37 protein-coding genes and 1 pseudogene are annotated in these 43,659 nt (G+C 68.5%); 18 read left to right on the top strand and 20 right to left on the bottom strand.

Features of this window, described 5'->3' with window-relative positions; all coding sequences use genetic code 11:
* The first annotated feature begins 288 nt into the window (after positions 1 to 288).
* Positions 289 to 1,002 carry an SDR family NAD(P)-dependent oxidoreductase gene (locus ACSHSS_RS07795; protein WP_445544795.1) on the top strand — a complete coding sequence of 238 codons (714 nt, stop codon included), beginning with the start codon at positions 289 to 291 and terminating at the stop codon, positions 1,000 to 1,002.
* A gap of 48 nt (positions 1,003 to 1,050) precedes the next feature.
* Here ACSHSS_RS07795 and ACSHSS_RS07790 read toward each other — a convergent pair whose 3' ends face one another.
* Positions 1,051 to 1,353, bottom strand: a complete 303-nt coding sequence (locus tag ACSHSS_RS07790) for an H-NS histone family protein (RefSeq protein ID WP_006396664.1) — start codon at positions 1,351 to 1,353, stop codon at positions 1,051 to 1,053.
* Positions 1,354 to 1,913: 560 nt separating this feature from the next.
* Between ACSHSS_RS07790 and ACSHSS_RS07785 the strand changes: the two genes are divergently transcribed.
* Positions 1,914 to 2,111, top strand: coding sequence for an oxidoreductase-like domain-containing protein (locus ACSHSS_RS07785; RefSeq protein WP_006414339.1), 198 nt, complete (start codon positions 1,914 to 1,916; stop codon positions 2,109 to 2,111).
* Between the two features lie 25 nt (positions 2,112 to 2,136).
* On the opposite strand, the gene ACSHSS_RS07780 is transcribed toward ACSHSS_RS07785, so the two are convergent.
* The gene (locus tag ACSHSS_RS07780; protein WP_445544794.1) at positions 2,137 to 3,600 is read right to left on the bottom strand and encodes an MFS transporter; all 1,464 of its coding nucleotides are present in this window, start codon (positions 3,598 to 3,600) and stop codon (positions 2,137 to 2,139) included.
* A 126-nt stretch (positions 3,601 to 3,726) separates the two neighbouring features.
* Here ACSHSS_RS07780 and ACSHSS_RS07775 point away from each other — a divergent pair, with 126 nt between their 5' ends.
* Positions 3,727 to 4,602, top strand: a complete 876-nt coding sequence (locus tag ACSHSS_RS07775; protein WP_006396669.1) for a LysR family transcriptional regulator — start codon at positions 3,727 to 3,729, stop codon at positions 4,600 to 4,602.
* Between the two features lie 466 nt (positions 4,603 to 5,068).
* Here the strand turns inward: ACSHSS_RS07775 and ACSHSS_RS07770 are convergent, their stop codons facing one another.
* The gene (locus ACSHSS_RS07770) at positions 5,069 to 5,968 is read right to left on the bottom strand and encodes a LysR family transcriptional regulator (protein WP_445544793.1); all 900 of its coding nucleotides are present in this window, start codon (positions 5,966 to 5,968) and stop codon (positions 5,069 to 5,071) included.
* A 93-nt stretch (positions 5,969 to 6,061) separates the two neighbouring features.
* On the opposite strand from ACSHSS_RS07770, the gene ACSHSS_RS07765 reads away from it, so the two are divergent.
* Positions 6,062 to 7,072 (top strand): NAD-dependent epimerase/dehydratase family protein, encoded by a 1,011-nt coding sequence (locus ACSHSS_RS07765; protein WP_445544792.1) that lies wholly within the window; start codon positions 6,062 to 6,064, stop codon positions 7,070 to 7,072.
* A 46-nt stretch (positions 7,073 to 7,118) separates the two neighbouring features.
* On the opposite strand, the gene ACSHSS_RS07760 is transcribed toward ACSHSS_RS07765, so the two are convergent.
* From ACSHSS_RS07760 to ACSHSS_RS07740, 5 genes are all read right to left on the bottom strand, one after another.
* Positions 7,119 to 7,820: a DUF2848 domain-containing protein gene (locus ACSHSS_RS07760; protein WP_445544791.1), complete on the bottom strand. Its 702-nt coding sequence runs from the start codon at positions 7,818 to 7,820 to the stop codon at positions 7,119 to 7,121.
* A 51-nt stretch (positions 7,821 to 7,871) separates the two neighbouring features.
* The gene (locus ACSHSS_RS07755; protein ID WP_039217287.1) at positions 7,872 to 9,191 is read right to left on the bottom strand and encodes an MFS transporter; all 1,320 of its coding nucleotides are present in this window, start codon (positions 9,189 to 9,191) and stop codon (positions 7,872 to 7,874) included.
* A gap of 59 nt (positions 9,192 to 9,250) precedes the next feature.
* On the bottom strand, positions 9,251 to 9,934 hold the full coding sequence (locus tag ACSHSS_RS07750) for a hypothetical protein (RefSeq protein ID WP_445544790.1): 684 nt from the start codon (positions 9,932 to 9,934) through the stop codon (positions 9,251 to 9,253).
* A 99-nt stretch (positions 9,935 to 10,033) separates the two neighbouring features.
* Entirely contained in the window at positions 10,034 to 11,116 is a 1,083-nt protein-coding gene (locus ACSHSS_RS07745) for a LysR family transcriptional regulator (protein ID WP_445544789.1), read from the bottom strand.
* Between the two features lie 131 nt (positions 11,117 to 11,247).
* Positions 11,248 to 12,039: an SDR family NAD(P)-dependent oxidoreductase gene (locus ACSHSS_RS07740; RefSeq protein ID WP_445544788.1), complete on the bottom strand. Its 792-nt coding sequence runs from the start codon at positions 12,037 to 12,039 to the stop codon at positions 11,248 to 11,250.
* A gap of 257 nt (positions 12,040 to 12,296) precedes the next feature.
* Here ACSHSS_RS07740 and ypfJ point away from each other — a divergent pair, with 257 nt between their 5' ends.
* From ypfJ to ACSHSS_RS07695, 9 genes are all read left to right on the top strand, one after another.
* Entirely contained in the window at positions 12,297 to 13,172 is an 876-nt protein-coding gene (ypfJ, locus tag ACSHSS_RS07735; protein ID WP_012216661.1) for a KPN_02809 family neutral zinc metallopeptidase, read from the top strand.
* A 552-nt stretch (positions 13,173 to 13,724) separates the two neighbouring features.
* Entirely contained in the window at positions 13,725 to 14,459 is a 735-nt protein-coding gene (locus tag ACSHSS_RS07730) for a response regulator transcription factor (RefSeq protein ID WP_445544787.1), read from the top strand.
* Between the two features lie 220 nt (positions 14,460 to 14,679).
* Positions 14,680 to 16,182: an aldehyde dehydrogenase family protein gene (locus ACSHSS_RS07725; protein WP_176157642.1), complete on the top strand. Its 1,503-nt coding sequence runs from the start codon at positions 14,680 to 14,682 to the stop codon at positions 16,180 to 16,182.
* A gap of 43 nt (positions 16,183 to 16,225) precedes the next feature.
* A complete protein-coding gene (locus ACSHSS_RS07720) occupies positions 16,226 to 17,566 on the top strand; it encodes an aspartate aminotransferase family protein (RefSeq protein WP_039217301.1) in 1,341 nt (446 codons plus the stop codon).
* Positions 17,567 to 17,753: 187 nt separating this feature from the next.
* Positions 17,754 to 19,253 carry an APC family permease gene (locus ACSHSS_RS07715; protein WP_006396683.1) on the top strand — a complete coding sequence of 500 codons (1,500 nt, stop codon included), beginning with the start codon at positions 17,754 to 17,756 and terminating at the stop codon, positions 19,251 to 19,253.
* Positions 19,250 to 19,834 carry a DUF3156 family protein gene (locus tag ACSHSS_RS07710; RefSeq protein ID WP_445544786.1) on the top strand — a complete coding sequence of 195 codons (585 nt, stop codon included), beginning with the start codon at positions 19,250 to 19,252 and terminating at the stop codon, positions 19,832 to 19,834. Before ACSHSS_RS07715 ends, ACSHSS_RS07710 begins: the two co-directional genes overlap by 4 nt.
* Positions 19,835 to 19,904: 70 nt before the next feature.
* Positions 19,905 to 20,954: a helix-turn-helix domain-containing protein gene (locus tag ACSHSS_RS07705; RefSeq protein WP_445544785.1), complete on the top strand. Its 1,050-nt coding sequence runs from the start codon at positions 19,905 to 19,907 to the stop codon at positions 20,952 to 20,954.
* A gap of 142 nt (positions 20,955 to 21,096) precedes the next feature.
* A complete protein-coding gene (locus ACSHSS_RS07700; protein ID WP_445544784.1) occupies positions 21,097 to 22,302 on the top strand; it encodes a porin in 1,206 nt (401 codons plus the stop codon).
* Between the two features lie 115 nt (positions 22,303 to 22,417).
* Positions 22,418 to 23,635: a YeeE/YedE family protein gene (locus tag ACSHSS_RS07695; protein WP_445544783.1), complete on the top strand. Its 1,218-nt coding sequence runs from the start codon at positions 22,418 to 22,420 to the stop codon at positions 23,633 to 23,635.
* 82 nt (positions 23,636 to 23,717) lie between these two features.
* Here ACSHSS_RS07695 and ACSHSS_RS07690 read toward each other — a convergent pair.
* Positions 23,718 to 24,328: pseudogene (locus ACSHSS_RS07690) on the bottom strand (LysE family translocator).
* A gap of 74 nt (positions 24,329 to 24,402) precedes the next feature.
* Here ACSHSS_RS07690 and ACSHSS_RS07685 point away from each other — a divergent pair.
* Positions 24,403 to 24,936 carry a GNAT family N-acetyltransferase gene (locus ACSHSS_RS07685; RefSeq protein WP_445544782.1) on the top strand — a complete coding sequence of 178 codons (534 nt, stop codon included), beginning with the start codon at positions 24,403 to 24,405 and terminating at the stop codon, positions 24,934 to 24,936.
* 18 nt (positions 24,937 to 24,954) lie between these two features.
* Here ACSHSS_RS07685 and ACSHSS_RS07680 read toward each other — a convergent pair whose 3' ends face one another.
* The 3 genes from ACSHSS_RS07680 to ACSHSS_RS07670 form a co-directional block, all read right to left on the bottom strand.
* Positions 24,955 to 26,016: an alkene reductase gene (locus tag ACSHSS_RS07680; RefSeq protein WP_105782549.1), complete on the bottom strand. Its 1,062-nt coding sequence runs from the start codon at positions 26,014 to 26,016 to the stop codon at positions 24,955 to 24,957.
* Between the two features lie 80 nt (positions 26,017 to 26,096).
* Positions 26,097 to 26,405 carry an ArsR/SmtB family transcription factor gene (locus ACSHSS_RS07675; RefSeq protein ID WP_445544781.1) on the bottom strand — a complete coding sequence of 103 codons (309 nt, stop codon included), beginning with the start codon at positions 26,403 to 26,405 and terminating at the stop codon, positions 26,097 to 26,099.
* A gap of 190 nt (positions 26,406 to 26,595) precedes the next feature.
* Positions 26,596 to 27,849, bottom strand: coding sequence for an MFS transporter (locus ACSHSS_RS07670; protein ID WP_445544780.1), 1,254 nt, complete (start codon positions 27,847 to 27,849; stop codon positions 26,596 to 26,598).
* 146 nt (positions 27,850 to 27,995) lie between these two features.
* On the opposite strand from ACSHSS_RS07670, the gene ACSHSS_RS07665 reads away from it, so the two are divergent.
* A complete protein-coding gene (locus ACSHSS_RS07665) occupies positions 27,996 to 28,874 on the top strand; it encodes a LysR family transcriptional regulator (RefSeq protein ID WP_006396694.1) in 879 nt (292 codons plus the stop codon).
* Positions 28,875 to 28,896: 22 nt separating this feature from the next.
* On the opposite strand, the gene ACSHSS_RS07660 is transcribed toward ACSHSS_RS07665, so the two are convergent.
* The 3 genes from ACSHSS_RS07660 to ACSHSS_RS07650 form a co-directional block, all read right to left on the bottom strand.
* Positions 28,897 to 30,036 carry a patatin-like phospholipase family protein gene (locus tag ACSHSS_RS07660; RefSeq protein WP_445544779.1) on the bottom strand — a complete coding sequence of 380 codons (1,140 nt, stop codon included), beginning with the start codon at positions 30,034 to 30,036 and terminating at the stop codon, positions 28,897 to 28,899.
* 120 nt (positions 30,037 to 30,156) lie between these two features.
* Positions 30,157 to 30,498 carry a cupredoxin domain-containing protein gene (locus ACSHSS_RS07655; RefSeq protein WP_035956118.1) on the bottom strand — a complete coding sequence of 114 codons (342 nt, stop codon included), beginning with the start codon at positions 30,496 to 30,498 and terminating at the stop codon, positions 30,157 to 30,159.
* A gap of 17 nt (positions 30,499 to 30,515) precedes the next feature.
* Positions 30,516 to 31,454 (bottom strand): metallophosphoesterase family protein, encoded by a 939-nt coding sequence (locus ACSHSS_RS07650; RefSeq protein ID WP_105770486.1) that lies wholly within the window; start codon positions 31,452 to 31,454, stop codon positions 30,516 to 30,518.
* Positions 31,455 to 31,739: 285 nt separating this feature from the next.
* Between ACSHSS_RS07650 and ACSHSS_RS07645 the strand changes: the two genes are divergently transcribed.
* Both ACSHSS_RS07645 and ACSHSS_RS07640 read left to right on the top strand, forming a co-directional pair.
* Complete coding sequence (locus ACSHSS_RS07645) at positions 31,740 to 33,491, top strand: ABC transporter permease (protein ID WP_035955212.1); 1,752 nt, start codon at positions 31,740 to 31,742, stop codon at positions 33,489 to 33,491.
* 11 nt (positions 33,492 to 33,502) lie between these two features.
* Positions 33,503 to 34,855: an ABC transporter ATP-binding protein gene (locus ACSHSS_RS07640; protein ID WP_123789528.1), complete on the top strand. Its 1,353-nt coding sequence runs from the start codon at positions 33,503 to 33,505 to the stop codon at positions 34,853 to 34,855.
* Between the two features lie 50 nt (positions 34,856 to 34,905).
* Here ACSHSS_RS07640 and ACSHSS_RS07635 read toward each other — a convergent pair whose 3' ends face one another.
* The 5 genes from ACSHSS_RS07635 to ACSHSS_RS07615 form a co-directional block, all read right to left on the bottom strand.
* The gene (locus ACSHSS_RS07635) at positions 34,906 to 36,024 is read right to left on the bottom strand and encodes a type VI secretion system protein TssA (RefSeq protein WP_445544826.1); all 1,119 of its coding nucleotides are present in this window, start codon (positions 36,022 to 36,024) and stop codon (positions 34,906 to 34,908) included.
* Complete coding sequence (gene tssG, locus ACSHSS_RS07630) at positions 36,021 to 37,094, bottom strand: type VI secretion system baseplate subunit TssG (RefSeq protein WP_445544778.1); 1,074 nt, start codon at positions 37,092 to 37,094, stop codon at positions 36,021 to 36,023. Before tssG ends, ACSHSS_RS07635 begins: the two co-directional genes overlap by 4 nt.
* Entirely contained in the window at positions 37,094 to 38,983 is a 1,890-nt protein-coding gene (gene tssF, locus ACSHSS_RS07625) for a type VI secretion system baseplate subunit TssF (protein WP_445544777.1), read from the bottom strand. The genes tssG and tssF overlap by 1 nt, the downstream gene beginning before the upstream one ends.
* A 35-nt stretch (positions 38,984 to 39,018) precedes the next feature.
* The gene (tssE, locus tag ACSHSS_RS07620) at positions 39,019 to 39,585 is read right to left on the bottom strand and encodes a type VI secretion system baseplate subunit TssE (RefSeq protein ID WP_105802560.1); all 567 of its coding nucleotides are present in this window, start codon (positions 39,583 to 39,585) and stop codon (positions 39,019 to 39,021) included.
* Between the two features lie 109 nt (positions 39,586 to 39,694).
* Positions 39,695 to 40,516, bottom strand: coding sequence for a TagK domain-containing protein (locus tag ACSHSS_RS07615; RefSeq protein ID WP_445544776.1), 822 nt, complete (start codon positions 40,514 to 40,516; stop codon positions 39,695 to 39,697).
* Positions 40,517 to 40,879: 363 nt separating this feature from the next.
* Between ACSHSS_RS07615 and tssH the strand changes: the two genes are divergently transcribed.
* Complete coding sequence (tssH, locus tag ACSHSS_RS07610) at positions 40,880 to 43,561, top strand: type VI secretion system ATPase TssH (RefSeq protein WP_445544775.1); 2,682 nt, start codon at positions 40,880 to 40,882, stop codon at positions 43,559 to 43,561.
* Positions 43,562 to 43,659 lie beyond the last annotated feature (98 nt).

Here is a 43,659-nt window from a genome sequence, read left to right as displayed (position 1 = left end):
GATCCGCAGGTCCGCAGTTCGGCACGTCGGCAGATCCGCAGGTCCGCAGGTCCGCAGCTCGGCACGTCGGCAGATAGACAGATCGACAGCTCGACGGGTTGGCGGTCGGTCCGCAGATCGGCACGTCGGCACGTCGACGGGTCGGCACGTCCGGCACACCGGCCCTGCGCCGCCACGGCGTCGGCCCCCGAGGTCACGTCCGACGTGACCCGTCCGTCGTCCTACGCCGCCCCGCGCACCGCATACAAGCGCCGCACGCGAACCCGATCAATCACGGAGAGCAATTCGATGGAGCAACACATCAACGGAAAAGTCGTCGCGATTACCGGCGGCTTCGGCCATCTCGGCGTCGCGACGGCGGCATGGCTCGGTGCGCGCGGCGCCCGCGTCGCGCTGATCGGCCGCGGCGCCGCGCCCGACGCGAACGCGCGGCCCGACGTGCCGGCCACCGCGCTGCGGCTCGGCGGCATCGATCTCGTCGATCCGCAGGCCGCCGTGCACGCGCTCGATGCCGTGCATCGCCAGTTCGGCGGGGTCGACGCGCTGCTCAACATCGCGGGCGCATTCGTGTGGCAAACGATCGCGGACGGCGATGTCGATACCTGGGACCGTATGTACGCGCTGAACGTGAAAACGGCGCTGAATGCGTCGAAGGCCGCGCTGCCGTATCTGCTGCAGAGCGCGGCCGGCCGGATCGTCAATATCGGCGCCGGCGCGGCATCGAAGGCGGGCACCGGCATGGGCGCCTATGCGGCCGCGAAGGCGGGCGTCGCCCGGCTCACCGAGGCGCTGGCCGCCGAGCTGCTCGATCGCGGCATCACGGTGAACGCGGTCTTGCCGAGCATCATCGACACGCCGTCGAATCGCGCCGACATGCCCGACGCCGATTTCACGCGCTGGGTGCAACCGCAGCAGATCGCGGCGACGATCGGATTCCTGCTGTCGCCGGAAGCGCAGGCGATCTCGGGCGCCTCGATTCCGGTCAGCGGGCGCGTCCTGTAACGATTGCGCGTGCGGCGGCACGCCGGTGCGCGCCGCCCGCGCGGCACCTCATTCCTGGATCAGGAAGCGATCGCGATTCTTCACGTCCTTGATCCAGCCGGGCGCACGGCCGCGCCCGGTCCATGTTTCTCCCGTCTTCGGGTTGCGGTACTTCGGTGCGGACGGCGTGGCGGCCTTGCTTCTGCCGGCGCGCTGCCGTCCGAAAATCTGTTCCGACGTAATGCCGTACTCGGCGACCTTTTCGCGGATCTCCGCGATCACGGCTTCCATTTCCGCAATGCGCGCGGCTTCCGCTTCTTTTTGCAATTTTGCAAGCTGCTCCTTCAGGTCCCTGTAATTTTTCGTCGGCATAGAGTCATCTCCATTGTTGTCGGCCGCGTCGATTCGCGGCGCGCAAATTATGCCATCCATTGCGGTCGCCAGAATCGATGAATTCCCGTGTCGGCCGATTGTCAGCATCAATTGCATGCGACGCGAGATGTCTGCATAAACCGTGCAAGGTTTGCGAGCGATCGAAAAACGTCCGTATCTTCTGCAAAAAGGCCGTGAACCGGCGCCGCAGCAAGGAAAACCGTTGCGCACGCATTGCAAGCGCATATCGATTTTTTGTATGGATTACAACGCGCTCAATTGCCTGCAGCGGCTATTCGCCAATGCGGATTTTTAACGTTCGTTGCGCGAAGTATCGAAATAAGCCGGCATAGGCGGCCAATTCGCCAGCGGCGCGGGGCAGCACGCTTCGGACGAGAATGGTCGCCAATAAATCGGAAGATTTTTCCAGTGCGAAGTCATTGGGGATGCGGGAACAGCGCGATGCGCGGCAATCGTGCCGACGGCAATCGACGCCGACGGCGCCGCGCGTCGCTCGCCACGCGCTTATACTTGTCTTTTCCCGCCATTCGAGTCGCACCTTGTCAAACGCTGTCTCTCCGGATTCGTCGAGCGACGATCCGCGTCCCACGCCGCCGCGCCAGCCCGAACTCGAAGAGTGCTGCAACAGCGGTTGTTCGCCGTGCATCTTCGACCTGTACTACGAGGCGATGGACGAATATCGCGCCGCGCTCGCCGCATGGGAAGCGCGGCACGCGAAACCCGAATCGCATCGTTGACGCATCGGCCGCGCCAGTCGCGCACCTACGCGGCCGCGGCATGCAGCCGTCGGTGGATCGGCCCGAGCGCGGCCGACAGCACGACGCACACGGCGAGGATCGCGCTCAGCGCAAACATCGACGTGCGGAACCCGCGCACGTAGTCGAGCGGGCCCGGCGCCGCGCCGAGCTGCGCGAAGAACATGCCGCCGAGCGTCGCGGCACCGACGGCCGCACCGATCTGCAGTGCCGCCGTGACCATCCCGGAGGCGACACCCGCGCGCGACGCATCGACTTCAGCGAGCACGATCCGCACGACGGACGGCAGCACGAGACCCTGTCCGATGCCGATCGCCGCGATGCCCGCATAGAAGCCGATTCCCGGCGCACCACTGCCGGCCAGCGCAGCCGCTGCGGCGACGCCTGCCGCGAGCATGGCGAAGCCGAGCGTGAGCACGCGATAGCCGCCGAAGCGTCCGACGAGCCGCGGCATCAGCAGCGGGCTCGACAGAAAGCCGATGCCGAGCGGCAGGATCGCCGCGCCCGACGCGAGCGGCGACCAGTGCAGGCATCCCTGCAGATAGATGCCATAGCTGAGGAAGAACGCGCTCAGCATGTAGAACAGGAACGCAAGCGAGAGACCGAGTGCGACGACGGGATGCCGGAACAGCCGCAAGTCGAGCAGCGGATCGCGGCCGGCGGCGAGTTGCCGCGCTTCGACGGCGAGCAGCGCCGCGAGCACCGGCAGCGCGCCGATCGCGCACGCGACCATCCACGTCGGCCAGCCGGCGTCGCGCCCGTGCGTGAGCGGGTACACGAGCATCAGCAGGAACAGCGACAGCAGCACGGTGCCCGGCACGTCGATGCGCTGGCCGCGCGGCGGCCGGTTTTCCGGGATGAAGCGCCAGCTGCCGAGCAGCGCAAGTATGCCGATCGGCAGATTGACGAGGAAGATCGCGCGCCAGCCGAGCCCGAACGGATGCAGGTCGATCAGCGCGCCGCCGCCGAGCTGGCCGATCACCGCCGCGAGGCCGAACACGAAGCCGTAGAAGCCCATCACGCGCACCTGCTCCTGCGGCGTGAACACGCTGCGGATCGTCGCGAGCACCTGCGGCGCGAGGATCGCCGCGAACAGGCCCTGCAGCACGCGGCCGCCGACCAGCACGGCGCCGCTGTCGGCGAGCCCGCACAGCGTCGAGGCGACGACGAAGCCGGCCATGCCGAGCATGAACATCCGCTTGCGGCCGTACAGATCGCCGAGACGGCCGCCGGTGATCTGCGCGACGGCGTTTGCGCAGGCGTACGCCGACACGACGAGCTGCAGCTCGGCCGGCCGTGCGCCGATGCCGTCGCGGATCGCTGGCAGCGCAAGGTTGACAATGAAGTAGTCGAGCGGCGGCAGGATCGCGCCGACCAGCAGCACGACGAGCGCCCAGCCGTGGCGATTGTGCGGCGTGGCCGCCGGCGCGGCGCCGGCGGGCGCGCAGCGGGCAAGAAGGTTGTCCGTCATTGAGGAAGTCCAGAGAAAAGAGGCCGCAAACGGCCGTCGAGCGGACATTGTGCGCATCGTCGATGAATCGGAAAAGCGGGAAATGGTGGTAGTATCCATCGCGTTATCCGATGGATGGAGGGTTCGATGCGCGGTTTCGATCTGGATCAGCTGCGCACGTTCGCGGCCGTCGCGGACGCCGGCAGCCTGACGGCCGCCGCGCCGCTGCTGCATCTGTCGCAGTCGACGGTCAGCGAGCAGGTGCGCAAGCTCGAGTCGCGGGCGGGCGTGCCGCTGTTCGTGCGCAGCAAGCGCGGCGTCGAGCCGACGCCGGCCGGTGCGCGGCTGCTGCATCACGCGCGGCGCATCGTGGCGCTGAACGAGGCGGCATTCGACGAGTTGCGCGGCCAGGCCATCAAGGGCGAGCTGCGCGTCGCGATCACCGATTACTACCGCACGCATGAAGTCGCGGGCATGCTCGCGCGGCTGCGCGAGTGCTACCCGCAGCTGAGCCTGCACGTGAGCGCGATGAAGAGCGCCGACATCGAGGCCGCGTATGCGAAAGGGCAGATCGATCTCGGGGTCGTGATGCACCTGTCGAGCGGACCGTTTCGGCCCGCATCGGCCGATACGCGCTGGGTGTTGCGGCGCGAGCCGCTGTCGTGGGTGACGTCGCCGGCACTCGCCGAGCAGTTGCCCGAACGGTTGCCGCTCGTGCTGCTGCCGGACGACTGCATGATGCATCAGATCGCGGTGCGCTCACTCGACGAGCAGCGCATCCCGTACGAGCTCGTGCATAGCGCGTCCGGCGTCGCGGGGCTGCAGTCGATGCTCGCGGCGGGGCTCGGCGTCGGCTGCCTGTGCGCGTCGGCGATCGGCGACGGGCTGATGCGGCTCGGCGGCGCGAAGTACCGGCTGCCGGCGCTGCCCGACGCGGTGTTCTCGCTGACGCCGCCGATGCCGGGCGAGCGCGAAACGGTCACGCAGGCGCGCGAGGTGCTGTCGCGGCAGTTGCTGGTGTGACGTCGTGGTCCGCGGTGCGTCCGCTGCGCATTCGCGGCCGGCGCGAACACGCACGAACGACGCGAACGCGAAGCCGTAGCACAGCGATTACAAGCAGGCACCGGAACGTTGCCGCCGCGCTGCACGCTCGCCGGTTCATTGACTGTGCGTTATGCGATCACGAGCTACGGTCGGATCGCGTCAAGACGCCGTCATCGCTCGAGCAAGCCACCAGGGTCAACGCTTTCATGCCGCCGATGAGTCCGAGCGACGTGCGTGGCTGTCGGCCGACGCCGCGCGGCCTCGAAGCCGCCGTCGGACCGGCGAAACAACGCGACGGCGAGTAGCGCGAGGCACTGACCGACCGGATGGAAACGGCGGAACGACGGTTGAGCTTTGACGACTCCTCCGAAGAATCCGTACCCGCGCGCCGCAGCCCCGCATTCGCCGGCGCGCAAGCTCACCGAACGCACAGCGAACACACAACCTACTCGCCCGTCCCTTCGGCATACGCACGCAATCCATTCGCGAGCGCGTCGAACACCGCCCGGCAGCGCGGGCTCGCGCGCAAATCTTCGTGCATGACGACCCACGTTTCGAGCTTCACCGCGGGGCCGTTCGGCAGCACGCGCACGAGCCGGCTGTCGCGTTGCGCGAGCCGGCTCTGGCAGAAGCCGATCCCGTAGCCGGCCCGGATCATCGCGAGCTGCGCGAGATTGCTGTCGGTGCGCAGCGCGAAGGCCTCGCGCGTCCACGACGGCAGCCCGCGCCCGGCCGAGCGGACGAACGGCGTGACCGTATCGAACCCGATCAGCGCGTGATGTGCGAGTGCGTCGAGCGTCGACGGCGTGCCGTAGCGCGTCAGGTAATCGTCGCGCGCATACAGCGCGACTTCGAGTTCGCCGATGCGCCGTGCCACCAGCGCGTCCTGCGACGGCGATGCCATCCGCACCGCGATGTCGGCTTCGCGGTTCAGCACGTCCTGAATGCGGTCGGTCGGCACCAGTTCGAGCACGAGTCCCGGATGCTCGCGTCGCAACTGCGCGAGCAGCGGCGGCAGCACCTCGACCGCGATCACGTCGCTCGCGGAGATCCGTACCGTCCCGCGGACGCCCGCGCCATGGCTCGCCGCCGCGCGCTCGAATGCGGCGGCCGCGCTGCGCAGCGCCTCCGCATGACCGCGCAGCGCAAGCGCCGCGTCGGTCGGCAGCAGGCCGGAAGGCGAGCGCGTGAACAGCGTTTGACCGAACGCGGCTTCGAGCGCCGCGACGTGGCGGCCCGCGGTCGGTTGCGTGATGCCGAGCGCACGCGCGGCAGCGGATAGCGAGCCTTCCGTCAACACGGCATGGAAGGTGCGATAGCGTTCCCAGTTCAGATCGGCGGTCATGCATAAATGTATAGCCGATGGCCGATGTTCGGTAATTCCTTGCTATCCCGCCACGGGCCAGAATGCAAGCCGTCACGATCGAGGAGAACGGCAATGGCGGCAAATACAGGTGCGGCAGGCGGACAGGCGCTCGTGCTCGGCGCGAGCGGGGGAATCGGCGGCGAGGTCGCGCGGCAGTTGCGCGACGCCGGGTGGCAGGTGCGCGCGCTCAAGCGCGGCCTCGAGTCGGAGGCGGCGGAGCGCAACGGTATCGCCTGGATCCGCGGCGACGCGCTCGATCGCGACGCGGTGGTGCGCGCCGCGCGCGGCTGCAGCGTGATCGTCCATGCGGTGAACCCGCCCGGTTACCGGAACTGGGCGGAACAGGTGCTGCCGATGATCGACAACACGATCGCGGCGGCGACGGCGGCGCGCGCGACGGTCGTATTGCCGGGCACGATCTACAACTTCGGGCCCGACGCCTTTCCGCTGTTGCGCGAGGACGCGCCGCAGCGGCCCGTCACGCGCAAGGGCGCGATCCGCGTCGAGCTGGAGCGGCGGCTGGAGGACGCGAGCGCGCGCGGCGTGCGGACGATCGTCGTGCGGGCCGGCGATTTCTTCGGCGCGCATGCGGGCAACAACTGGTTCGGCCAGGCGCTCGTGAAGGCCGGGCAGCCGGTGACCGCGATCCGCGTGCCGAACCGGCCCGGAGTCGGCCATCAATGGTCGTACGTACCGGACGTCGCGCGCGCGATGGTCGAGCTGATCGAACGACGCGACACGCTAGAGCCGTTCGCGCGTTTTCATCTCGGCGGCCATTGGGACGCGGACGGCACGCAGCTCGCGCAGGCCGTGCGCCGCGTCGCGCAACGGCACGGGATGCGGCCGGCGGTGCGGCGTTTCCCGTGGTGGCTCGTGTGGGCGGCCGCGCCGTTCATCACGACGCTGCGCGAAATGCTCGAGATGCGCTATCTGTGGCGCGAACCGCTGCGGATGGACAACGCGCGGATCACAGCGGTGCTGGGACGCGAGCCGTTGACGCCGCTCGACACGGCGGTGGAAGCGGCGCTGACCGAGCTCGGTTGTCTGCACACACACGACGCGCGACAACCGCGGAACGCATAACGCAAGCCGGCGTCGCGCCAACCAGTTTCACGGGCGCCGCCCGCCGTCACGCGACAACCGGCAGCACATCGACCGCATAGCGGTGCCGCAGGCTGCGCCCGAGCACCGGATCGTGCAGCTCCATCTCGAACGCGTCGCCGTCGTTCATCGCGGCGATCGCGCCATGGACGGCGATCGTCCCGCCGAACATCGCGCAGCGCGCGGGCATCGTGCCGCGATCGTCGAAACGCTGCCATAGCGTGTCGGGCGCGAGCAATCCGCTGACCGCGCCGTGTTGGTACGCGACACGCTCGCCGCCACGCGGCACGAGCCACGCGCGCATCTCGATGGCATCCCAGTGCGCGGCGACGTCCGCGTAGCGCCACGCGTCGCGGCCGAGCGGCTTCGCGCAGACCTGCTTCGACACGGCCACGCCGTAGGCTTCGACTTCGCGATCGGTGTGATCGGAGCCGACGGTGACGAGCGTGCCGGCCGCGCTGTCGATCAGCACGCATTCGATTTCGCCGCCCGAGCGCGTGCCGAGCACGCCGATCGACGCGGCCTGCGTGAGCAGCGCGGGCGCGACGCGATAGAAGCACGGCGTCGTGGACGGCGGTGCGACGCCGAGCGCCGCGAGTTCGTCGATATGCGCGCGAATCGCGCGTGCGTCGCGGCCGGCCCAGCCGGCGATCACGACGCGTTCGATCTCGACGTCGACGGCGGCCGGCGGCTGGTGTACGGGAATCACGTTGAACGACAGGACTTGCATGGGCAGGTATCCGGATGAAACGCGAGAGAGCGGAACGGCACGCGGCCGCGGTCAGTCGGCGAGCGGCCGGTGCGCGGTTTCGCGCGCGACGACGAGCGCGACGGCCGTCACCGCGAGCGCGGCCGACACATACAGCGACACGGCGGTCGTCGTGCCGGTCTGCCGGAACAGCGCGGCGATCACGAGCGGCGCGAAGCCGCCGCCGACGATGCCGGCGAGTGTGTATGCCAGCGACGAGCCCGCATAGCGCACGCGCGTCGGAAACTGTTCGGTGACGAACGCGCCTTGCGGCCCGTACATCACCGCATGGATCACGAGGCCGATCGCGACGGCCGCGACGATCGCAGCCGGCCGAGCGGAATCGAGCAGCGCGAAGAACGCGAACGCCCATACGATCCCGGCGAACGCGCCGGCCAGATAGACGGGGCGGCGGCCGAAGCGGTCCGACAGCGCGCCGAAGCACGGCACCGCGATCGCGTTGCAGGCGGTGCCGATCATCACCGCCGTCAGCGCGAGCGGCCGCGACAGATGCAGCACGGTGGTCACGTAGGTCAGCGTGAACACGACGATCAGCGCGTACAGCACATCGGAGCCGATCCGCGCGCCGCCGGCGACGAGCAGCCGGCGCCAGTGACACTTCAGCACCTCGGCGACCGGCACGTCGGCCGTCGCGTGCGATTCGGCGAGCTGCTCGAACTGCGGCGTTTCGTCGACGCCGCGCCGCACCCAGAAGCCGAACGCGACGAGCAGCGCGCTGGCCGCGAACGGCAGCCGCCAGCCCCATGCGAGAAAGCCGTCCGGCGTCGTCGACAGCGTGACGAGCGCGATGCAGCCGGTGCCGAGCAGCGTGCCGAACGACGGGCCGACCTGCGTCCACGACGCGGACAGCCCGCGCCGCTTCTGATCGCCGTGCTCGACCGACAGCAGTACGGCGCCGGCCCATTCGCCGCCGAGCGCGACACCCTGCACGAAGCGCAGCGCGACGAGCAGGATCGGGCTCAGGATGCCGGCCGTCGCATAGGTCGGCAGCGCGCCCATCAGCGCGGTCGTCACGCCCATCAGCACGAGCGTGAGCATCAGCACCGCGCGGCGGCCGATCCGGTCGCCGAGATTGCCGAACACGAAGCCGCCGAGCGGACGCGACACGTAGCCGACCGCGTAGGTCGAGAACGCGAGGATCGTACCGGCGAGCGGATCGACGGAAGGAAAGAACAGCCGATTGAAGACGAGCGCGGCGAGCGTGTTGTAGATCGTGAAGTCGTACCACTCGAGCGACGTGCCGATCATGCTCGCGGTCGCGAGTCGGCTGTTGCGGGCGCGGTGCGGCGCGTGGACGGCGGGTTGGGCGAGCGTGCTCATGGTGTCGGGCATGTCGTGACGAACTCGGGGCGGGCGAACGGGAACCGGCGATGTGCGCCGGCCTTCGGTGCTCAGGCGGGCAGTGCGGCGGCCGCTTGCGGGGCAGGCTCGCCGCGCGCGGCAGGCAAGGGCGCAGCCGCGCGCCACAGCAGCTCGAACGTGCGCACCTCGTCGTGGCCCGCGAGCGCCGCCGCGACGCGGCGCGCAGCCGCTGCGTCGCTGCCTTCGATCAGCACGAGCGCATCGGCTGCCGGCCGTGCGGCGGCATCCGCGCCGATCGGCGCCGACAGCTCGGGCGTCGTGCGGAACAGCCGCGCGGCATGCACGCCCGGCTCGCGCAGGGCGGCATCGAAGCGCGCGCGCAGTTGCGCCACGTCGATGCGCTCGGGCGGCAGTACGAACAGCGCGAGATGCGCGCCTTCGCCGTCGCCGGCCTCGATCGTCAGTTCGCCGACGCGTCGTTGCGTGCCGGTCATCCGTTCGAAGTTGGCGAGCGACCACGCGGTCTGCTGCGCGAACGCGCGGCGATATGCGTCGCCGCGGAACACGTCGAGCGTGTGGGTCACATACAGCGCGAGGTATTTGCGCGGGCCGCGATCGGTCGCGCGAAAGCGCCGCGCATGCGTGAAGCCCGGAATCGCGACGCGTTCCTGCATGTGCTCGCGGTCGTACCACGCATTGAAGTCCGCTTCGTGTGCGGGATCGATGTCCGTCCAGACGCAGAGCTGGCCGTGTGGAAGGGAAGGGCGGGTCATCGCGGAGGTCCTCGTGACGGATGAGTCGGAACCCGCAGTGTCCCGAACGCGCGCCGGGCGCGTCCAACAAGAAAACAAATTCGCGGTGAACAGGTTTTCTTATGAGCGGCGCGGCCGGCGTTTCGCGGCGGCCGACGCCGCAGTCGTCGACGGTTCGGCCGCGCGTTGGGTGCGGCCGGCATCTTTTGCTTCTTTCGCGCCTTTGGCCGCCTTGGCGTCTTTCCCGGTTTTCGCGCGCACGTCGGGCGCCTGCGCGCGACGTGCAGCGCCGCGTCGCATCGACGTGCCGGCGGCCGTATCGATCGGCATCGACGGCGTCGCGCGCGCAACCTCGCTCGCGAGTTCGGCGATGCGCGCGGCGAGCGGCAGCCCTTGCGTCCGATACGTCGCAACGAGCGGCAGCGCCGGAAACGCCGGTTCGACGTCGAGCAGTTCGAGCGCGCCTTCCTGCAGTTCGCGTCCGATGATCGCGGGCGGCAACGCGGCGACGCCGAAGCCGTCCGCGACGAGCCGGATCATCGCGGCGACCGACGTGATGCAGTTGATGCTCGCCGGTCGTTCGACGGCCGCGAACAGCCGCTCGATCGTCGCGTGCGGCCCCGAATGGCGCGAGAAGCTGACCGGAAATTCGGCGAGCTGCGCGACGTCGAGCCGTTCGCCGCCGAGCCCGAGGCGCGGGCTCGCGACCCAGCGCACCGGAAACTCGCAGAGTGGCAGGTTCGTGAAGTCGGGGCCGGGCACCGTGTCCGTCTGCAGGATCAGGTCGACGCCGTCGGTGCTGAGCAGCCGCGTCAGGTGCAGCGTCGTGTCGCTCGTGATTTCGACGTCGAGCCGCGGATAGTGCTCGCGCGCCCGCGCGATCAGCGCCGGGAACCAGCTGTGCACGATCGACTCGATCACGCCGATGCGGATCGGGCCCACGTCGCTCGCCGACGGGATCTCGCGCCGCATCTCGTGGTCGAGCCGCACGATCCGCTCCGCGTACGCGAGCATGCGGCGTCCCGCAGGCGTGAGCGTGGCCGAGCGCGTGTTGCGATCGAACAGGCGCACGTCGAACGCCTCTTCGAGCGACGCGATGCGGCTCGACACGGCCGCCTGCGTCGTATGCAGCTTTTCGGCGGTCAGGCGGAAATTTTCGAGCTTCGCGAGCCAGACGAAGGTTTCAAGAAACCGGATGTTCATCGAGTGCCGGACGGGGAGCGGGGCCGCGCGGAGGCGGCGGAATCCGGCCGATGTTAATCGATTTGCGCCGCGTGCAGCACGCGTAGGCCGCCCGTGCGGCGCCCTTCGTGCCGTGCACGGCGTGCGTCGCGTCACCGCGCATCGAACGCGAGCGTCGGCACGTCGACGACGGTGGCGCCGCCGTCCGCGACGAGCGTCGCGCCCGTCACGAAGGAGGCGTCCGGCGACGCAAGAAATGCGCAGACCGCCGCGATCTCGTCGGGGTCCGCCGCGCGCCGCAGCGGCACGTCGGCGCTCACGCGCGCGTAGGCGCGCTCGAGCGTGTCGCCGTGCGCGTCCATCAGCGGCTGCATTTCCGCATCGGCCATCGGCGTGCGGACCCAGCCCGGGCATACGGCGTTCGCGCGCACACCGTGCGGCCCGTAGTCGCGCGCGAGCGAGCGCGTGAGGCCGAGCAGCGCATGCTTGCCGACCGTATAGCCGCATACGCCGGGGCCGGCCGCGAGCGCCGCGATCGACGCCACCAGCACGATGCTGCCGCGTTGCGCGATCAGGTCGGGCAGGCAGGCGCGTGCACTGACGAATGCGGTGTCGAGGTTCGCATGCATGGCGTCGCGCCACTGCGCGTCGCCGGTTTCGTCGGCGCGGCCGACGCCGTGCCCGCCCGCGCACGCGATCAACGCGTCGATGCGGCCGAAGCGCGCGGCGATCGCGGGCACGAAGCGTGCCCAGTCGGCCGTGCCGGCCGCGTCGCCCGCGAGCGCGAGGCCGCCCGTTTCGGCTGCCAGCGCCTCGAGCGGCGCGGGTCGCCGTCCGATCAGCACGACGCGGTCGCCGCCACGCGCGAAACGGCGTGCGCAGGCGGCGCCGATGCCGGTGCCGGCGCCGGTAATGACGATCGTACGGGGGCGTGCAGCGCGCATGTCGTTCTCCGGAAAAGGGTCGTGTCCGCGCACTGTAGGCGCGGCGCGCGCGCGACGGTATCGGCCGAAAGGATGAACGCGCGCGGGGCGGCCGGCCGGCGCGGGGGCCGTGCGTTTTGCAAAGGCTGACGTTGTCCGCGGCCGAATCGCTCTATCCTCGAATTTTTTGAGACAGTCGACGAAAGCCCGGCAAAATAGCGCGGACGGGCCGCGCATCGGTGCGACGGCCGGATCGACAAGAACGGGAGGGGCCGGCAATGAGGCTGGACGACGAAAGAGAGAGCATGAACGTCGAGGATCGCCGTGGTGCGGGCGGCTTCGGTGGCGGACGGGGCGCGACGATCGGCATCGGCACGATCGTGGTCGCGCTGGCCGCGTCGTATTTCTTCGGGATCGACCCGCGCGTCGTGCTCGAGGGCGCGTCGATGCTGCAGGGTCAGCAGACGCAGCAGGCCCCGGCGCAGCGCCAGGGTGCGCCGGCGACCGACCCCGGCGCGGTCTTCACGCGCAAGGTGCTCGGCAACATCGAGCGGACCTGGACGACGATCTTCTCGACGCAGCTGCACGCGCAGTACCAGCCGCCGAAGCTCGTGATGTTCACGAATTCGACGCCGACCGCATGCGGGACCGGCCAGACCGCGATGGGGCCGTTCTATTGCCCGGGCGACCAAAAGGTCTATATCGATCTCGGCTTCTACGACGAGCTGCGCAAGCGGTTCGGCGCCGGCGGCGATTTCGCGCAGGCGTACGTGATCGCGCACGAGGTCGGCCATCACGTGCAGAACCTGCTCGGCATTTCCGAGAAGGTCGACGCCGCGCGCCGGCGCGCGAGCGAGGCGCGCTCGAATGCGCTGTCGGTGCGCATGGAGCTGCAGGCCGACTGTTTCGCGGGCGTCTGGGCGAACAACGCGCAGCGCGCAAACCAGCGGCTGATCGAGCCCGGCGACTTCGAGCAGGGGCTGAAGACGGCGGCCGCGATCGGCGACGATCGGCTGCAGCAGCAGGGACAGGGTTATGTGGTGCCGGAAAGCTTCACGCACGGCACGAGCGAGCAGCGCATGTACTGGCTGCGGCGCGGAATGGAGTCGGGCGAGCTGAGCGCCTGCGATACGTTCGCCGCGAACGCGCACTGACGGACTGAGATCTACTGACTTGCCGCCCGCTGCCCGCTGCCCCGCCGCGTGGCTGCGACGAGGCACGAGGCAGCGGCGCCGCGGGCAGCAGGCGACGGGCAACGGGCACGGTCAGCGGGCACGGTCAGTGGGCAACGGGGAGCGGGCAACGGGCAGCGGGCAGCGGGCAGCGGGCAACGGGCAACGGGCAACGGGCAACGGGCAGTGGGCAGCGGGCAGCGGGCAGCGGGCAACGGGCAACGGGAACGGGCAGCGGGCAACGGACGGCGGGCTGCGGACGGCGGGCTGCGGGCTGCGGGCTGCGGGCAGCGGGCAGCGGGCAGCGGGCAGCGGGCAGCGGGCGGTGAGCGGTGAGCGGTGAGCGGTGAGCGGTGAGCGGTGAGCGGAAGGCGGCAGGCGGCAGGCGGCAGGCGGCAGGCGGCAGGCGGCAGGCGGCAACGGGCCGGTGCACGGCACGCCGCCGATTTGCCGATTTGGGCTCACCGCCGCGCGACGCCGCCATTAGGCTCGGTCGGATTCCCTGACGCTCGCCCGGCTGCGCCGGGCTCGACCATGCCGCTTCCCACCCCTTCCGCCGACCCCGACGCCGCCGACTGGCAACGCGCGCTGCACGCGTGCGTCGACGCCTTCGACGCGTTCGCGAGCCCGTCGGCGATCGTCTTCTACCGGCTCGACGCGAGCGGCGAACCGGCCGATTTCGAGCTGTTCGGGATGCCGGAGTCGATGCACCGCACCTATGTCGCGCGCTACCGGATGCTCGATCCGCTGCATCCGTCGCGCTGCGCGGCCGGCGTGCGCACGGTCGTCACGCTCGCATCGCAGTTGCCCGACGAATGCCGCGACGCGTCCGCGTACTGGACGCGCTTTCTGCGGCGGCACGGCGTCGCCGACGTCGTCGAAATCTGGCTGCGCGACGACGGCCGAACAGTCGGCGCGTTCTCGCTGCTGCGCTTCGACACGCGCGGTGCGGTGCGAGGCGGCGACGGCGCGAGCGCGCGCTTCGCGCCCGGCGAAATCGATGCGCTCGCGCGCCTGCAGCCGCTCGCGGAAGCGGCGCTGAGCCCGTTGCTGCGCACGCGGCGCGGGATTCACCGGATCAAGTGCGAAGCGCGCCTGACCTATCGCGAGGAGCAGATCGCGCGGCTCGTGCGCGACGGCCGCTCGAACAAGGAGATCGCGCGCGATCTCGCGCTCGGCCAGCCGACGATCAAGACGCACCTGATGCGCATGTACCGCAAGCTCGGCGTGTCGAACCGCACGGAACTCGTCGGCGCGCTGTTTCTGTAAGCGCCGCGCGCCGCTTCTCACTGATGTGCGTCGACACCTCGCGACACGCATGAGCATGGCCATTCCGCCGGCCGTGCCGCGCACCGTGCACGCCGCGCTTTTCTTCCTTCCACGCGCTGCCAATTTGCGCTAACTGCCGTCCGACGCGCTCGATACAGTGGTGCGACACCCGCGTGCCGCGGCGCACGCGGTTCCCGCCACGACACTCTTCGAGACGCCCATGAGCACCACGAATTTCGTCGCCGTCAGCGACACCGTGCGCACTTTCCTCGCGCGCGACTTCGGCCTCTTCATCGACGGCGCAATGCAGCGCGCGCACGCGGCCGCGCGGCTCGACGTGTACGACCCTGCCACCGGCGAGCGGCTCGCGACCGTCGCCGATGCCGACGAGCACGACGTCGACCGTGCGGTCGCGAGCGCGAAGCGCGCGTTCGATGCGCGCGTATGGCGCGGGCTGCGCCCGGCCGATCGCGAGCGGATCCTGCTGAAGCTTGCCGAGCTCATCGAACGCGACGCCGAAACGCTCGCGCAGCTCGAAACGCTGAACCAGGGAAAGTCGATCCACGTGTCGCGCGCGGTCGAGGTCGGCGCGAGCGTCGAATACGTGCGCTACATGGCCGGCTGGGCGACCAAGATCACGGGGCAGACGCTCGACGTGTCGATTCCGTTTCCGCCCGGCGCGCGCTATACGGCGTACACGCGCAAGGAGCCGGTCGGCGTGGTCGCCGCGATCGTGCCGTGGAATTTCCCGCTGATGATCGCGACGTGGAAGCTGATTCCCGCGCTCGCGGCCGGCTGCACGGTCGTGCTGAAGCCGTCGCCCGAGACGCCGCTCACCGCGCTGCGCCTTGCCGAACTCGCGCTCGAGGCCGGCGTGCCGCCCGGCGTATTCAACGTCGTCACCGGCGGCCGCACGTGCGGCGCCGCGCTCGCGCGCCATCCGTCGATCGCGAAGATTTCGTTCACCGGCTCGACCGAGACCGGCAAGCTGGTCGGCGCGGCGGCCGTGCAGAACATGACGCGCTTCTCGCTCGAACTGGGCGGCAAGAACCCGATCGTGATGCTCGACGACGTCGACGTCGGACAGGCGCTCGGCGGCGTCGCGGCCGGCGCGTTCTTCAACCAGGGGCAGGTCTGCGCCGCCGCGTCGCGCATCTATGTACATCGCAGCAAATTCGCGCAGCTCGCCGACGGGCTCGCGGAGCACGCGCGCGCCATGACGCTCGGGCCGGGGCTCGACACGGCTGCGCAGATCAACCCGCTCGTGTCGGCGCAGCACCGCGACAAGGTCGTCCGGCACATCGAGCAGGCGCGCCGCGACGGCGTGACGTTCCTCGCGGGCGGCACGCGCGTCGACGAGCTGCCCGGCTATTACGTGAGGCCGGCCGTGATCGCCGATCCGCGCGCGGACAGCGCGATCGTGCGCGACGAGGTCTTCGGCCCGGTGATCGTCGTGCTGCCGTTCGACGACGCGGCCGACGCGGTGCGGCTCGCGAACGCGTCGCCGTACGGGCTCGCGGCGAGCATCTGGAGCAACGATCTGACGCGCGTGATGAACCTCGTCCCGCAGATCGAGGCCGGCACCGTCTGGGTGAATTGCCATATCCCGCTCGATCCGTCGATGCCGTTCGGCGGCTACAAGCAGTCGGGCATCGGTCGCGAATTCGGCCAGTACGCGATCGAGGGCTTCACCGAAACCAAATCCGTGTGCATCGCGCACTGATCGCGCGATGCCGGCACCCAACCATTCGAACTGGAGGACTGCAATGAGCTACAACGAAGCGAAATTCTGGCACCCGATGCTGCATCCGAACGAAATGAAGCGGCGCAAGCCGATCCGCATCGTACGCGGCGACGGCTGCTACGTGTTCGACGAGCACGGCAAGGCGCTCGTCGACGGGGTCGCGGGCCTGTGGAACGTGAACGTCGGGCACAACCGCCGCGAAGTGAAGGATGCGATCGTGCGCCAGCTCGACGAGCTCGAATACTTTCAGCTGTTCGACGGGATCACGCATCCGCGCGCGGAGGAGCTGTCGAAGCGGCTGATCGATCTGCTCGAGCCCGAAGGCATGCGCCGCGTGCTGTACAGCTCGGGCGGCTCCGACTCGGTCGAGACCGCGCTGAAGATCGCGCGCCAGTACTGGAAGGTGCGCGGCCAGGCCGATCGCACGAAGTTCATCTCGCTGAAGCAGGGCTATCACGGCACACACTTCGGCGGCGCGTCGGTGAACGGCAACACGGTGTTTCGCCGCAACTACGAGCCCAATCTGCCGGGGTGCTTCCACGTCGAGACGCCGTGGCTGTACCGCAACCCGTTCACGCAGGATCCGGAAGAACTCGGCCGCATCTGCGCGGCGCTGCTGGAACGCGAGATCCAGTTCCAGAGCCCCGATACGGTCGCCGCGTTCATCGCGGAGCCGATCCAGGGCGCGGGCGGTGTGATCGTACCGCCGGCGAACTACTGGCCGCTCGTGCGCGAGGTCTGCGACCGCTACGGCGTGCTGCTGATCGCCGACGAAGTCGTCACGGGCTTCGGCCGCAGCGGCAGCCTGTTCGGCAGCCGCGGCTGGGGCGTGCGTCCGGACATCATGTGTCTCGCGAAGGGCATTTCGTCAGGGTACGTGCCGCTCGGCGCGACGGCCGTGAACGCGCGAATCGAAGACGCGTTCGCGCAGAACGCCGACTTCGGCGGCGCGATCATGCACGGCTATACGTACGCGGGCCATCCGGTCGCCTGCGCGGCGGCGCTCGCGAGCCTCGACATCGTCGTGAACGAAGATTTGCCGGCGAACGCCGCGAAGCAGGGCGCCTATCTGCTCGAAGCGCTGCAGCCGTTCGTGCAGCGTTTCGCGGCGGTCGGCGAGGTGCGCGGCAAGGGGCTGATGCTCGCGCTCGATCTGGTCGCGGACAAGACGACGCGCGAGCCGATCGACCCGCTGTCGGGCTATGCGAACGCGGTGGCCGAAGTCGCGCGCGAGCACGGCGTGCTGGTGCGGCCGGTCGGCACGAAGATCATCCTGTCGCCGCCGCTCGTGATCGAGCAGCCCGAACTCGACCGGATCGTCGACGCGCTCGCCGCGGGCTTCGAGGCCGTACCGGTCGCATGACGGCGCCGGCACGGGCGTCGCGGCGTGCGCAGGCGCCGCGGCCCGCGCGCGCCCACCGGTTTGCCGATTTGCGCTATCCCGCCGCATTTTTGCCTGCGTATTTTTTCGACATCGGATGAAGGTCGGATCGACGGCACGCCGCGCGCCTCGAAGCGCGGCGGCCGCTCAATGAACGAAGGAGACGAAGATGTCGGGATGGTCTGGCATGACGGACGCGGCGGCCGGCGCGTCGACGGGCGCAGCGGCGCAAACCGGCGGCGCCGCGCTGAAGGCGGGGGCGGTCGGATTTCCGACCGCGCTGGCGAGTGCGGTCGGGCTCATCATGGCGAGCCCGGTGATCCTCACCGCGACCTCGGGTTTCGGGATGGGCGGCTGGGCATTCGCGGTCGCGATGATCATCGCGTTCGTGATGATGCAGGCGCAGGCGACCACGTTCTCGGAAGCCGCCGCGATGCTTCCGACGGCCGGCTCGGTTTACGATTACCTGTCATGCGGGCTCGGCCGCTTCTGGGCCATCACCGGCACGATTTCGGCGTATTTCCTCGTACACGTGTTCGCGGGCACCGCGGAGACGATCCTGAGCGGCATCATGGCGCTCGTCAATTTCGAATCGCTGAATGCCGCGCTCGAGAAGCACAACAGCTCGTGGCTCGTCGGCGTCGGCCTCGTGATCACGTTCGCGATCACGAACATCATCGGCATCAAGGTGTTCAGCAAGCTCGAGATCGTGCTGACGGCCGGCATGTGGCTGTCGCTGATGATCTTCGGAATCCTCGGGCTCGCGGCCGCGCCGGCCGTGCATCTCGACGGCTGGTTCGGCGGCTCGACCGTCGGCACGTCGGTGCCGGCCGTGCTGTCGCTGGTCGGGATGGCGATGTTCATGTTCGTCGGCTGCGAGTTCGTCACGCCGCTCGCGCCGGAGATGAAGGCGCCCGGCCGCACGATTCCGCGCGCAATGGCGCTCGGGCTCGTCGGCGTCGCGCTCTGCATGTTCCTGTACGGCGCGGCCATCCGCCGTCAGGTGCCGAACGTGCCGGTCAGCGCGGACGGCCTCACGCATCTGCTCGACACGCCGGGCGCGATTCCCGCGTTCGCGCTGCAGGTGCTCGGCCCGTTCGGCCGTATCTGGTTCGGTATCGCGTTTCTCTGCGCGGGCGCGGCGACGATCAATACGCTGATGGCCGGCCTGCCGCGGATTCTGTACGGCATGGCGATCGACGGTGCGCTGCCGCGCTGCTTCGCGTATCTGCATCCGCGCTTCAGGACGCCCGTGGTCGGGATCGTGGCCGCGGCCGCCGTGCCGATCGTTCATGCGTGGCTCATCAACGGCAATCTCGACAGCATCCTCCATCTCGTGCTCGCCGCGACCTGCGCATGGGGCACCGCCTATCTGCTCGTGACGGCGTCGGTCGTGATGCTGCGCATCCGGCGCCCGGACCTGCCGCGTCCGTACCGTTCGCCGTGGTTTCCGCTGCCGCAGATCGTGTCGAGCGTCGGCATCGTGCTCGCGATCTGGTACATCACGCCGCCGGGGATGAACGCGCGCGACGTCTACGTGCCGTTCGGCGCGATGCTCGGGCTGACGGCGCTGTATGCGCTGTTCTGGACCGTCGTCGTGCAGCGCCGGCATCCGTTCCGGCCCGTTCCGGTCGAGGACGTGCTGCGCAACGAACACGTCGCACGATGAACGCCGTGTTCGCCCGGCGCCGCGCGGGACACGACGCGCTGCCGGCCGGCCATCGGCCGGGCGCGGTGGCCGCGCGCGTGCTCGCGGATCTGCAGGCCGTGCAAGACGCGCGCGGCGAATCGGGCGCCGCGCAGCTGCCGAACGGTGTGTGCGTGACGCTGACCGAACGGATCGAACGCGAGTTCCTGATGCATACGGTCAGCGTGACGATCGCGATGGCCGCATGCGGACCGGTCGCGAGCGGGCGCGCGCAGGTGCAGCAGACGGGCTGGGTGCGCCGCACGGGCATCCGTATCGTCGCGGCATCGGGCAGCGATCCGCGCTTCTGCCGCACGCTCGCGGCGCTGGCCGCCGATGCAGCGCTCGCCGACGCGCTGCGCCGGCTTCATCTGAGCGCGTGCACGGTCGACGCGCACGATGGGCGCTGGACGCTCGCGATCGTGCCGTTCGGCGGCAGCGAGGTCGTGAACCGGATGCCGTCGTTTCGCCGCTATGTGCGCTTGACCGACGAGCAGGCGGCCGCGCTGCACGCCGCGTGCGCCGCATTCGAAGTTGCGCTGCACGGGATTTTGCACGGGTAAGCTGTGGCGTGGCGCGCCGCCCGCAGTCCGGCGGCCGCGGACAGGGATCAGGGTTTTACCGGAGGCGCCGATGTTGTTCCAGTCACGTTCGCACGAAGACGTGCACGACCACGGGCTCGCGATCGCGGGCTGGCACCAGGTCTACCGCCAGATGACGCCGGGCCGGTTCCGCGGCACCGTCACGCAGGTGCTGTACGACGATTTCCACTTCTTTCGCGAAACGACGAACCGGCGCGTCGCGCAGACGGGCCTCGCGCCCGCCGGCCGCACGTCGCTCGCGGTGCCGCTGTCGGTGCCGCTCGCCGGCACGTTCCAGCGCCAGCCGGTCGACGGCTATGCGCTGCTCGCGCTGCGCGCAGGCGAGGATTTCGAATTCCATACGCCGGAGGGCATGGGGCTTGTCGGCATCAGCGCGGCGTCGGACATGATCGACGAGCTGTGCGAGGTGGAATTTGGCGCTGCCGGCATAGGCGCGGCCGGCCTAGGCGCGGCCGGCATAGGCGCTGCCGGCATAGGCGCGCCCGGCGTCGGCGCGCCCGGCCCCCGCGGTGCCCGTTCATGCGCAACCGCCACCGGCGCCCGCAGGCTGCGGCACGTGACGCGCCTGTCCGACGAACAGGGTGCCGCGCTCGGCGCACGGCTGTCGTCGCTGATCGACGAGGCGCAGCGCAACCCCGGCTGCCTCGAATACGCGGCCACGCGCAAGATATTCCGCGACGCGATGCTCGGCGTGTTTCTCGACGCGCTTGACCAGGGCATCGGCGTCGAGCGGCGCGATATCACGCACGCGACCTACAGCGACATCGTGAGCCGCTGCGAGAAGTATCTGCGCGATCGGCCCGAAGAACCCGTGACCGTGCTCGAGCTGTGCCGCGCGCTGCGCTGCAGCCGCCGGACGCTGCAGACGAGCTTCCAGCGCGTCGCCGACGTCACGCCGGTCGCGTATCTGCGCACGATCCGGCTGAATGCGGTGCGACGCCTGCTGCGCACGACGTCGGCGCAGCAACTCGGTGTCGGCGAGGCGGCCGCGAGCTGGGGCTTTACGCATCTCGGCTATTTCGCGCGCGAGTATCGCGACCTGTTCGGCGAGCTGCCGTCGCAGACGCAACGCCCCGAATGATGCGCGCCGCGCGTCGTCCGTCGCGCACGCGACGGTTTGCCGATTTGCGATAGAGGTCGCGAATTTTCGCTGGATAGAGTCCCGTCACATCGACAACGCAATCGATCCGGAGTTCGGATCGATTCCATCAGAGGGACGGGACATGAAGATCGGACGATTCGCCGCGGCCGTTGCCGCGCTCGGCTGCGCGCATGCGTACGCGCAGACCTCGGGCAGCGTGACGCTGTACGGCACCGTGGATACCGGCATTCTCTACTCGACGAACCAGCAGTTCACGCGCGCCGACGGCAGCACGGGCGGCGGCCATGCGTGGCAGATGGGCGGCGGCAATCTCGTGCCGTCGCGCTTCGGGCTCCAGGGCGCCGAACCGATCGGCGGCGGCCTCGACGCGGTATTCACGCTCGAGCAGCAGTTCCTGTCCGCGAACGGGCAGGCGCTGCAGGGCGGCACCGCGTTCAGCCGCCAGGCATGGGTCGGACTGCGGCAGGACGGGATCGGCACGCTCGGGCTCGGCCGCCAGTACGACTCGTATACCGACATGCTCGGCGCGTACGTGTCGAGCAACAACTGGGCGACGCCGTACGGGTCGCATCTCGGCGACGTCGATAACCTGAACGCCGCCTTCAACTTCAACAACGCGGTGAAGTTCACGAGCGCCGATTTTCGCGGGCTGACGTTCGGCGGCACGTTCAGCTTCGGCGGGCAGGCCGGCGATTTCGCCGCGAAGCGCGGCTATGCGCTCGCCGCGACGTACAGCCGCGCGCCCGTCGCGCTGTCGGTCGGCTATCTGAACCTGCGACAGCCGCTCGATGCGGCGCTCGGCGGCGCGAACGGCTATATCGGCGATTTCGCATGCAGCAACCCGGGCGCGATGTTCTGCCTGCTGCAGGACGCGCGTTCGATGCGCGCGTTCGGCGCGGGCGGCTCGTTGACGCTCGGCGCGGCGACGATCGCGCTGACCTATACGCATACGCGGCTCGATGACAGCCGGTATTTGACGACGGCCGCACAGCCCCGGCCGCAAGCGTTCACGTTCGACATCGGCGAGCTGAACGTCACGTATCTGTTCACGCCGGCGCTGCAGGGCGGCATCGCGTACCTCTTCAATGCCGCGCATACCGACACGCGCGGCACGACGCGCTTCCATCAGCTCAACGTCGGCGCGAACTACAGCCTGTCGAAGCGGACCGCGCTGTACGCAGTCGCGATCGGCCAGCTCGCGAGCGGCACCGGCCTCGGCACCGACGCAAACGGGCAGCCGGCGAACAACGCGCAGATTCCGGTACTCGCGAACAGCAATTCGAACCGGCAGCTTGCGGTCATGGGCGGGATCCGGGTGAATTTCTGAATCGCCGACGCGCGGCCGCGCCTGCAACGCGCGTCGTTCAGGCCCCCTGCGAAGTGCGCGCAAACGCGCGAAAATGGCGGTTTTGCGTATTCAAGCGCTTCACAGGGGAGAAGTCATGTCGGATTTGGCATCGTCCATGCCGCGTCGCGCGGACGTCAATGCGAAATCGCTCGCGGTCGCGGCGATCGCGATCGTTGTCGGTACAACCTATCTTGCGCGCGTCGTGGACGCGCGGATCGCCGCACTGTTCGTCGTCGGCGCGCTGCTCGGCGTCACGCTGTATCACGCGGCGTTCGGCTTCACGTCCGCGTGGCGCGTCTTCATCGCCGACGGTCGCGGCGCCGGCCTGCGCGCGCAGATGGTGATGCTGGCGATCGGCACCGCGCTGTTCTTTCCGGTGCTCGCGGCCGGCACGCTGTTCGGCAAGCCGGTGACCGGGCTCGTGTCGCCCGCGGGGACGTCGGTCGTCGTCGGCGCGTTCCTGTTCGGGATCGGGATGCAGCTCGGCGGCGGGTGCGCGTCGGGCACGCTGTATACCGTCGGCGGTGGTTCGACGCGGATGCTCGTCACGCTCGCCGCATTCGTCGCCGGCTCGGTGATCGCGACCGCGCACATGCCGTTCTGGACTGCGCTGCCGTCGCTGCCGCCGGTCTCGGTCGTCAAGTCGTTCGGCGCGCTGCCGGCGCTCGCGGGCAGCTGGCTGTTGTTCGCGGCGATTGCCGCGCTCACCGTCGTCGTCGAAAAGCGGCGCCACGGGCGGCTCGTCGCGCCGGAACTGCGCGCGAACGCATCCGCGCGCTGGCTCTACGGGCCGTGGCCGCTGATCGGCGGCGCGGTCGCGCTCGCGGTGCTCAACTTCGCGACGCTCGCGCTGTCGGGCCGGCCGTGGGGTGTCACGTCCGCGTTCGCGCTGTGGGGCGCGAAGCTTGCCGCGGCGGCCGGCATCGACGTCGCAAGCTGGCCGTACTGGACGGCGAAAGCGAACGCGGCCGCGCTCGCCGCGCCGGTCACGCGCGACGTGACGTCGATGATGGATATCGGCATCGTGATCGGCGCGATGTTCGCCGCATCGCTCGCCGGACGCTATGCGCCGGTATGGCGCGTGCCGCTGCGCTCGCTCGCGGCGGCCGTCGTCGGCGGGCTGCTGCTCGGCTACGGCGCGCGGCTTGCGTACGGTTGCAATATCGGCGCGTATTTCAGCGGGATCGTGTCGGGCAGCCTGCACGGCTGGCTGTGGCTCGTCGCCGCGTTTGCCGGCAACGTGATCGGCACGCGCGTGCGGCCGTGGTTCGGGCTCGAGGTGGAGCGCGTGCCGCGCGCGTCGGGCTGCTGAACGCGTCGCGCGTTCCGGCGGGCGCGCGCGCCGGGCGTATGGCGACGCGCGCTCTTGCGTGCGCCGCGGATGTGAAGTGGTGTCAGCGCGTCGCGATCGCGACCGCCGCACCGGCCATCGCCGTCGCGCTCGTGCGGTTCGCGATCCGTTTCGCACGCGCGGACGTCAGGAACGACCGCGCGCGCATTGCCAGCAGCGACCAGAAGCAGTCGGCGAAGATCAGGGCCGCGAGCATCGTGCCGACCAGTTCCCCCACGCGACGACGCCGACGTGCGTCAGATCGACGATCGTCGGCAGCAGCGCGAGATAGAACAGCATGATCTTGGGATTGCCGAGCGTGACCAGCGTGCCGGCGACGAACATCCGTACCGGCGATTGCCCGCGCGGCAGCTCGTCGGCACCGCCGTCGGTCGGCGCTCTCCACATCTTCCACGCAAGAAACAGCAGGTAGGCGACGCCTGCGAACTTCAGCACGAGCAGCCCCGTCTCGAACGTGCGCGCGAATGCGGACAGCCCGGCGACCGCGAGCGTCAGCCACAGCGCTTCGCCGATCCACATCGCGGCGAGAAACGGCAGCACGTCGCGCACGCCGTTCGTCAGCACGCGCGCGACGAGCGCGGCGACGCTGGGGCCGGGCGTGCCGGCGGTGACGAGCAGTGCGAAGGCAAAGACGGCAAGCGCGGACAGCGACATGGCGAACCTCGGGGACGAACGCATTCGGAACGTTCGATTATAGTGACGGGCGTTCCAGACCGTGTACTGCCGTCATGACCGATTCGATCCGCATTCGTCCTGCCACTCGCGAAGACGCGCCCGCGATGGCCGCCGTCGAGATTGCCGCCGCGCAGCGTTTTCGCGCGCTCGGGATGCACGGCATCGCGGACGGCGGCCCGACCGACGCCGCGGACATGCTCGCGCGAATCGATGCCGGGCACGCATACGTCGCCATCGACACGGACGCGCAGCACACGTGCGTCGGCTTTGCGTTCTATCGGCTGCTCGGTGCGCAGCGGCTCTATCTGGAGGAACTGGACGTCGCGCCGTCCCACGCCGGGCGGCGGATCGGCGCGCGGCTGATCGAGCACGTGATGGCGTGTGCGGCGCAACAGGCGATCGCGCAGATCGTGCTGTCGACGTTTCGCGACGTGCCGTGGAATGCGCCGTATTACGCGCGGCTCGGCTTTCGCGTGCTCGACGACGCGATGCTCGACGAGACGCTGCGCGCAATCCGCGCGCATCACGTCGCGCGCGGCCTCGACGAGACGCAGCGCGTGTTCATGCGCGCGGACCTGCGCGCGTGAACACGCGAAGGACGACGCTCAGGCGGCGTCGCTGAGCGCCGGATAGTCGGTGTAGCCCGTCTCGCCTTCCGCGTAGAAGGTTTCGGGCACCGGCTGGTTCAGCGGCGCGCCGAGTTCGAGGCGGCGCGGCAGGTCCGGATTCGCGATGAACAGCTTGCCCCATGCGATCGCGTCGGCGTCGCCGCGCGCGAGTGCGGCCTGCGCGCTCTCGAACGTGAACTGCTCGTTCGCGATCAGCGGGCCGCCGAACGCCTCTTTCAGCTGCGGGCTCAGGTGGTCGCCGCTGTACGACTCGCGCGTGAAGATGAATGCGATGCGGCGGCGGCCGAGTTCGCGCGCCACATAGCCGAACGTCGCGGCTGGGTCGGAATCGCCCATCGTATGCGCATCGCCGCGCGGGGCGAGGTGCACGCCGACACGCCCGGCGCCCCACACGTCGATCGCCGCGTCGACGACTTCGAGCAGCAGCCGCGCACGGTTTTCGATCGGGCCGCCGTACGCGTCGGTGCGGCGGTTCGTGCTGTCCTGCAGGAACTGGTCGAGCAGATAGCCGTTCGCGCCGTGGATCTCGACGCCGTCGAAGCCGGCCGCCTTCGCGTTTTCGGCGCCCTTGCGATAGGCCGCAATGATGCCGGGGATCTCGTCGAGTTCGAGCGCGCGCGGCGTCACGAACGGCCGTTGCGGACGCACGAGGCTCACGTGGCCGCCCGCCGCGATCGCGCTCGGTGCGACCGGCAGATCGCCGTTCAGGAACATCGGATCGGAGATCCGGCCGACGTGCCAGAGCTGCAGCACGATGCGGCCGCCCGCGCGATGGACGGCCTGCGTCACGCGCTTCCAGCCTTCGACCTGCTCGTCCGACCAGATGCCGGGCGTGCCTGCATAGCCGACGCCTTGCGGCGTGACCGACGTCGCCTCGCTGATGATCAGGCCCGCCGACGCGCGTTCGGCGTAGTAGCGCGCCATCAGGTCGTTCGGGATGCGCGTGTCGCCGGCGCGGCTGCGCGTCAGCGGTGCCATCACGATGCGGTTCGGCAGCTTCAGATCGCCGAGAGTAACGGGGTCGAACAGCGTAGGCATACGGATTACCTCTTCACGAAGGGCGGGACAGGCGTGCGCATCGCGCGGCGCGGGCCCGCATGGCCGGTTCGGCCGGATGGTCAGAGTGCTCGGCGCAGAGCGTCGAGAAACGCGTCGATGACGGCCTCGTTGCGCTTGAAGAACGCCCACTGGCCGACCCGCGTCGACGTCACGAGCCCCGCGCGCTGCAGCGTCGCGAGATGCGCGGAGACGGTCGACTGCGACAGCCCGCAGCGCGCGTCGATTTGCCCGGCGCATACGCCGTGGTGGTACGGCAGCGTCTGATCCGGGAAATGCACGTCAGGCGTTTTCAGCCATACGAGGATTTCACTGCGCACGGGATTCGCGAGCGCTTTCAGGATCGCGTCGATGTCGGGTTCGGTCGGCATGGATCGGCAGGTGGCGATCGAAGGGCAACAGATATCGTCAATGGCCGAATCTTATATCGGAATTTTCCGATATGCGCGAAAGCACTGGTCTCAATGGGGTTGATAGGCCGCGCGTCGTGAGGGTCGGAGCCCCGCCAATGCGATCCCGTTTTCCGGCGCGGCGTTAGTAGGCGTTACTTACCGCGCACGATCACCGCGCGCCATCCGCGCGCGTGAGACGCCGCGCGGCCAGCAACGCGAACACGAGCAGCACCGCGACGTAAGCGGCGACACTCGTCCACGCGCCGCGTTGCCAGAACGTGCCGCCGAGCGAGCCGAGCACGCTGGAGCCGACGTAGTAGGCGAGCAGGTACAGCGACGCCGCGTGCCCTTTCGCCGGACCGGCGAGATAGCCGACCCAGCCGCTCGCGACCGAATGCGCGACGAAAAAGCCGATCGTGACGAGCACGATCCCGACGACGATCGCGACGAGCGAATGCGAGAGCGTCAAGGCGAGGCCCGCGGCAAACACGAGAATGCCGCTCGTCAGCACCGGTGCGCGGCCGAGGCGGTCGGCGAGCGCGCCGGCCGTCGACGACGACACCATCCCGAACAGATACGCGCCGAAAATCAGCCCGCATACGGCCGGACGGAGGTTGAACGGCGCGGCGATCAGCCGGAAGCCGGCGTAGTTGTACACGGTCACGAACGCGCCCATCACGAGAAAGCCGATCGCGAACACGAACGGCAGTCGCGCGTGGCGCAGCTGCGCATGCCAGAGCCGCAGATGATGACGCAGCGTCAGGTCGGTGCGCTTCACGAAGCGCCGCGACGGCGGCAGTAGCAGCACGAACGCGACCGCGGCGAACAGGTCGACGATGCCGATCGTCAGCATCGCGGTGCGCCACGAAAAATATTCCTCGAGCGCGCTCATCCCGATTCGGCCGATCATGCCGCCGAACGCCGTACCGCCGACGTACAGACCCATCGAGAAACCGAGCCCTTCGGCCGCGATTTCCTCGGCCAGATAGGCCATCGCGACGGCCGGCACGCCGCCGAGCGCGAACCCTTCGAGTGCGCGCCACACGAGCAGCAGCTCCCAGTTGGGCGCGAGCGCCGCGAGCAGGTTGAACGCGGCTGCGAGCGTCATCGACGCGAACATCAGCCCGCGGCGGCCGAACCGCTCGGACAACGCGCCCGCGCAGAGGATCGACACCGCAAGCGCGCCGGTCGACAGCGACAGCGAGAGCGAACTGGAGGCCGCGCCGAGGCCGAATTCGCGCGCGAATGCGGGCAGCAGCGGCTGTACGCAGTACAGCAGCGAAAACGTGGAGAAGCCGGCGAGAAACAGCGCGAACGCGATGCGCTTGTAGGCGGCCGAGCGTGGCGACACGCCGGCGGGAAGCGCGTCGGGCGCGGCTTTCGACGCGCCGTGCGCAGACGACGCAATCGTGGAGGAAGACATGGACAGGTTCGATGTACGGGGAATGCGAGTATTCTTGCGCGCAGCGGAACATATGTCCAATATATGAAAAGAACCGCAGCCATATGTTTTTCCACTGGCTGAGGCGTGCCCACCGGCATCTCCGCCCCGGACGCAGGACGCAACGCATGGAACTTCGGCATCTCCGTTATTTTCTGGCCGTGGCCGCCACGTCCAATTTCACGAAGGCCGCGGAAACGCTCGGGATCGGGCAGCCGCCGCTCAGTCAGCAGATCAAGGCGCTCGAGAACGAGCTCGGCGTCGAACTGTTTAGGCGCACCGCGCGCGGCGCCGAACTGACGACGGCCGGCGAAGTGTTCCGCGACGAGGCGCGCCGCGTGCTCGACGACGCGGAACGCGCATCGCGCGCGGCAAGACGCGCCGCACGTGGCGAAATCGGGCATCTGCGCGTCGGTTTCACCGGGACGGCCGCGTTCAATTCGAAGGTGTCCGATCTGCTGCGCCGTTTCCGCGAAGCGTTTCCGCAGGCCGAGCTCACGTTGCTCGAAGCGACGTCCGGCGTGCTGTTCGCCGAGCTCGAAGCGGGGCGGCTCGACGTCGCGCTGGTGCGCCCGCGGCAGCGCATCGCTCCCGTGCTGCGCATCGCGGAGTGGGACGAGGAGCCGATGTTCGTTGCGCTGCCGGTCGCGCATCGGCTCGCGCGGCGGCGCCAGATCGCGCTCGCGGAGCTCGCCGACGAGTCGTTCGTGCAGGTGCCGCGCGAGGCCGGGAGTACGCTGTTCGACGACATCGTCGCCGCATGCAATGCGGCCGGGTTCCAGCCGCGGATGGCGCAGCCGGCCCCGCAGATGGCGTCTGCGGTCACGCTGGTCGCCGCGGGCCTCGGCGTCTCGCTGGTCCCCGACGCGATCACGCAGGTGCGGATTGCCGGCGTCGTCTATCGTCCGATCGCGAACGCCGCGCTGCGCGCGCGGCTCGGCGTCGCGTCGCGCGCCGACGATCCGTCGCCGGTCGTGCGCAACTTTCTGCAGCTCGCGCTCGGCTAGGGCTAGCGCCCGCGTCGCGCGCTCACGCGTGCCGTTCGCCGACGCGGTTTTCTTCGGGGCTATAGACGGTCAACCCTTCGGTCGGATCCATCGGCATCTCCCACGGCCGTGCGGCGATCGCCTGCATCGCCGCTTCGAAGCCGGCCTGCCGGCGCGCCGCGATGCCGGACGGCGTGAAGTCGATGTCCTTCCACTGGTCGTCGCCGTCGAGCCGCGGCGCCGCGAGCTTGATCACGCGCATCGTCGTCTGGCAGCCCCACGCGGCGAGCGCCTGCACGTCCGGCGACGCGCGCTCCGCTTCCGGCAGGCGCATCACGAGTTCGCGGATCACGTGGCGCAGGCGGTGGATCTGCTGCTGGCGCGCGATATGGCTGTCGGTGCGGCTCGCGTACTGGATGTCCTTCTGACGTTCCGATACCTGCCAGACGCTTTGCGGCTCCGGGCCGACCGGGTTCCACATCTGCACCGAAAAGATGATCGAGCTGCGGCGCGGCGAATCGTCGAGTACGACCTCGACCGGCGTATTCGAATAGATGCCGCCGTCCCAGTACGGCGCGTCGTCGATGCGCACGGCCGGAAACGCGGGCGGCAGCGCGCCGGAGCTCATCACGTGGTCGATGCCGAGCCGCTGGTCGCGCGAATCGAAATAGCGCATCTCGCCCGTACACGCGTTCACGGCGCCGACCGTCAGCCGCGGACGTCCGGCATTCAGCAGATCGGGATCGATCAGCGACGCGAGCGTATCGCGCAGCGGCTCGACCACGTAGTACGACGCGCGATCGACGCCGACGTGCGCGAGCGGCCCCAGCCACGCATCGGGATTCGGCCGGAAGAAGCCCGGGATGCCCGCGCCGATCACGGCCAGTTCCGAGCAGATCTTGTCCCAGCTCGCCGGGAAGCCCGGCACGTAGGCGGCCGGGCGCTCCGTCACGCGGCGCCAGAACTCGGCGAGCCGTTGCGCTCGCTGCGCGCGCCGGTTGCCCGCGATCAACGCCGCGTTGATCGCGCCGATCGACGTGCCGATCACCCAGTCGGGTTCGATGCCCGACGCGTCCATCGCTTCGAACACGCCGAGCTGATAGGCGCCCAGCGCGCCGCCACCCTGCAGCACGAGCACGACCTGCCCGGGCAGCTTCGGGGGTGAAGGTTGATTTGCCGTCATCGCTTGCCTCGTCGTCGGTGACGGCCGGCAGGTTCCGGCCGGATGGAACCAGTGTAGGCGATCGATCGCGCGCGCGGTCCGCGCTCGGCGAGCGCACACGCGCACCCGGACCGCGCAGCGTCATTCGACGGTGATCGTCTCCTTCATGTATGGATGAATCCCGCAGAACACGTGATAGACGCCGCGCTTGTCGAAGCGGTACGCGTACGTATCGTTCTGGTCGAGCGCGCTCGAATGGAAGATCCCCGCATCGTCGACGACCGTGTGCGGTTCAGCGTCGAGGTTTTTCCAGGTGATCGTCGTGCCGGCCTTGATCGTCGTCGACATCGGCGAAAACATGAAGTTGCGGATCGTCACGAGCGGGCCGGCCGTCGATTGCGCCGATGCCGCGCACGGCATGCCGGCGACGATTGCCGAGGCGAACCACGCGGCGAGGGCGCGCGATGGAAACAGGCGGTTCATGTCGGTCTCCCCGTGGTTCATGCGAGCGTTGCGTCATGCAGCGCCGACGCCGCCGGCGCGCCGCTGAACTCGACCGTCGTCACGCCGAGCATCTTCGCGAGCTGCTCGCGCGGCACCGTGAGCGGCACGGGGCCCGGCCCGTTGCCGGCGGTCGGCTGCGGGAACGCGGTCGAGCGCGCGGTATGAAAGGTCACGTTGCCCTCGACCTTCGACACGATCTGGTGGATATGCCCGTTCAGCACGGTGACCGAGCCGAAGCGGCGCAGCAGCGCGAGCGCCTGCGGCGCATCGCCGGTGCCCCAGCCCCACGGTTCGTAGATCGTCCACATCGGCATGTGCGAGAACACGACGATCGGCGTGCTCGACGTGCGGCCGTTCAGATCCTGTGCGAGCCACGCGAGCTGATCGTCGCCGAAGCTGCCGAGTCCGTTCGGCTTGAAATGCATCACGTTCACGAGGGCGACGAAGTGCACGCCCGCATGATCGAAGCTGTAGTAGCCGCGGTTGTCGGACGCGCGGCCGAAGCGGCGGAAGTACTCGGCGCCCGAGCCGTCCGTCACGTCGTGTTCGCCCGGCACCGTGTGCAGCTCAGGCACGCGTAATCCGGACAGCAGCTGCGAGGCGCGGTCGAACTCGTCGGGCTTCGACAGATGCGTGATGTCGCCTGTGTGGATCGCCAGCGCGGGCGTCTCGGGCATCGCGTTGACGAGCGCAATCGTCTGCGCGAGCGTCGCGGCGACGTCGGGATTCGCGTCCTTGTTGAAGCCGATGTGCGTATCGCTGATCTGCAGAAACAGCGGCCGGCCCGCGCCGGGACGTGTGCCGGCCTGCGCGTGTGCGAGATCGAGCGGCGTGAGCACGCCGCCCGACAGCATGAACAGCGTGCCGAGCCCGCCGAACGCCATGCACTGGATCGCGCGGCGACGCGACGGGCGGGAAGGATTCGATGAAGACATGTGAGCCTCGCAATCGTGTGACGGAAGCGGGACGGCCGGGGCGTCCGCGGAATGACCGGCGCATTGCGCATGCGATACCGGGCGAGCGGCCGATTTATTCCCGCGTGCGGCGGCGCTTGGTGTATTGATCCGTGACGCGTCAATGTCTTGTAATCGGTACGTCATATTCGCGTCACCGCCGCCCGATAGGCTGCGTGACCGGTTCGGCGTCGCGACGACGGGGGCGTCGCCGAGCGCGGCGCCGGCACGACGCCGTCTTTCAATCGAACGGAACACACGCTACCGATGGCCATCAGCTTCGATCCGAACCGCACCGCGAACGCGTCCGCGTGGCGCGTCGTGCCCAACCGCTGGGATGCCGTTGCGTTTCCGCTGATCATCTGCGTGCTCGCCATGGCGATCGTCGGTTTCCGCGAGACGCTCGCGCCGATTGCGACGCTGCAGACGCAGAAGATCGCGCTCGATCCGTCGAACTTGCCCGAATATGCGCTGCGCACGACGCTGCGGATGCTTGCCGCGATGGTCGCGTCGCTCGCGTTCACGCTCGTGTACGGCACGCTTGCCGCGAAAAGCCGTCGCGCGGGGATGGTGCTGATTCCGATCCTCGACATCCTGCAGTCGGTGCCCGTGCTCGGCTACATCTCCTTTACGGTCACGTTCTTCCTCGCGCTGTTTCCGGGGCGCGTGCTCGGTGCCGAACTGGCGGCGATCTTCGCGATCTTCACGAGCCAGGCATGGAACATGACGTTCAGCTTCTACCAGTCGCTGCGCACGGTGCCGCGCGATCTCAATGAAGTGTCGCGCGGCTTTCACCTGACCGGCTGGCAACGCTTCTGGAAACTCGAGGTGCCGTTCTCGATGCCGGGGCTGATCTGGAACATGATGATGTCGATGTCGGGCGGCTGGTTCTTCGTCGTCGCGTCGGAGGCCATCACGGTCGGCAACCGGACGATCACGCTGCCGGGCATCGGCGCCTACCTCGCGCAGGCGATCGCCGAACAGAATCTCGGCGCGGTCGGCTGGGTGATCGTCGCGATGACGGTCGTGATCCTCGCCTACGACCAGCTGCTGTTCCGGCCGCTCGTCGCGTGGGCCGACAAGTTCCGGATGGAAAACACCAGCGCCGGCGATGCGCCGCAATCGTGGCTGCTCGACCTGTTGCGCCGCACGCGCGCGATTCATCAGCTGCTCGTGCCCGCGGGCTGGCTGCTGTCGCAGGCCGCGCGCGTGCCGCTGCGCGTGCGCGCGTTCGATGCGATGCGTGCACGCGACACGGCGCAGCGCAGCCCGTCGCGGTTCGGCGACTTCGTCTGGGCAGCCGCCGTAATCGTGCTGACCGTCTACGTCGCTTCGCGCGTCGTGTCGTATGTGAGCACCGGTGTGACGATCGACGACGTCGGACACGTCGTCGTGCTCGGGCTGATCACGCTGCTGCGTGTGATCGTGCTGATCGCGATCGCGTCGGTAGTGTGGGTGCCGCTCGGCGTGCTGATCGGCTTGCGTCCGGCGCTCGCGGAGAAGATCCAGCCGCTCGCGCAGTTCCTTGCGGCGTTCCCGGCGAACCTGCTGTTCCCGGTGTTCGTGATCGCAATCGTCCGCTGGCATCTGAACGCCGATATCTGGCTGTCGCCGCTGATCGTGCTCGGCACGCAGTGGTACATCCTGTTCAACGTGATCGCCGGCGCGACGTCTTACCCGAACGACTACAAGGAAGCGACGAAGAACTTCCGGATTCGCGGCTGGCAATGGTGGCGGCAGGCGATGCTGCCCGGCATCTTTCCGTATTACGTGACGGGCGCGATCACTGCGTCGGGCGGCGCGTGGAACGCGAGCATCGTGTCCGAAGCCGTGCAGTGGGGCGACACGAAAGTCGTCGCGCATGGCCTCGGCGCGTATATCGCAGAGATGACGGCCGCCGGCGACTTCCCGAAGATCATCCTCGGCATCGCCGTGATGTCGCTGTTCGTCACGTTGTTCAACCGTCTGCTGTGGCGTCCGATGTACGCCTATGCCGAATCCCGGCTTCGTCTGGACTGAGAGTAAGCGCGATGCAAAACCCGACCGTTGTGAACGCCCCCGTGCAGATGCCGTCTACGCCGCCGTCACAGGTGCCGCATGTCGGCGAAGAAATCCTGCGCGTCGAGCACGTTTGCCGCGGCTTCAACAAGACGCAGGGCGAACTGCTCGTGCTCGACGACGCGAACCTGTCGCTGCGCGAAGGCGAGATCGTCGGGCTGCTCGGCCGTTCCGGCTCCGGCAAGTCGACGCTGCTGCGCATCATCGCCGGGCTGATCGAGCCGACCGGCGGCGAAGTCACGTATCTCGGCAAGCCGCTGCGCGGGCCCGCCGAAGGCGTCGCGATGGTGTTCCAGACGTTCGCGCTGTTCCCGTGGCTTACCGTGCTGCAGAACGTCGAGGCCGGGCTCGAGGCGCTCGGCGTCGGCGCACGCGAGCGGCGCGAACGCGCGCTCGCCGCGATCGACCTGATCGGCCTCGACGGCTTCGAGAACGCGTATCCGCGCGAGCTGTCGGGCGGCATGCGCCAGCGCGTGGGCTTTGCGCGCGCGCTCGTCGTCGATCCGACGATCCTGCTGATGGACGAGCCGTTCTCCGCGCTCGACGTGCTGACGGCCGAGACGCTGCGTACCGATCTTCTCGATCTGTGGACGCAGGGCCGCATGCCGATCAAGTCGGTGCTGATCGTCACGCACAACATCGAGGAAGCGGTGTTCATGTGCGACCGGATTCTCGTGCTGTCGTCGAATCCGGGCCGCGTGATCGCCGAGATCAAGGTGCCGTTCAAGCATCCGCGCAACCGGCTGGATCCGGCGTTCCGCAAGCTCGTCGACGACATCTACGCGAAGATGACCGCGCGCCAGATCGGCGAGGCGACGAAGAAGGGGCTGGAACTGGGCAGCTGGCTGCCGCAGGTCTCGACGAACCTGATGGCGGGCCTGATCGAGACGCTCGCGATGGCGCCGTATCACGGCCGCGCCGATATGCCCGAGATCGCGCGCTCGCTGCATCTGGAGGTGGACGATCTGTTCCCGATCGCCGAAGTGCTGCAGCATCTGGGCTTTGCCGACGTGCGCGAAGGCGACGTGTTCCTGACGCCGCCGGGGCGCGTGTTCGCGGAATTCGGCACGCAGGAGCGCAAGCTGATGTTCGCGGACCATCTGCTCAAGCACGTGCCGCTGGCCGCGCGGATCAAGAAGGTGCTGAACGAGCGCCCGGGCCATCGCGCGCCGCGTGTGCGCTTCGAGCAGGAGCTGGAGGACTTTCTGTCGGACGGTGCGGCGGAGGAAACGCTCGACGCGGTGATCGACTGGGGGCGGTACGGCGAAGTGTTTTCGTATAACGACAAGACCGAAGTGTTCAGCCTCGAGGATGTCGAGAGCTGAACGCCGCGCATGCGTCGCGGCCCGTTACGCCGAAGCGCGACGGGCCGCGATCATGATCCGTCTGCCGCTTCCCATTGAGCGAGCAGCTCCGCCGGAATCGCCTTGACGACATCGATATAGCGCTTTCCGACGAATTGTTCGGCGCGTGCGAGCAGCACCGGAATGGGGCTGCTTGGTTCGTGCGTCTCGAACCAGTGGCGTGCCGCGCAGATCAACGCCAGCGCTGCCTGCCGGTCTGTCGGCGCGAGCGAAGCGGGCGCGACGACGGACGTCGAGGTGGGCGCAGCCGTTTGCGCGTCGTCCACACGGGGCGGGGCAGAAGGCGCGTCGCCGAACACCGGCGGCACCGGCGCCTCGCATTTCTCGCGATCGGCCGAAGGCAAGGTGTCGGACCGCGTGCCGCCCGGCGCGTCGCCAACCTGAAAGAGCCGAAGCAGGCGGACCAGCGGGGAAAAATCCGGCAGCGACGTTTCGAGGTGCGTCGCGCACCACGCATCGATGGCGCAGAGATTCGCGATCGCGTCGTCGATGCCCTTCATCGTCGACGGTTGCTGTTTGCGCAGGTTCTGCAACTGCAGCGAGACCGAATCGGGTGCGAGCGCATCGATCGGTCGCGGATGCGCGAACGCACGCTCGACGTCGCGTACCTGCAGCCGGGCGGCCGTCGATCGCGTCAGGACGATTTCCCGCACGTCGGCCAGCAGGCCTTCCGGATCCGCCAGCGCTTGCAGCGCGTTCATCCGCATTTCCAGCGCGGCATGGCGATCGTCGTCGAGATCGGCCCGCGGATGCACCTGCTCCGGAAACGCCTGCAACCAGGCAGCCAATAGCCCCGTTCCATCCGCAAGACCTTCCACGCCGGCCAGGCGCGTGCGACAGCGCGCATACAGCACGGCGACGCGCATGTCCTTTGTCCGCGCCATCAACCGCCGGCAGTCTCGCTCGATCTCGCTCCAGTTCAGCGGCTCGGGCGAACCGACGAAGCCACCGTATTGCACGTCCTGTTTCGGCGTGGTGCCGGCAAACAGCACGACGAAATCGTGGTCGTATTCGAGATCGGGGCCGCATGGCGCCGACTCGCTCAATGGCGCAAGCCAGTTCTCGTGCGACGTATCGGCGACGGCTGCGCGGCCGGCCCTGCTTTGCGTGGTGGACGATTTCCTGCTCATGGTCGATGTCCGGAAGCCGTATGGCGGCGATTGAAGTGGCGTGGATGGCGTTCGGGCTCGAAGCGCATGCCCGTGATCGGCTTGTCGGGTGCGGGCCGGCCCAGCCAGCCGGACCAGCCCAACCGCTGGCGGCCGCCCATCACGGCCGGCGGCGCGCTCTCGGGTTGGATGCGCAGCTCGAGTTCCCATTCGAGCTCGCGACCGACGAAGGCGCGCACCCACTCGACGAGTCGTGGCAGGTCTTCGCCCTGCGGCGTGAAGCGCAGGTACGCGTCGAGATCGACGGGGCCGATCACGATGCGGAATCGGTGCTGGCGATCGGGTGCGACGCGTCCGAGCACGGCGCCGCGGCCCATCGTCGCGGACGCGCCCGGATAGCCCATGCGCCCGCAGTCGGCCGGATCGATTTCGATCCAGTGAAACACGTTTTCCACCACCGCCACCGGGACGCCGAAATAATGCTCGAGCGTCGCGCGCAGCCCGTCCGGATTGCGCGATTCGCGAATGAGATGGGCCGAGGCGGCTAGGCGCGCATGCGACGGAAGGGGGCGGCGTTCGATCTCGCCGAGCTCGTGCCCGACCAGGCTGGCGACATAGAACGAGAACTGTTCGCGGTGTTTGCGGTCGAGGCCCGCAGCCGCCTGTGCGGAGACCCACGCACGATAGAACAGCGTGAAGAACCGGTGATGGAAGATGTCGAAGAAGTCGACCGCGGTCGTGTCGCGGCGGCTGCTTTCCCGATCCCTCGCGATTTCGGTCACGTGGATGGGCAGCGGGCCGTTGGGACCGAGCATGCCGAGGCCGAACAGCCGCACCTTGAGTTGCCCGGCCGTTTCGTGCGCGCTCGCGATTTCCCGCGGTGCGAACGCCAGGCTCGGCTGCTGGCCCAGTCGGAACGGTTCGGCCTGCGGGCGGCGCGCGGTGCCGATCGGATCGAGTGCGGCGTTCGCGCCGATCCGCCGCATCAACGACAGGAAGCCGAAACGCCAGGGCTCGGCCTGCAGGGCGTCGAGCAGTTCCGGCGACAGCGCGTTGCCGCGCAGCGGTGCGGGAAGCGCGGCGCGCTGCATCACAGCACTCCGCGCGTGCCGGTGCGCGCCGGCCAGCGCGCGATCCGCCCGCGTTGCATCGAATGCAGCTCCGTCTGCGTGAAGCTGTTGATCGACACGTGCCGCGCGAGCCAGTGTTCGAGGATCGTGCCGAAAAGATAAGGGCTCACGCCCGAGAAGCCCGTCTCGTCCACCGTCAGCGTGCATTCGATGCCGCGGCCGAAGGTCATCGGGCCGGTTCCCGGCAGCTTGCGCGTCACGGGGCGGGTTTTCGCGCCGACGAGGCTTTCGACCTGCCGGCTTTGCCCGGAGTCGCCATCCACGAGATACAGGCGCAGCAGGTCGCGCAGGCCTTGTCCGCCTTCGCGGTGATCGAGCGCCTCGAGCGGCAGATGGTCGAAGTTCAGCTGGCGGATCAGACGCCATGCCGTTTCCCGCTCGGCATACGGCGGCAACGGTGCGCTCGGCGGCCGGATCAGACCGATGCTGTCGACCGGCGCGGATTGCGCGGTCTCGAGGTCGCGCACGCCGTCGCGCGGCACGAGCGTGGCGAGATCGCGGTTCGTCAATAGCGCGTCGACCGACAGGAAGCGGATGTTTTCGCCATACGGCGCCTCGGCCTGGTCGACGAGCGAGAGAAACACTTCCGTGCCCACGTACGGCGTGCGTGTGCCGTAGCGGCGCGCGGAATCGGACAGCAGGCGCCGTTCGCGCCGCACCGAAAAATAGCGGCCGTTATTGCCTTCGTCGTTGTTCAGCGTCTGATAGAGCGGCCGGAATTCGAGCTCGGACGACGTGGCGGCAACCTGACCGTAGACGGCGCTGACCGAGAACACCTCGTAGTCGAGCGGCGTGAGCCGAGCCGGAACCAGATGGAATTCGGTGTCGCGCGGCGAAATCTCGACGCGGTCGGTGTGCTTGCGGAACAGGTTGACGACGGGCGTACAGAAGAGCGCGAAGCGCGACGCATCGACGAGATTGGCGAGCGGCCCCGGCGCACGGTCGAGCAGCACGACGATCTCGACTTCCCGACCGTCGATGCGCGAGAACCCTTCGGCGAGGCCGTTCAACGCGAAGAACCAGAAGCGCGCGGGGCAGGCAAAGTACTCGTGCAGCAGATTGTGCCCATGGAACTTGGCCCAGTTCAGCGGCAGCAGGCTTTGATCGGTGCCCAGCCCCTCGTGTTCGACCGCGCGTTCGGTGACGGCAGCCGGTGAGCGGCCGGGCCTGCCGAATTCGCCCGGTGCGCCGATGACCGAGGCGATCGCGCCCGCATGCAGCAATTCGAACAGATGCGACGCGACCTGTTCGTCGCCTGCCAGATAGACCGGGAGCCGGTCGAGTCCTTTCAGGTCGGCGATCCGCACGTTGCCGGTGGTCGCGAGCCTGATTCGCAGCGCGCCGCGCACGGGTGTATCGGGCGCGCTATAGCGCCTCAGCGCGGGGATATCCGGCGGAATGCCGGTCAGCCGCGCGTCGGTGATCGCGAGCGGCCACAGCGTGACGTCCTGTCCGCTCGTGAACCGGCAGGCCGTGCGCTCGCCGTCGGGAACCTGCGCCGTGAACGTGGTGCCGCGCGGGAGGCGATAGCCGTCGACGAGGCTGCCTTCGGTCTGTCCGGGGTACAGCCGGGCGATCGAGATCGACGGCGTCGGCGCGACGTAGTTCGGATAGATGACCTCGAGCAGCCGTTCCGTGAAGCGCGGAAATTCCGCATCGAGCTTGATCTGCATGCGCGCGGCCATGAAGCTGAACGATTCGATCAGGCGCTCGACATACGGGTCCGCCACCTCGCCGGCCTGCATGCCGAGCCGACGCGCGATCTTCGGATGCGCATGTGCGAACTCGGCGGCGAGCTCGCGCATGTAGATGAGTTCCTGGTTGTAGTAGTCGAGCAGTCGCGGGTCCATCGGAGAGGCCTCGTTGTGGTCGGGGTGTGCCGTGTTCAGCCGGCGCGCATGCCGGTGATCCGGATTTCGCTCGTTTCGAGATCCAGCGAGCTTTGCACCATGAATTCGAGCGGATACGGATCCATGTGGATCAGGCCGCGCACTTCGAAGGCGAGCACGTTGCGATGTTCGCCGGCGCTATCGACATCGGTGTCGGTGCGCGGCGATACCACGAGCGACTCCGGAATCAGCCGTGGCTCGAAATCGCCGATCGCGCGGCGGATCATGGTTTCGACGTCGCTCCACCGGCGCGATGCGATAAAGGTGCCGGCGAGCGGCGGCACGCCGAAATTGACGGTCGACGCGGCCGCTTGCGGATAGCGGGCGCGATCGATCCGGTCTTCGATACTCGTCGTGTTGAGCAGATAGGCGAGATCGCGCTGAACGATGTCGCGCATCTGCTTGCGCGTCGCCGTGTATGCCTCGGGCGCTTCGGTTTGTCGATGCGGGGCGTCGTCGCGCAGGCGGTCGAGCAGCGTCGGCATCAGATGCGAGCTGGCGCGCCGCGGCGTACGTGCGGTCGGGGCATCGGTACCGGGCTGGCGTTTTCGGCGTTCGGTCATGGCTTGATTCGCGTCGCGCGGATACGCGCCTCGATGCGCGCGATCCGATCGGCGGGCGGGACGCGGCGTGCGCGCCGCGTGGCCGCTGTATCGACGAAGACGAGCATCGTCATGCCGAGTCCTTGCGCAAGGGGGCGGCGAGCGGACTGTCCACGGAGAGCGCGTGGTGCTCGCGCCGAGTCAGCGGCGGCGGGGCGACGGCGCCGTGCGCGGCCTCGGCATGAAACTCGGGCGGCGCGAACAGTCGCAGGATTTCCGGAACGGCTCCGTCATCGGTCAGCGCTTTCGCGTGTCTGCCCAGAGGGCCGAAGGCATCCTCGATCGTGAGATCGCCGGACAGGAAGGTCTCGATCGAGTTCGAATGCGGCTGGCTTTCGCGGGCAGGCGGATCGTGCGGCTGATCGGGCGAGACCTCGGCCGTGAGCGTGTCGTCCGCCGATGGGATCCATGCCGAATCGGGCGGTGCGTCGGGGGCGGCGAGGGCGCGCCAGTACTGCGCGTGCAGTGCGTCGATCAGCGCATCGGTGTGACCGGATTCGATGTCGGCCGCGTTCTCGGCGGCATGCGTTCGCGTGGCGCCTTCCTGGGTGCCGATGCCGAGCAGGCCGAGTATGTCGCCGTCGGCGCGCGCGCAATCGAGGGTGCCGTCCAGCCGCAATGCTTCGGCAACGGACTGCGGATGTGTTTTCTCCGGCGCGGGTGCGACGAGCAAGGTGTTCGATCGACGATGCCGGGACAGGCGAAGGAAGCGCATGAACGGGTTCGATTTGCGAAAGATCGGGAAATCAAACGAGAGTATCGATGAATCTTTCATCTCAAAAAATACCTGCTCAATAAAATGTCGAGCGGTGACTTGAAAATCGATTGTTAAATAATGCAACGCCGAAAAGGAAATGTGATTCGAATCAAAAGATTGGTGTCTTTTTCTCATGTTCCGCATGGTGTTGTTTCGCTGTTTATCTCGAAATAACAAAGGTTTGCTGGCAGGCCTTGCGGTGGGGGAGCGAGACGCTCGTACGAGTCCGATACATGGCTTGCGAATGCGCTCCACGCGATGAAATATAGGATTTGTACGAATTTGCATTAAATTTAATCGGGTCGATTAATGCGTTGACGTATTTATTGTTTCGTGTTGATAATTCGGCTCCTGATTCGAGTTGGCCGTTTTTTTGAATCGGAGAGAGAAGCGTGTTTTCGAGCGATCGGGATCGCGTCCGGCGTGGCGACCATCAAGGATTCCTCATCGCTGTGACGGATTCGCTCGCCACACGCTAACGAACAAAACCGGACCACCATGAACATTTCACGCCAGACCTTGTTCGGCAAGCTCGGGGTCGAGCTCTACCGCGGAATCGAATCGGCGACGAGTTTCTGCAAGCTGCGCGGGAACCCGTTCGTCGAGCTCGTCCACTGGCTGCACCAACTGCTCCAGCAGCCGGACGGCGACCTGCAGCGGATCGTGCGCCATGCGGATGTCGATCGCGATGCGCTCGAGCGCGACCTGGCGCGGGCGCTGGCTGCGCTGCCGGCCGGCGCGAGTTCGATCAGCGATTTCTCCTGGCACATCGAAACGGCCATCGAGCGCGGCTGGGTGCTGGCGACCCTCGGCCATGGCGATCGTCGCGTGCGCGGCGCATGGCTGATCGCAGCGCTGGTCTCGACACCCGAACTGCGGCGCGTGCTCCTCGCCATTTCCGCCGAGTTCGGCAAGATCCCGGTGGCGAGTCTTGGCGACGTGCTTCCCGCGTGGATCGACGGGTCGCCGGAGGCGTCGGACGAGCCGTACGATCGCAGCAAGCTCGCGCCGGCGCTGCCGGGCGAGGCCTCCGGTGCCGTGTCGGACGCGCCGAACGGCAACGCGCTCGAGCGGTATTGCCTCGATCTCACTGCGCGAGCACGCGCCGGCGAAATCGATCCCGTTATCGGCCGCGAGCTGGAAATCCGCACCATGATCGACGTGCTGCTGCGTCGGCGGCAGAACAATCCGCTGATCACCGGCGAGGCCGGTGTCGGCAAGACCGCGGTGGTGGAGGGGTTGGCGCATGCGATCGCCGCGGGCAACGTGCCGCCGAATCTGGCCGACGTGCGATTGCTGAGCCTCGATGTCGGCGCGCTGCTGGCGGGCGCCAGCATGAAGGGCGAATTCGAGGCGCGCTTGAAGGGCGTCCTCGAGGCCGCAGCACGCTCGGCGGCGCCCATCATCCTGTTCGTCGACGAAATCCATACGCTGATCGGCGCAGGCGGGCAAGCCGGCACCGGCGACGCCGCGAACCTCCTGAAACCGGCGCTCGCGCGCGGCACGATCCGCACCATCGGCGCGACGACCTGGGCCGAATACAAGCGGCATATCGAGAAGGATCCCGCGCTGACGCGGCGCTTTCAGGTGTTGCAGGTCGCGGAGCCGTCCGAAGCGGCGGCGGCCGACATGGTGCGCGGCCTCGCGTCGACGTTTTCGTCGCATCACGGCGTCGTCGTACGGGACGAAGCGATCCGCGCTGCAGTAACGCTGTCGCATCGTTACATTCCGTCGCGTCAATTGCCGGACAAGGCGATCAGCCTGCTCGACACCGCGTGCGCGCGCGTCGCGCTGTCGCAGCACGCGACGCCGCGCGAACTCGACGACGTGCGGCAGCGCCTGGCTGCCGCGCGCACCGAAGAAACGCTGCTGGTACAGGAGGCCCGTATCGGTCTCGAAGCGGACAAGGCGCTGCATCGCGTGCGCACGCGCATCGACGCACTGGCGACGGAAGAAGCGGCACTCGCGGATCGCTGGCGCGCACAGGCGCAGGCCGCGCAGGCGTTGCTTTCCGCGCGCGAAGCCGCGATCGCGGACGAGCCCGATTCGCCGGTATCGCTCGACAGCTTGCGTGAACTCGAACGGACGCTGGCGGCGCTGCAGGGCGATGCGCCGCTCGTCTTTCCCGAAGTGGACGCCGCCATCGTCGCCGAGATCGTTTCGGACTGGACCGGCATCCCGGTCGGCCGCATGGTCACCGACGAGATCGTCGCCGTGCGCCGCCTTCCGGAAACGCTCGCGGCACGTGTGATCGGGCAAAGCGATGCACTGAGCCTGATCGGCGAACGCGTGCAGACCGCGCGGTCGGGGCTGACCGATCCGAACAAGCCGCTGGGCGTGTTTCTGCTGGCGGGGCCGTCCGGCGTCGGCAAGACCGAAACGGCGCTGGCGCTGGCCGAGGCGCTATACGGCGGCGAGCAGAACCTGATCACGATCAACATGAGCGAGTACCAGGAAGCCCACACCGTGTCGGGCCTGAAAGGCGCGCCGCCCGGCTATGTCGGCTACGGCGAGGGCGGTGTGCTGACCGAAGCGGTACGCCGGCGGCCCTACGCGGTCGTGTTGCTCGACGAGATCGAAAAGGCGCATCGCGACGTGCACGAAATGTTCTTCCAGGTGTTCGACAAGGGCTACATGGAAGACGGCGACGGCCGCCATATCGACTTCCGCCATACCACCATCCTGCTGACGAGCAACGTCGGCGCCGAGCTTAGCGCGAGCCTGTGTGCGGATCCGGCGCTGGCACCGGATCTCGACGGCCTGCGCGACGCGCTGGCACCGGAACTGCTCAAGGTATTCCCGGCGGCGTTCATGGGGCGTGTGACCGTCGTGCCGTACCGGCCGCTCGCCGCGGACGCGCTCGCGAGCATCGTCCGCCTGCATCTGGACCGCGTCGCGAAACGCATGGCACACACCCACGACATCGCGCTCGTGTGCGACGACGCAGTCGTGCACTACATCGTCGGCCGTTGCCTCGTTCAGGAGACGGGCGCGCGCGTGCTGATCGGCTTCATCGAACAGCATGTGCTGCCGCGCCTTTCCGCGCTCTGGCTCGATGCGTTCGCATCGCGCGTGCCGCTCGCGCGCATCGCGATCGGCGTAACCGATTCCTCCGCGTCGCCCGCACAGGCGCTGACGTTCGAGGCCACCCCTTCTCATCCTCTCGAGCCGCGTCGTTGAGCTCGATATCCGTCAACCCCTGTCAGGAGACCGTTCATGTCCGCTAGGGAAACGCTGATTTATTCGGCTCGGCGGTCATCGCAGACGTAGCCGAGGAC

The sequence above is a fragment of the Burkholderia sp. BC1 genome (assembly GCF_052683555.1).
The sequence above is the reverse complement of the archived record's forward strand: the minus strand, read 5'-3'. Positions and strand labels throughout refer to the sequence as shown.

Bases quoted from the DNA above. Each gene is read 5' to 3' on its own strand.
- ACSHSS_RS07795 (WP_445544795.1), top strand. From the start codon at position 289: ATGGAGCAACACATCAACGGAAAAGTCGTCGCGATTACCGGCGGCTTC.
- ACSHSS_RS07790 (WP_006396664.1), bottom strand. From the start codon at position 1,353: ATGCCGACGAAAAATTACAGGGACCTGAAGGAGCAGCTTGCAAAATTG.
- ACSHSS_RS07780 (WP_445544794.1), bottom strand. From the start codon at position 3,600: ATGACGGACAACCTTCTTGCCCGCTGCGCGCCCGCCGGCGCCGCGCCG.
- ACSHSS_RS07775 (WP_006396669.1), top strand. From the start codon at position 3,727: ATGCGCGGTTTCGATCTGGATCAGCTGCGCACGTTCGCGGCCGTCGCG.
- ACSHSS_RS07770 (WP_445544793.1), bottom strand. From the start codon at position 5,968: ATGACCGCCGATCTGAACTGGGAACGCTATCGCACCTTCCATGCCGTG.
- ACSHSS_RS07765 (WP_445544792.1), top strand. From the start codon at position 6,062: ATGGCGGCAAATACAGGTGCGGCAGGCGGACAGGCGCTCGTGCTCGGC.
- ACSHSS_RS07760 (WP_445544791.1), bottom strand. From the start codon at position 7,820: ATGCAAGTCCTGTCGTTCAACGTGATTCCCGTACACCAGCCGCCGGCC.
- ACSHSS_RS07755 (WP_039217287.1), bottom strand. From the start codon at position 9,191: ATGCCCGACACCATGAGCACGCTCGCCCAACCCGCCGTCCACGCGCCG.
- ACSHSS_RS07750 (WP_445544790.1), bottom strand. From the start codon at position 9,934: ATGACCCGCCCTTCCCTTCCACACGGCCAGCTCTGCGTCTGGACGGAC.
- ACSHSS_RS07745 (WP_445544789.1), bottom strand. From the start codon at position 11,116: ATGAACATCCGGTTTCTTGAAACCTTCGTCTGGCTCGCGAAGCTCGAA.
- ACSHSS_RS07740 (WP_445544788.1), bottom strand. From the start codon at position 12,039: ATGCGCGCTGCACGCCCCCGTACGATCGTCATTACCGGCGCCGGCACC.
- ypfJ (WP_012216661.1), top strand. From the start codon at position 12,297: ATGAGGCTGGACGACGAAAGAGAGAGCATGAACGTCGAGGATCGCCGT.
- ACSHSS_RS07730 (WP_445544787.1), top strand. From the start codon at position 13,725: ATGCCGCTTCCCACCCCTTCCGCCGACCCCGACGCCGCCGACTGGCAA.
- ACSHSS_RS07725 (WP_176157642.1), top strand. From the start codon at position 14,680: ATGAGCACCACGAATTTCGTCGCCGTCAGCGACACCGTGCGCACTTTC.
- ACSHSS_RS07720 (WP_039217301.1), top strand. From the start codon at position 16,226: ATGAGCTACAACGAAGCGAAATTCTGGCACCCGATGCTGCATCCGAAC.
- ACSHSS_RS07715 (WP_006396683.1), top strand. From the start codon at position 17,754: ATGTCGGGATGGTCTGGCATGACGGACGCGGCGGCCGGCGCGTCGACG.
- ACSHSS_RS07710 (WP_445544786.1), top strand. From the start codon at position 19,250: ATGAACGCCGTGTTCGCCCGGCGCCGCGCGGGACACGACGCGCTGCCG.
- ACSHSS_RS07705 (WP_445544785.1), top strand. From the start codon at position 19,905: ATGTTGTTCCAGTCACGTTCGCACGAAGACGTGCACGACCACGGGCTC.
- ACSHSS_RS07700 (WP_445544784.1), top strand. From the start codon at position 21,097: ATGAAGATCGGACGATTCGCCGCGGCCGTTGCCGCGCTCGGCTGCGCG.
- ACSHSS_RS07695 (WP_445544783.1), top strand. From the start codon at position 22,418: ATGTCGGATTTGGCATCGTCCATGCCGCGTCGCGCGGACGTCAATGCG.
- ACSHSS_RS07685 (WP_445544782.1), top strand. From the start codon at position 24,403: ATGACCGATTCGATCCGCATTCGTCCTGCCACTCGCGAAGACGCGCCC.
- ACSHSS_RS07680 (WP_105782549.1), bottom strand. From the start codon at position 26,016: ATGCCTACGCTGTTCGACCCCGTTACTCTCGGCGATCTGAAGCTGCCG.
- ACSHSS_RS07675 (WP_445544781.1), bottom strand. From the start codon at position 26,405: ATGCCGACCGAACCCGACATCGACGCGATCCTGAAAGCGCTCGCGAAT.
- ACSHSS_RS07670 (WP_445544780.1), bottom strand. From the start codon at position 27,849: ATGTCTTCCTCCACGATTGCGTCGTCTGCGCACGGCGCGTCGAAAGCC.
- ACSHSS_RS07665 (WP_006396694.1), top strand. From the start codon at position 27,996: ATGGAACTTCGGCATCTCCGTTATTTTCTGGCCGTGGCCGCCACGTCC.
- ACSHSS_RS07660 (WP_445544779.1), bottom strand. From the start codon at position 30,036: ATGACGGCAAATCAACCTTCACCCCCGAAGCTGCCCGGGCAGGTCGTG.
- ACSHSS_RS07655 (WP_035956118.1), bottom strand. From the start codon at position 30,498: ATGAACCGCCTGTTTCCATCGCGCGCCCTCGCCGCGTGGTTCGCCTCG.
- ACSHSS_RS07650 (WP_105770486.1), bottom strand. From the start codon at position 31,454: ATGTCTTCATCGAATCCTTCCCGCCCGTCGCGTCGCCGCGCGATCCAG.
- ACSHSS_RS07645 (WP_035955212.1), top strand. From the start codon at position 31,740: ATGGCCATCAGCTTCGATCCGAACCGCACCGCGAACGCGTCCGCGTGG.
- ACSHSS_RS07640 (WP_123789528.1), top strand. From the start codon at position 33,503: ATGCAAAACCCGACCGTTGTGAACGCCCCCGTGCAGATGCCGTCTACG.
- ACSHSS_RS07635 (WP_445544826.1), bottom strand. From the start codon at position 36,024: ATGAGCAGGAAATCGTCCACCACGCAAAGCAGGGCCGGCCGCGCAGCC.
- tssG (WP_445544778.1), bottom strand. From the start codon at position 37,094: ATGCAGCGCGCCGCGCTTCCCGCACCGCTGCGCGGCAACGCGCTGTCG.
- tssF (WP_445544777.1), bottom strand. From the start codon at position 38,983: ATGGACCCGCGACTGCTCGACTACTACAACCAGGAACTCATCTACATG.
- tssE (WP_105802560.1), bottom strand. From the start codon at position 39,585: ATGACCGAACGCCGAAAACGCCAGCCCGGTACCGATGCCCCGACCGCA.
- ACSHSS_RS07615 (WP_445544776.1), bottom strand. From the start codon at position 40,516: ATGAGAAAAAGACACCAATCTTTTGATTCGAATCACATTTCCTTTTCG.
- tssH (WP_445544775.1), top strand. From the start codon at position 40,880: ATGAACATTTCACGCCAGACCTTGTTCGGCAAGCTCGGGGTCGAGCTC.